The organism is Streptomyces kaniharaensis, from assembly GCF_009569385.1.
In the GTDB taxonomy this organism is placed as follows: domain Bacteria; phylum Actinomycetota; class Actinomycetes; order Streptomycetales; family Streptomycetaceae; genus Kitasatospora; species Kitasatospora kaniharaensis.
Window position 1 is genome coordinate 1 of sequence record NZ_WBOF01000005.1, and the last position, 55153, is coordinate 55153.

Here is a 55153-nt window from a genome sequence, read left to right on the forward strand (position 1 = left end):
CCATTCGAGCAAGATCACTTGGGTTGGGTGACACGTGGTCGGTTGGCCCACTTGCCACCGTGCATGGTCTGCGGTATTGTTTCTCTTGTCGGGCCGGACGGCGACCGGCCGCCATCGAACACCGAGTACAAGGAGGACCCCATGAACCCCCGCGCCCGCAAGGCCCGCGCCACCGTCCGCAACCGTATCCGCGCCAGGCACCTGGCGGAGACGGCCCAGGAGCGCCCGCGCAGCCTCGGCACCTACGCCCTGATCGCGGGCGCAACCGGGTACCTCGCCGAACGCTTCTCCGACGCTCTGCGCAGCGTCGCGAAGCGCCTGATCAAGACCCGCCCGGAGCTGGCAGGGGAGCCTGGGGTCACCCACCGCACGCTGAGCACCGGGCCGACCACGGAGGAGGTGCCCACCACCCGCTACACCCGGCACCAGGTCGCCGAGATCGCAACCGCCTACCGGCCGGTGAAGGCGGAGTTCCGGGCCCTCCGCGCGAGCCTTCTGGCCTCCCTCGCCTCGGCCTGATTTCCCGGCGGGGGCGGAAAATCCGCCCCCGCTTCCCCAAGAATCCCTTCCAAAGAATTGGAGAAAATCATGAACACCGCCACCATCTTCGCCGACGCGTCCCCGCTTATCGCCGACATCATCACCGGGCTCCCTGAGACGAACCGTGGAATCCTCCGGTTCGGATTCGAGTCCAACGGGGTCACGGTCACGCTCAGCCGGTGGGTCGGCTTCACTCGGCAGCGCAAGGCCCAGGCACTGGCCCAGGCCGTGACCGCGTTCCGCGAGGCCGGGTGGCGATACGACCCGGCGTTCGAGACCAAGGACGGCCGCACCGTGATCGCGTTCCTCCCGCAGGGCAACCCGTTCACGGTGACGGCGTCGCCCGTGGCCAAGCCCGCCACGGGCGACGGCTCCGGCGTGGCGGTCCCCGCGTTCAGCGGCTGACCATGAACGGTTGACCGGCCCGCCCCGCCTCAGCGGATGGCACCCGCAGGGGCGGGCCGCTCAACTTCATGCACAGTCGCCGGTATTGATTTTCTCGCAAGCCCGGGTGCGCCCCGGGTGCAGTCGAACCACGATCGGAAGGAACCCCGTGATCACGCTCACCAAGGCCCCCGAGCCCGGCCCCGCCCCCGCCCTCCGGGCCGGCATGTCCTACCGCCCGGCGACCGTCGCCCACCACAACGGTGAGCCGGTTCACCCCGGCCGGTACGTGATCGAGGGGGTGCGCCGGTGGGCGGCCGCCAGCCCCGAGGTCTGCCCGGACGTCGACGGGTCCGAGTGGCTGACCGACGAGCTTCTCGTGTGCCCCACGTGCGGCCTGGACTGCACCTGACGCCCCCGGCGGGGCGGTGCGCTTCGAGCGCCCGCCCCGCCAGTTGCTCCCCCACTTTCAGTCGTGCATGCCTTGCGGTATAGTTTCTCTTGTCAGTCCGGGTGGCTCCCGGATCGAGTCGAACTGTGATGGAGGACCTGATGACCCACCACCTGATTCTCAGCCTGGAGATCCCGAAGGCGGACGGCCCCGCCCAGGTGAGCGAGCTCTGCCACACCTGCGCCGAGGGCGCGGCGAAGTCCGTGTGCCCGCTGGCCCCGCGCGCCGAGTTGCTGGCCGCCTTCGCCGAGGTCCAGATCCGGCTGAACCGGGGCTACTACTACGACGGTTGGAAGGCCGACAAGGCGGAGTCGGGTCGCCTGTTCATCGCGCTGTGGCGCAAGGACGTGCAGGAGCTCCCGTGGCTGGCCGAGCACCCGGACATCGAGCCCATGTGGACGGAGTGGCTGATGGACGAGGTGGCCGAGCTCCGGGGGTGACGGCCACACCGGGGGCGGGGCGCCCACGCTGCGCCCTGCCTCCGGTGGCCGCCGACCAATGCAGGAGCAGGCCCAGAAGGGAGCGAGAAGGTGGACACGGACGAGCGGGACGCGGTGGCAGGCGAGTACCGGAAGTTGCGGCGGCGCAGCGCGCGGGGGGAGGACGTGGGGGAGCAGCTGGCCGAAGTCCGGGGGAGGTTGCTGGTGTTGGTCGCTGTGCCGCCGGTGGGGTTCGAGGTGCCGAAGGCCGGCCGGGAGTTGGTGGAGCACGCCCGGGCGCACGGGTGGGAGGCGATCGAGCAGTGGACGCACGGACCGGGGATCGCTGAGCCGTTCTACACGGTGAAGGTGGGTCGGGTGGGCGGGGTCGAGGCCGGCCGTCCGGTCGGTGCGGGTTGGGCGTATTCGAAGACGTGGCACTCCCGGTGTGCTGCGCCGGGGAAGGTGCGGTTGTTTGGGTCGGGGGTGGCTGAGACGCCGCAGTGCCCGAGGTCCCATGACGCGCCGTCGTTGGTGGAGATCCAGCGGGTGGTCGCGGCGCACCCGGTGCGGTAGTCGCGGGTGGGGGGCGGTCGCTGGGCCGTCCCCCACGCCCGGCCTGTTGGGCGCCGTCGGGGCGCCGTCCGAGTCGAGAGGTTGAAGGAGCGGTGGACTATCCCCTGAAGATGATCTGTGTGTGCGGTACTTCGATGCATATCAACGCGGGTGAGGCACACGCGGACTGGTGGCACAGCGAGAAATACCCCGCTTCATTCCGGGTGCTCACGGAGGAGGAGCACCGCCAGCTTGGTTGGCGGACCGAGGGCTACCCGAGGTATGTGAGCCACTAGCGCGGCGCAGCGCTCCCGGTGCGGCTGTCCGTGTCGGGGGCGCTGCTTCGTGTCGGTGCGGTTCGGGCCGGCCAATGGGGCGGGGGTTACGGCCGGGCGGTTGTCGGCGGGGCCGGCTTCGGTGCGAGGCCGGAATTCCACGCGGCGGTTCGGCGTTCCCCCACTTTCAATCGTGCATGCTTTACGGTATAGTTTTTCTTGTCAGGCCGGGTGGCTCCCGGCAGACATCGAACTGAGAGCAGCAGGAGGACTTCATGACCGCCTACCGGATTCTCGGCACCACGGATGAGAACACCACCTGCGACCACTGCGGTCGCAAGGACCTGAAGCACACCGTCGTGTTCGATATCGCGGACGCCGAGGGGAACCCGACCGGGGAGCTGTTCTACGCAGGAAGCAGCTGCGCGACGACGTTGCCCGGTCTGCAGCACCTCAGCGCGGCGACCATCCGGCAGCGGGCGCGCTCGGCGCAGCTGGCGGCGGACGTGAGGGCCGCGCAGGAGCGGGAGTGGGCGGGCGAGATCCTCGCGAAGTACGGGCCGGTTGAGCACCGGGGCGCGGGGCTGAAGTCCGCGGTCCTGTTCGGCTACAACCCTCACGGTCGGGAGCGCGTGACGTCGGTGAGCGGGGAGGTAGCCGGCCTACTGGCCGAAGCGCGGCGGATTCTGGGCGACGCTCCGGCGCCGGTGACGCTGAAGACCAAGGAGCTGGGGCGGATGACCGCCGGATTCATGGCCGCTTTCCTGAAGCGCAACCCGGGGTATCGGTTCTGACGAGCCGACGTGCTCCGTTGGGCGACGTCGCGTCCGGCCGGACGCTCCGGCCGGACGCGGGCGCCCCCTCTCGCCGAGGGTGCCGGGCCGTGCCGGTTCGGTTCGAGGCCAGCCCATGGGGAGGGGTGGCCGGCCCGCCCCATCGGGGGCGAGGCGGGCCGAATTTCGGGGCGGGGCGGACGTGCCCCAACTTCCAATCGTGCATGCTTCACGGTATAGTTTCTCTCGTCAGGCCGGGTGGCTCCCGGTAGACGTCGAACCATGATCGAAAGGACTTCTCCTCATGACCACTCGCACCAGCTCCCGTCGCCGTTCCAAGCCGTCCAAGTCCACGACCGGGCCGGCCACCGAGCAGGAGCGGATGGCCGAGGCGCTCCACGAGCAGCTGACCGAGACCGTGATGGAACTGGTCAACTCCGAGGGCTGGACCGCGATGCTGGACAAGCTGCGGGGGCTGTCCACCACCAGCATGTTCCGCTACTCGTTCCGCAACGTGATGCTGATCCTGATGCAGTGCCCCCAGGCGTCGCTGGTGTGCGGCCCCAGGGAGTGGGAGGCACTCGGCCGCAGCGTCGCCGAAGGGCAGCAGCCGCTGCGGATCTGGGCCCCTTCCACCTCTCGGCGCAAGGACGCCGATGCCCACGCCGACCACCAGGAGCCGGCCGAGCAGGAGCCCGCCACGGAGGAGGCCACCGCCGACCGCGCCGAGCGCCCGGCCAGGCGGGCGCCCAGGTTCACCCTGGTTCGGGTGTTCGACGTTTCCCAGACCGTGCCTGTCTGGCAGGAAGGCCCCCTGTACACGATCACCCCCGCACTGTCGGTGCGACGGTTCGGCGCCGACACCCCCGGCGAAGCCCCGGCCGAGATGCGCCAGGACCTGGAGGCGTACGCGGCGCAGCTGGGCTACCAGGTGGAGACCGGCGAGACCGGCACATCGCGCGGGTGGGTCGACCCGGATTCGCGGACCGTCATGATCAGCGATCGGGTCACGAACGCTCAGGCGGCGGTGACGCTGGCGCACGAGCTTGCCGGGCACGTCGGGTGCGGGCACCTGGAGAGCGACCCCGACGAATACCGGCACCACCGGGGCCGGATGGAGACCGAGGCCGAGTCCGTGGCGTACATGGTGGCCGCCCGGTACGGCGTGGACTCGGCGGTCAAGTCCGCTTCGTACATCGGGGAGTGGGCGGGCGGAAGCCCGAAGAAGGTCAGGAAGACGCTCATGGAGACCGGCGAGGCGGTCCGCAAGGCGTTCCGCGCCTACGTGGAGAGCGTGGAGGGGGCCGAGGAGCCCCGCACCGAGGTCCGCGAGCTGGCGGCCGTCTGAGGCCCCACGGGGCGGGCCGCCCGGCCCGCCCCACTCCGGCCGAGGCCCGCGCGCGGGCCGGCCTTCCCACCCACTCAGGAAAGAGACCCGCCATGACCACCGACGAGCAGCGGTTGGCCGCGATCGCGTCGCTGACCGCCGAACTCCGGGAGCTCACCCGCGCGCCCTACGGGCGGCGCGGCGCCCCCGCGCGCAAGCGCCGCAACCTGACTGACGACGACTACGCCCGGCGGGAGGAAGCCGCCACGCGCCGCACCGCGCTACTGGCCACCCCGCCGGACGGCTACGCCCTGCCCACGGAGGCCGGCGCGTTGGCCGAGCACGCCCGCGCCCACGGCTGGGCCGTCGTGATCAGGTGGGCGTACGGCACCGGCGACCCCGTCCGGGTCGACGTCGAGCTGCGCCATGAGATTCCGTGGCGGATCGGACGGTCGTACCTCTCCGCCCTGCCGGGCGGCCGCCAGCTGCACCACCGCGCATGGGTGTTCAGGCTCGCCTGGACCGCCCGGGGCATGGGGCCGGGCCGGATGCGCCAGGACGGCAGGGGCACGGCCGAGTTTCCCGATCGCCTCACCAGCCCGCACCACCCCGCCCCGCACCTGTCCGGCATCTGGGGCGTGATCGCGGCGCATCCCCGCACCGCCGACGACGAGTCGTCAGGCAGCTGAACCGCCCGCGGCCGGCCTCGACGCCCACCGCCGAGGCCAGCCGACCGTGCCCGTGGTCGACCCGTGCGGACGAAGGACGCGACACGAGGACTTCCCCGCTTCCAATCGTGCACGCTTTGCGGTATAGTTTCTCTTGTCAGGCCGGGTGGCTCCCGGAAGACATCGAACTACGACGAAAGGCGGAGATCATGACCACCACCTACACCCTCGCCGGCTGCGGCACGGAGATCGCCCGGGACCCGGAGACCCTGGGTGCGATCCGGGACGAGAACGGGCGATACGTCCAGCGGGTCGTGGACGACGTCACGTTCAAGTCCGGGATGGAGATGCTGCACTGGGCGGTGAAGTCCCGCCTTATCGGCCGCCTCGGCCACGGCCCGCGGACGGCGGCGACGGTCTACCTGGGCAACCCGCGCGACGAGTACCGCGCCCAGCGATGCGTCGACGCCTTCCCCAGTCGCAAGGTCAGCACCGAGGCATGGAACGCCATGAAGCGCGCACAGGACCGGCTCCAGGGGCTGCTGCACTACCTGCGCGAGGTGGAGCCCGAATGGCAGGACGAGGGCCGGATTCACTACATGGACAACAGTGTGGTCATGGCGCAGCGGAACAAGTACGGCCAGCGCCGCGAGGTCACCTTGATTCAGCCTCACGGCGACGCCTGCTTCTAGGGAGGTGCAGGGCGGGCCCGGGAGGCCGGGCCCGCCCGCACCGACGGGCAGCACAGACCCAGGCGGCGACACGAGGGAAGTCGCCACTTCCAATCATGCATGCTTTGCGGTATAGTTTCTCTTGAAGGGCCGGGCGGCTCCCGGTCCGCATCGAACCATGAAAGTGGGAGGCAGCGGCGATGAACGACTCCATGCGGGAACTGTTCGGCGAGGTCATCGACACCTACACCCGGGCCGAGGCGATCGAGGACGGCATTCTGATCGCGGTGCCGCACGAGGCGCAGCGCGCGGCCCACCTCCGGTTCCCGGTGGCCCTGACCTCAGCCCTGCACGGCACGTGCGTGGCACGGCCGGGCGAGGACGGCAAGCTGGCGGCGGTGATGGAGGCCGTGCGGCTACGCGAACTGCTGTGGCTGGCGCACAACGCGATGCGGAGCCAGGGCGGACAGCGGGCGGAGTTCATGTTCTGCTACCTGGGCCCCGGCGGTGAGGACGACGAGCGAACCGCCCGGGTGGCCGTCGTGATCGGCGGCGGGGACCAGGGCGAGCCGGTGCTCACCGTGAGGTTCGCCAGCGAGGGCTGACGCCCCGCCGGGGCGGCGCCCGCCGCCCCGGCCCTCTCCCCCGTTCTCGCCAACAGCCCCCCTCGCCGCCCCAGGAGGAGCCCGTGTCCGTCACCTTCGAGCCCGAGAGCATCCAGGTTCAGTGGGACGACCCCCACTCGCTGAACTTCAACAACGGCAACGCCGCCGAGGTGCTGCGCCTGCTCGGCTACGACGCCGCCGACCCGTACGGCAACGACGACGCCGTCGGCTTCCTCGGCCGCGTGCTGCTCGCCCTGGGGTTGCTCGTCGACGACGACGCCCGACCGGAGGTCACGGACGGCCGGTGGACCTGCGTCGGCCGACGTGAGGGCTACCTGTCCGCGCGCCTGGGAGAGCTGCACGCCATGGCGGAGCACTGCGTCGCGCACGGCTTGCGGGTGCGCTGGCACTGAGCGGCCCCGGTGCCGCCCCGGCCCGGGGCGGCACCCCTTCCGAACGCCCGACTCACCCGCCCGAGCCCCGAACCCCTCGCCACGGAGGCAAGCATGCCCAGCACCACCACACCGACCGCCGGCCCCGCCCACCCGGGCGGCGCGCCGCTGCGCCCCGCTCCGGTCGGGCTGCGCCCGCCGGCCGAGATGACCGCCGAGGAGCTCACGGCCGAGATCGACGCTCTGACGGCCCACCAGTACGCCCCTGCCCTCCGCCACCACCCGGACTCCAACCTCCAGATCATGTTCGAGATCGCGCCGCGCCGCGCCGCCCTCACCGCGGAACGCACGAGGCGCCAGCGGGACCAGGCTGAGGCCGAGAAGGCGCAGCAGCGGGCGCGGGAGCAGCAGGCCCGGCGGGAGCGCACCGGATTCGGCGCGCGGGACGCCGACGGCCGGTACCCGGTGTTGGTCGACGGCGTGCGGCGCGGGACCGTGTGGCGGTCGGGGCGTTCGTGGTGGTGCGCGCTGGACGGCGAGGAGGGCTTTCCGGACGACACCGGGACGCGGTGGGAGGCTGCGGACCGGCTGGTGGTCCTGCTGGACGTGCGGGCGGCCGCAGTGCGGGACGAGGAGGAGCGCGCGGTCGCGCCGGCCGGGTGGGTGCCCGGCGGGGACTGGCGGGGGCTGGAGCGTCTGGACGTGGTGCGGATCCCGGGCGGTCGGTCCGGTCCGGCGTGGGGGCGGCCGTGGCGGATGACGGGACGCGAGGAGCACCGCGGCGGCCGTGTCTCGTTCCGGTTCGAGCCGGCCGACGCCGATGAGCCGTCCCGCGGTGTGGTGTTGTTCGGGGAGAACCTGGAGCGGTTCGTCCGGCCGACCCCGGAGGCGGCGGCCGCGCTGGCCCCGGCCCCCTTCCGGCTGGCCCACCCCGAGGAGTTCGCGCAGCGCCGGCTGCTGGACGTCATGGACGAGCTGGCCAGCCTGTCACGGGTGCCGGGCGCCGAGGAGGCAGCTGGCGAGGCGATCGGGCTGCTGTCGGGGGTGGAGGAGGGGAGGAGCGCCGACCCGGAGGCGGACATGCGGCGGATCGCGGAGCTGGCCGGCGAACTGTGCCGGATCGTCGGTGACCCCGGGGCGCAGGACTGGCGCAGCCAGCAGTACCACCACCGCGTGGCCGACGACGCGCAGCGCAGGGCGCAGCGGGCGGCCGAGCGGTTCGCGCAGGGGGGCGGTGCTTTGAGCGACGCGTACCGGGAGGTGTTGGCACACTCGCTTTCGTGACTTGTTCCTGGTATTATTTCTCTCGAAGCCGGGTGGCTCCCGGTCGCCATCGAATCATTTGAGAACGGAGTTCCCCATGAGCTACCGCATGTTCACCGTGGACGAGCCGAGCGAGGCCGACGAGGCCGCCGTCACGGCCGCCCACGACCGGGTCCGCGCAGCGGCCAACCCGATGACCGTCCCCGCCGGGCCCGAGCGCCAGGCCGCCCAGCGCGAATGGGACGCCGCCTGGCGCGCCCTGGACTTCGCCGACGTCTCCTACTTCGGCATGAGCGACGGCCAGATGCGCGCGACGCGATCGGCCATGGGGAACCTGGGCATGCTCACCCTCCAGGAGGCCCCCGCCTGGCCCATCCTCCCGACCCTCCCCCGGGCCAGCCGGTTCGTCCGGACGGTGCGCTGGTTGCTGGGCTACGGCAAGGAGACCGCCGCCGAACAGCTCGACGCCGAGACCTTCGAGACCGCCTGGGCCGAGGCCGCGTGGCGGGCCGTGACCGAACACGAGGCGCAGCCGGTCACCGGCGTCCCGCTCCACAAGCTGTCCGGCCAGGACGGGTGGTGGGTCACCCCCGCCCAGATCGGGGCGGCGCTGTCCGCCTACGACGCCGCCAGCGACCAGGACCGGCAGAAGTTCGGCGGCACGCTCCCCTGGTTCGGCCGCTGGATCGGCTGGCTGCGCACGGCGCAGCACCGGGGCGGCTTCCGCGTCCAGTGACCGGCCCGGGCCGGGCGGCGCACAGTACGGGCCGCCCGGCCGCACCCCGGCACCCCTCATGTCCACCACCCAGGCCGGGTGGCTCCCGGCCGACATCGAACCACCCGAGAAGGGCACCACCATGACCACCAACACCCGCGCCGCCGAGCCCGGCCCGTCCGCCTACCTCGCCGCCAGTCTCGCGCCGACGCCGCGCAACATCGCAAGCGCCGCCGAGGCGATCGCCAAGATCACCGCCACGGGGTGGGAGCCGCTGAGCGGCTACCCGGGGTCCGACGTGCTCTGGCGGGTGCGGTGCCTGCTGTGCGGGTGGGAGGGCGACCGGTTCTTCTCCCACCTGCGCCGCGGCAGGCCGGTCTTCCGGCACCCCGGGTGCCTGCCCGCCGACCAGCGCGCCGAGAAGCTGGCCGAAATCACACAGCGGCTCAAGCCGTCCTGCACCTGCGTGTTCGCACACCCGCTCACCCGCGAGGACGCGCGCCAGGTCCTGGACGCGCTGGCCGAGGCCCGACGGTTGGGCGACGGGCCCGGACTGCTGATCTGCCTGGCCCGCCTGCTGGGGCCGTGCCCGGCCGCCGCCGCCCGCTCCCAGGCCGTCCAGGCCGCGCAGACCCTGGAGAGCTGACCGCCGCCGGGCGGGACGGCGCCCTATGCCGTCCCGCCCGGCCCCGCCGCCCACAACCCCACCCGGGTCCGGCCGCGCTGCGGCCGGACCCGGACGAGAGAAGAACGGGCCACCATGCACAACCCCAACCGGACGAATGTGGCACTGCGCGAGACCTTCGCCGACTTCGGCCGGGCCGTGGCGGCCGCGCTCAACGCGACACCCGACGACGACGGACCCGGCTGGACCCATGAAGCCGAGTTCTACGCCTCAGGGTCGGTACGCCTGAAGCACCCGGCCGGATGGCGCCTGCGTATCTGGCGGCCGCGATCCACCGGCCACATGAGCCACCGGCTGACCGTCACCGGTTGCACCCCGGAAGGCTGGTGGGGCGACAGCAAGGACGAGATCACCGTGGCGTCCAACCGGCCGGCCCCGGCCGTCGCCGCCGAGATCCGCCGCCGCCTGCTGCCCGGGCACCGCGCGACGATGCGCCAGGCCCTGGCCGACCGCGCCCAGGAGGAGCGCTACGCGCGGGCGCGTCAGGCCGCCATGGCCCGTCTGCGGCAGGCACTCCCCGCCCTGGAGCCGTACGGCCACGACCAGGACGGCAGCTCCGGTTCGTTCTACGCCGGCCAGGCGATCGGCCGCTTCCCCGCCCACGCTTCCGGCACGGTGCGGATCAACCACCACGGCGGTTCCGTCCAGCTCGACCTCCACTCGGTCCCGCTGGAACGCGCGGTCCGCATCCTCTCCGTGCTGGACGCCGCCCACCAGCCGCTCAGCGGCACGTTGATGCCCCGGGCCCTGCCCCGCAGCGCGCCGGAACTCACCGCGCCGGCGCGCATCGTTCCCGGCGAAGTCGTCGCCGCGCAGCCCCCGGCCCCGGACGGCGCGAGCGCCGCCGCGCCCCAAGCCGCACCGCCGGCCCGGCCCCGCCCCGAGGCGCAGCGGGAGGAGCCGGCCATTCGGGTGTCGTGTACGGCGGCCGCCCGCCCGGAGCTCCAGGAGCAGCCCGAGGTCCTGCCCGCGGAGCCACCGGGCGCGGAGGCGGCGCGGGAGCGGCTCGGCCGGGCCCTGGAGGCTGCGGCCGCGGCGGCGGCCGAAGTGCGCGAAGCGGCGGCGCAGTTCCGGGCGTTGGGCTTGTCCGAGGTGCACAGCGGGCACCCGCGCGACCCGGCCGCGCCATAGGTCCGCCGTCCGTCGCCGCCGGCCCCGACCGGAGCCTTCCGTTCGGTTCGGGGCGGTGCACCACTTGCTTTCGTGCATGCTTCACGGTATTGTTTCTCTTGCCAGGCCGGGTGGCTCCCGGACGGCATCGAACCTCGAACGGAAGGACGGACTCACCATGTCGCTCACCAGGCAGGACTCCGAGCTGCACCTCCAGGCCGCCACGCTGGCCGCCTTGGACCGCCCCCTGACGCGGGATGAGGAGGATTTGGTCCTGGACCACTGGCAGGAGTCGTCCACCGTGACGAACCGGCTGGACGGGGCGTTCTTCACGCCCATGGGGCTGGCGCGCGACATGGCGTTCGAGGTGGTCGGCGACCGGGTGATCGACCTGTGCGCGGGGATCGGGCGGCTCGCCGCCCACTGCGTGGACTCCTGGGGCATGCGGTCGGACGGCCACCTGGGCGCCCGAGAGCTGGTGTGCGTGGAGCGCAACCCGGAGTACGTCGAGGTGGGCCGCAAGGTGGTGCCGGAGGCCACGTGGATCTGTGCGGACATCTTCGACCTGCCGGAGGACCTGGGCCGGTTCGACACCGTGATCTGCAACCCCCCGTACGGGAACGTTGAGCGCTCCGGCGACGGGCCCGGCTACCGGGGCCGCCGGTTCGAGTACCACGCCCTTGCGGTCGCCTCCCGGCTTGCGCCGCGCGGCGTCTTCCTGATCCCGCAGGAGAGCGCCCCGTTCCAGATCAGCGGCAAGCGGCTCCCCCGGTACGAGCGCAGCGCCGACTACGAGCGGTTCGAGCAGCAGACCGCCATCCGCCTCGAACCCAGCACCGGCATCGACACCTCGCAGTACCTGCGCGAGTGGCACGGGGTCGCGCCGAGGACGGAGGTCGCGGTGTGCGACTTCACGGCCGCGGCGCAGCCCGCCCCCGAGCCCGCACGCGATCGCTGCCCCGCGCAACAAGAGCTGGCCGACCGCCGAGGACGCCCTGTTCTGACCCGCCCCCGGCGGGGCGCGCACCGCGCCCCGCCGCCCGCGGGCACCCCTCGGCGACCCGGCCGAACGACACTCCCCAGGCGGGGCACCCGCACCCGCCCGCCGTCCAGCAGCACCCCATCCCACACTGGAGCAGCCGTCATGAACACCGCCACAGCCCCGGTCGCCGCCCTCGCCGTCGGCACCGTCCTGTACTGCAAGCGCGTCAAGCAGGCGGAGGTGCTGGGCACCGGCAAGGCGATCGTCCTGGGGAGGCTCGGGGCCGACGAGTTCGCCCCGTACATCGTGTGGTTCTACACCGAGGGCCCCGCGGTCCAGGGCGACGACTCCACGGTTTCGCTGGCGTTCCCGCGCGAGGTCGAACGCACCGTCGGCAGGTTCGAGGACTTCTCGCTCACGACGCTGCGGGCCATCGCAAAGGGGTCGGAGGACTTCTCCGGGGCGGTCGAGGTATGGCGCATCGCCCGCGCCGAGCTGCGCCGGCGGGCCGAGCACCGCGCGGCCCGCTAGCAGGGCCCGCTGCGCCCCGGCAGTGCATCGCAGGGGCGCAGCGGGCCGCGCCTGCCGGGTCCACCGGCCTGCCGGTCCGGCGGACCCGGCAGGCGCTCGGGGTGGCCCCACCTTGCATTTGTGCATTGTTTTGGGTATTATTCCTTTCGTTAGCCCGGCGGCTTCCGGGCTTCCCGTCGGACCATGCAGAGGAGTCGTCATGGGCGTGCTGAAGCTGGACACCGGAGAGATCGTCGGATACCGGGTGAACGGGAAGGTCTACCCGATCACGATGGCCAACGCCCAGCGGGCGATCGCGGTGATGAACTGCATCCGGAAGTACGGCGGACCGACGGAGAGCAACTTCACCGCCTACGAGCTGGAGAAGTTCTGCGAGGAATCGGGACTCCCGCTGTTCGAGCGGCACACCCGGTGGATCATCAGGGGGATCTACTTCTACGCGGTGACGCAGCGCGCGGACGCGGTGGCCAACGCGGAGACGGTGTCCCTCCAGGACGCCCCCCGGCCCACGGTGAAGCGGCCCGCCGGTAAGGCGTACGACGCCCTGATGTCGGCGAAGACCGCGTACGAGGGCACCCGGTCGATCGCCGAGGATGCACACCTGGCCGCCCGCCGGGGCCGGGGGTCGCTGGAGCGCGCCGGCCGCGCGATTGGCGCCGAGCGGGCCGAAGAGGTCATGGAGGGCCTGCTGGAGTACGTCCGCCTGGCCGTCGAGGCCGCCGAGGCGGCGAAGGCCCGGTTCATCGACGCCTGCAACCGGCTGGACGAGACGTACGCGGCCGCAGGACGGTTGAAGATCCACGACGAGTCCCGCCTGGCCGACCGCACCATGAGCCTGGCCATGGAGGTCGAGGACCGTGCACTGGCGGCGCGCGACGCGCTGTACGCGGCGCAGGCCGCCGAACAGAAGCTACGGGGGGCGGCCGAGCGGTGGGCCGCCTACCAGCTGCGCAAGCTCCGGGCCGGCCAGCCGGCGCGCGGAGCGGAATCGGCATGACGCGAGGTGGCGACACCCCGGCCGGCCCGCGCACGGCAGGGTGTCGCCACCCCCAAATCATGTATGCTTTGCGGTATTCTTTCTTTTGTCAGGCCGGGTGGCTACCGGCTTGCGTCGAACCCGTGAGACGAGAGGAACCCCCATGCTCGGCACGCTTTCAGGCCTCGTGCAGACCACCCAGGCAAAGCCCCCGTTCGCCTTCGCCAGCGCCCGCTACGCCCCGGAATTCCTGACAGCGAGCCTGGGCCCGGCCGGGTGCCACGCGGTCTACGCGGTGACGGACGAGGGCCGCGTGATCGGCCGCCTACTCTGGGGCGGCTTCGACGACGGCGAGGTGTGGTGGGTCGGCGTCGACAAGGACCGGCGCCGCGAGGGCATCGCGACCGCGCTGTGGCGGCTGGCCGAGCTCAAGGCGCTTCACTGCGGCTGGACGCGGCCGGAGCACAGCGACACGCGCATGCCCGACGGCGAAGCGTGGATCGCCTCCCTGTAGCCCCGATGGGGCGGCCGTCCGACAGGCGGCCGCCCCGCCCCCTCCGCGCCAACAACCCGCCCCCGCCCCGTCCAGGAGTTCCCCATGCAGCGATCCCGCCACTACGGCACGCACGTCCTGACCGCACGAACCTTTGCCCCGAGCGGCTACGAGCCGGCAGCGTTCAAGGAGACGGTCATTTCCGAACGCCACGACGTCGGCTACCTCACCGCCTGGGAGGCCGACCTGATGATCGGTCGCGCCGCCGCCAAGAGCCGGCCGATCAACGTCCTGGAGCAGGGCGCGCTCAGCATCGGCAACCGCGCCCGGGACGGCCGGAGACTGCGGGGGTACGCGCGGACGCTTGAGCTGGTGGTACACCCGAAGAAGCTCACGCCCCGCCAGCACGAAGACCTGCTGGTGCTCGCCGAACTGGAACACCGGGCCCGGGTCATCCGGGACCAGAAGGGCTTCATCGCGGCGATCGACATCGGGTTTCACCGCATCGCCCGTACACAGGCGTCGATCCTGCTGGACCGGGGCTGGCTGGCGATGATTCCGCACACCGACCAGGTGTGGATCTCCGCCGCCGGCCGCATGGCACTCGCGTACCGCTGGCACACGGAGCAGGGGCTCCACTGGCGCGTACTCAAGGGCCTATACCTGGACGCCGCACTCACTGCCGCCGCCACCGCAACCGCCCGCACGGCGCAGCGGGCCGAGGAGATCCGCGGCAAGCAGGGCTGAAGCCCGCGGCGGAGCGCACCGCCACCCCGGCCGCCCCGACGGCATGGGAGGGCCCGGCGCCCGGGTCGGTGTCGGCGCGGGCGGTACCCGGTTCGCCGGGCACCTTCCGGCCGCGCCCGTGGTGGGTGGTGGCGGGCGCAGGGTGCGGCGCGTGGCGTGCGGGCTCAGGGGCAAGGACTTTCAATCGTGCTATCTCTGAGGTATTATTTCTCTCGCAAGCCCGGGTGGCTACCGGGTGCGATCGAACTGTGAACCGGAGGGAACTCACGACCATGCACGACACCGACACCTCCCCCGCCCTTGCGGCGACTTCGGACGGGGCGGGCAATCTGCCCCGCAACGCCGCCCGTCTGGCGGCCCGCGCGGACGCCGCTGGCTGGCGGGTCACCACGAGCCAGACGCCGCGCTCGGCCACGGTGCGGCTCACCGCGCAGATCATGGCGGGACGTGGCTCCGTGGCCGTCGCCGTGGTCTGCCTGTGGCAGGCCGACGCGGCCGGCAAGCTCCGCTGGGAGCGCGCCGTCCTGATGAAGGACGGGAAGCAGCTCGACCAGCCCTACAACTGGCCGCAGGTGTCCCCGCTGCTGGCCCGGCTCGGCACCGGCATGATCGACCCGGATCAGGAGAAGACGGGCGCCACGTGCCACGGGCGCGGCGCCGAGCGGTGGGACAGCGACGTCACCTGCTGGTTCAAGGTGTCCATCAAGGCGTACTGGCACGCGGCCGAGGTCCGGGACCTTCTCCAGGAGCAACAGGTCCCGGGCGCGGCGGCCGCGTGGACCGGCCAGGCCTTCGAGGCGACGGCGGCCCTGCACCGGCGACTGGTTCGGCGCTGCGACCGGGCGCAGGACGTGGTGCTGCTCGCGGAGCGGGAGGTGTCCCGGGCCAGCGAGCAGGGCCGGACGGCCGACGCACGGCGGGTGTTCCAGCTGGCCGAGCGGGCCCGTGTGCTGGCCGAGTCCTGCTCGAAGGACGCGGACGCGATCGAGGCCGCCGCCCTGGCCGCCGAGGCCGAGGCGTTGTGCGCGCCGTACGTCGCGGCCCGGGCGGCCGAGGTGGACGCCCAGGAGCGGGCCTGGCGGGCGGAGCACCCCGGCGGCGGAGCGCAGGACTTCGCCCGCACGGTGCTCAAGGCGTTCGAGGTACCGGCCTTGAAGTTCGCCGAGTGGTGGCAGGAGAGCGCCCGACCGGGGATGACGTTCGCCCAGGGGTGGGACGCCTGCTGCGCCGGGGAACCCACCCACGCCGAGACGCTGGCCGGCGCCGCGTGTGAGAAGGACACCTACCTGGCGGTGTTCGCCCTGGGCGCGGTGGCCGCCGCGCAGCTGCGCGCCGATGAGCGCGTCGGCCAGGCGCAGCGGGCGGAACTGCTGGAGGCGGCGGCACGGCACGGCGCTTCCCTGTACGCGCCGGGGGCGTCGCGCCGGATCGGTGAGGGGCCCCAGGCCGCAGCGAGGGTCTGGACGCTGCTGGTCGGCGGCACGCGGGATGCCTGGCTCTCGCTGGAGCTGCGGGAGAACCTGGCCGCGCTGGAGCCGTGGGGCCGGGGCGTGGCCGCGGCGGAGGCCGGGCGGTTGCGCACGCTGCTGCTGGTCGATCACGGGCTTCGGTTGCGGCAGGCGGCTCATGCCGCCGTGCGCGAGGAGCTGGAGGCCGCGCGCGCCCGGCGGTACCGGGCGGCGCACGAGGTCTACGAGGCCGAGCTGGCGGGCGGCGCAGGCGAGGTGGCGGCCCGCCAGGCGCAGCGCGATGTCCTGGCGCGGCTGGAGGCCGAGGAGCGTGGGCGCGAGCAGGACGGGCGTGAGCGGTTCGCCCGGGGCGACGACGTGTGGGTCGAGCCCTCCGAAGGAGACGGGTCCGTGGCTGCGGGCCGGTACGCGGCCCGGATGCGGTGCTACTGCGGCCAGGGGGTCTTCCTGGTGGACGGGTTCGCCGAAGGCGCGGAGCACGAGGTGACGGCGGGACGGCTGTCCGAGGCGGGCCGGGAGGAGGCGGAGGCCGACCGGGCCCGGCAGGTCGCCGTTGCCGAGCGCTTGCGGGAAGAGGCGGAGGCCCGGGCGGCCGAGGCCCGGCAGGCGCAGGAGCAGGTCTTGGCCGAGCAGCGGTTGCGAAGGGAGCGGCAGGCGGGGCGCGAGCGGGCCGCCGCCGGAACGCTGCCCCCGCTCGCCCCCGGCGAGGAGTGGCGTCCGGCCCACGCCCTTCCACCGGCGGTGGGCGAGCTCTGGTCGACGGCCGCGCGCAACGGGTGGCGGATGGCCTGCTGGACTGCCGGTGAGTCCGGTTGGTCGGTCTTGCAGGTGGCCATCGGCGGGACCACGGAGCAGGGCCGGTGGGCGTTCCACCTGGTGTGGAGCGCGGCGGGCGGGCGGTACGGCGTCAGCAAGGCGCACAGCACGGCGGTCTGGGCCGACCGACGCTCCGGTCCCCGGGGCGGGAAGGTCCGGCCGACGATCACCGACGTGATGGCCGTGATGGCCGCCGAGACCTTCGAGGGCGCCGCAGCCGCGCCCGGGCACCTGGTGGGCGGGCCCGGGCGGCCGGTCGGGGAGGCCGGACCGGTTCCGGCGTAGCCCGGCGGCCCCGGGGCCCCGGACGCTTTCCGGGGCCCTGCCCTGCCCCGCCGCAGCTGCGAACTCCCGTGGGTCTTGTCGGCCCCTGAGGCCGGCAGGACCCGGGTGGCCGACCCCATTGAGATCATGCAAGCTTTGCGGTATTGTTTATCTCGCAAGCCCGGGTGGCTACCGGGCCAGTCGGACCACGTGAAGACACCGGAGGACACCACCATGCCGCGCAGGATGACCCGCCCCCAGATCGTGATGGAACTGACGGCCCGCCACATCGAGCAGGTCGGCCTCCAGCAGGGGGCTACAACCCCCGACACCGAGCGAGCGAGCCGGCTGCCCGCGACCCACGGCCGCACCGAACCGTGCTCGGTCCTGTCCGCCTTCGACCGCGCACAGCGGGCGGCCCGGGGCCGGACGCTGCGCGCGCAGCGACCCGGTCGGCACGGGCACCGGCGGGCGCACCACCCGGCGGAGTTCATGGAGGCCCTGCGCCTGCTGTCGGACCACCTGTCGGGCGAGCCGATCACGCAGGACCTGTACGCGCCGCTCGGCGTGAGCGAGGAGGAGTACCGCCGGACGGTCATCCGGCACTGGGGCGAGGCCGAGGGGCGCACCGCCGAGGAGGCCGCCGGACTCATCCGGGACGCCGCCTTCCACGGCTGCTGACCCCGAACCTCACCGACCGCCCTTCCCGCCCCGGCCCGAGCCGGCGGCCGACACACCGATCTGGAGAAGACCATGCACCACGACGACCCCGCCACCGGCATCGAGACGGCGATCCGGTCCGAGATCGCCCGCGATCTGACGACCATGGCGGACCACTACGAGGCCCGCTACCCGGAGTGGGCCGACGTCCGCCGTGACGCCTACATGCTGCGCCAGGCCGCCCGAGTCGCGGAGTTCGGCTGGAAGCCGGTCCGCCACCCCCGGCGGCCCGACCCCGATCCGGCCTACCTGTCGGAGATCGACCGCCTGCGCGCCTCCGTGGCCGACCTGATGGACCGCCTGGACCAGGCGGAGGCCTTCGTCCGGGCCGCCCGCGAGACGGCCGAGGACAGCCGGCGCGAGGGCCACGACCTCTACCTCGCCGACTTCGTGGCGGAGTTCGAACAAGTGCGGCCGGTCGCGGAGCGGCCGGCGCACGGGCGACTGGCCGCCATCGGGCTGGAGGCCGTCCAGCTGACGGACCAGTGGACCACCGAGCGCCGCACGGCGCTGGAGGACATGGGCCTGCCCGCCGGCCGGGAACCGGAGGACGCCTCCACCCTGGATGACGCCAAGCGCGAGTTCGAGCGCGACGCCTGGGACCTCATCGAGCGACTAAGTGGTCCGCTCCTGAAGTCCTTCGGGGGTTGATCAAGCTGCCAGGGTGACCCAGGATTCTTCTGGGTGATCGGCGGCGTGCCGGTCGAGCCTGGCCAGCAGATCGTCCAGGTCGGAGGTGGTGAACTTCCACTGGAACGGCTGTGCTGTGGCGTTGTAGCGGTTCTCGAATGCTCGGAGCCGTTCCCTGACCTGGGCAAGGTCGGTGAAGTCGTTGGGTTGGACGACCTTGCGTTGCACGACGGAGAAGTAGATCTCCACCTGGTTCAGCCAGGAGGCGTGCACCGGGGTATGGACCAGTACGGCGTTGGGGAAGGCGGCGGTCAGCCGGTCGGCGGCCTTCTTGCCCCGGTGTGAGGAGCCGTTGTCCACGACCCAGAACACGCGCTTCGCGCTGGCGTAGGGCTCTTGGCCCATGACTTGGGAGACCAGGGCCATGAACGGATCGATGCCGGTCTTGGCCTCGCAGCGGCCGAACACGCGGGCGTGGTGGATGTCGTAGGCGGCCAGGTAGGCCAGTGCGCCGCCGCGGCCGTAGGTGTGGTTGACGCGCATCGCCCTGGCCTGGCCGGGGGCGAGGGTGGGGTGGCAGCGGCAGCGGGCCTGGATGGAGGTCTTCTCGTCGGCGCTGATCACGTACTCGTCCGCGCCGAGCCTCTGGCCGTCCCAGGTGCGGGCGTACAGGTCCAGCACGCGCTCGGCCCGGGGGCGGAAGTCGGGGTCGGTGATGAAGATCCAGGTGCGGTACTGCCAGGGCTTGATCGCGTCCTGCTTGAGCCAGCGCCGCACGGTGGATGCGGAGATCGTGCCGGCGATGGCCCGGGCGGCGACCTCGCGCGCCAGTTCCGGGCAGGACCAGCGCGACAGCGGTGTGCCGGTCTCGGCGGGTAACTGGCAGGCCAGCGCTTTGACCTGGGCGGTCTGCAGCGCTGTGAAGGAGGCCGGGCGCCCGCACCGCTTGCGGTCGGCCAGACCGGGCAGTCCGTGTTCGGCGAACCGGCCCCGCCAGGTCCGAACGGTGTCCAGGTGCAGGCCCATCTCGCGGGCTATCAGTGCGTTGGAGCGACCACGGGCCGCGTGCAGGACGACCTGGGCGCGCATCCGGAGCCGGTGCTCGGTCTTGTGTCCGTAGGCCATCTTCTTCAACCGGGCGCGTTCGCAGGCGGTCGGGGCTATCACGCGGGCAGCGGCAACTGGCAAGGCGGGCACGCCCATCAGTAGTAGTGGATCACTGTGCCCGCATTGTGCCGCGACGGCCCGTCCGGCACTGCGGCAGGATGGCCCCGTGCCCACCACGCCCACGGAGTACGTCCGCCTCTCCCTCGAACAGCAGCTGGCCTTGCGGGCTCGCGCGGCCTGGCCCCAGCTGGCGACATTGAACGTCCGCCATTGGGGCGCGTTCGCCTACGTGGCAGGCGAACTCCCCGGCGGCGAGAACGTCAAGCTGATGCGCTTGCGCTACCTCGGCACCGCAAGCCGCTGGGGCTTCGCCCCCTACTCCGCCGCCGCCGACCGCTACGAGGACGCCGTCCTGCCCAACGGCGGCAACAGCGGCAGCCCCGACGAGGCCCTCGACTGCGTCTGCCGGCTCCACTTCACCGCAGCCAGCACCTGACTCAGAAGACCGCCCACCACCGCCCCCGCGGTCAACCCCCGAAGGACTTCAGGAGCGGACCACTAAGCGTCGTCATCACCCAGCAGAGCGCCGCCGCCAGCGACTGACCCACCGTCCAGCCCCCGCCCCGTCCGGCCACGCCCTGCCCGGGTCGGGGCCGGACGGGGCAGCCCAGCGACACCGCCGGCACCCGGCACGAGGAGCCGGTCCCCTCCCCCGCACCGACCCATCAACACGGAGATGCACTTGCCCAGCAATACGACGATCGACCTCCACGACCTGGCCGAGCACGCCGGCCTGGCAGGCGCCCTGGCCGCCGCCACGGAGGACACCCTGTACGAGCTGCGGCGCAGGCTGCGCGAGGAGCTCGACCAGCGGCACATGCTGGCCCTGCACCAGGGCCTGCGGGAAGCCCTCGGGTGGATGTACGACGGGGCCGACCCCGGTGGCCTGCGCATCACCGCCGTGGAGTTCACCACCACGGAGTGGGACGACGGGCACTGGTGGCACCCGGAGGCGGCGACGGTCGTCCTCAGCGACGGCTCGCGGCTCACCGAGGACCTGTCCGAGCACCTGGACGAGACCCTGTGCCTGCTCGCATCCACGGCGCAGCCCCAGGAGGGCGACGTCCTCACCGTGGCCGTGCCCGGCTAGCCGGCCACCCTCGGGCACACTCACACTTGCCATCATGCATGGTTTCCGGTATTGTTTCTTACGTCAGCCCGGGTGGCTACCGGGCTACATCGAACCAGGCTGGGAGGCCCCCTTGTCCGCACCCATCAGCACGCCCACTCCCGCACCGGCGGTCAACGTCGTGTCGGCCGCAACCGCCTACCAGGCCACCGCGCTGCGCGTGGCCGAACTGCTCGGCGGATCCTGGCGCCCCACCAGGGCGATCCCGGCGGGCCCGTCCCCGGTCGTGGCCCACCGCATCCGCCTGAACGGCCAGCTCCCCAGCGGCTGGTGGGTCGCCACGGGCTACAGCGGCTCCGGCGAGCCGCACACCATCGACCTGGTGCGCACCACCGGCCTGACGCCGGACAAGGAGGCCGAGGTCATCGCCCAGGCCATCACCGACCGGCTCGGCTGGGTCGCGCGCCGCTGATCACCCCTCTGCCGGGCCGCCATGGGGCGGCCCGGCGCCGCCTGCCCCGTCCACATCCCGCCCCTTGCGAGGAATCCGTGAACGTCAGCACCACCGCCGCCCTGCTGCCCGTGCTCAGCAGCGCCCTCGACACGTCCCTGATGAGGAGGACCGCCGCCTGGAAGCGTCGCTGCGAGGCGGACTCCGCCGTCGGGCGCCACCAGAACCAGGTGGCACGGTGGGACAGCGCGGGCCGCGAGGACCTGCGCATCCGCGCCGAGCAGCGGCTCGCGGCCGCACTGACGGAGCAGCAGGACGCGCACGAGACCTTCCTGCAGTTCTGCACCGAGCACGTCAGCCTCGCCCGGGCCTGGGAGCTGGTGGCCGCGACACTGGCGCCTCCGGCCACCACCGCTGCGGCCATCGCGGCGCACCTGGCGGCCAGTTCATACGACACGGGCTACGCCCACGCCCGGCACCCCGGCACGGACGAGTACGAGACCGGCCGCCCCGTGGTCTGGGACCGGGAGCACGCGCTCGGGACGGTGCTGCGCCACCATCAGCACGGCTCGCACGTCTGGCTCGACGACGCCGGGGCCGTCCGGGTCGCATGGTCCGGCCGGGGCGCCTGGGCCGGGCCGGGCGGTGCGTTCCTCTCGCTCATCCCCTACCAGTAGCCCCGCCGCCGCAAGGGGTGCCCAGCACTCGAAATCGTGCATACTTTACGGTATTATTGGTCTAGAAGGTCCGGTTGGCTACCGGACCGCATCGAACCTGGAAGGGAACCTGTCATGACGGACCCCGAGATCGCGATCGGCCCGGACCGCAAGATCGCGATCGACCCGCCCAGATGCGGCTGCACCGAGTGCGGCAACGGCGAGTATGTCCCGCTGGACGAGGCGAGCGGGGAGCAGATCGCCCGGATGCTCATGGGCGAGCTGCGCGACCACACCGAGCGCCAGTTCTGGGTGGACGTCAGGTGGGTTAGTGAGCCCACGTACTCCTCGGCCACCAGGGGCTCGGTCCGGAAGGTGACGGTGTATAGCGGGACGGACCCCGAGTGCGAGCCGGGCCACACCTGGGACGTGACGGACCACATCCCGACCGGTCTCAGCCCGCTCCCCTGGTTCTAGCTCCAGCCCGGGGCGCGCCGACCGGCGCGCCCCGGCCCACCCCCTCCGACACCGAAGGCAATCACCATGCATGACCCCGACTTCGCCGAGCTGGTGCGCGCGGCGATCGGCGCGGCTACTCCCGAGGCAGCGCTCGCGACCGTCCTCGGCCTCATCAAGGAGGACCGCGCGCTGCTCCTGGCCGAGCTGGCGAACCGGGCGGCCGCCGCCTCGGCTCACTGGTCGGCGCTGCTCGACATCGAGTTCGCCGCCGAGTACGCCGAGCGCAAAGGCATCTCCGTCGACGCGGAGGAGTTTCTCAGGTCGGCGCGAAGCGGTCTCGCGGCCGACCCGCGCCGGCCGCAGGAACCGGCCACCGCCGGACCGGTCGTCGTCCGCTGGGACGGCCTTGTGGCCGACCCCGACCCACGGGACCCCCTGGACGAGACGGTCATCTGCGCCCGCTCCACCGCCGGCCTACCGGTGGCCATCCTGCTCGGACACGAGGAGCGCACAGCCCTGGCGACGGCCCTCCGGCCCGCCGCCGAACCGTCCTGACCCGGCGAGCGGGCGCAGCGGTCGAGTGCCGGCGGCGCCGTCCGGGCGGATGCCCGGCACCGGCACCGCGCCACGAGGCCGGTGGCCCGAGAGTCGGGCCAGGGCGTTCGTGGCCCCTGCAGCCGCTGATAGTTGGCCAGCCGCTCGGTCATCGGCGCCCCCGTCCGAGTGGCAGCTGAACTCGGCCCGATGCTTTGCGGTGACGCCGCTCCCTCGTCGATGGCCGCTGTCAGAAGTCGCAAGGCAGCGAGTGATCAACCGCCGGACTGAGTTGCCGAGTCGGAATTTGGCCGATTTGATCAAGCGTGTTAATGGGGGCTCCTCAAGCGCGACCAGGCGGAGACACCCCATATTTCAGGACTGATCAAGACCTCCGGATTGAGTGAGCTACTCGTCAGGACCAGGAAGCGATGGTATGGGAGACTGCGGTCAAGGGAGACAATCTCGCCGGGAGGGAATTGATGCTTGTATCCCTCATCACCAATGAAAACGAGGCCGCCAGTGGATGTGGGGACCGCCATCCCCGTAACACAGACACCGTTTGCGCGGTTGATGCAGGCCGGGGCCGCGGGGCCTCCGAACTGTGAAGCAGCTTGATCGACGTCCACCCGATGGTTCCATGCCCTGGCCAAGCGGCTTCTCAAGCGACCGTCCCATATCCAAGCTATACAGAAGACGCCTGCCAGAACCTTCCATACCATGTCGCTCGACAAGCCATTGACAAACGGCATCACGATAAATATGGAAAAGCCCAAGACGGCACCCAAGGCGGAAGCCGTTGAATTTACTTCCACGCGCTCGCCCCGACGGATTGCGCCTGTCTTTCTTGGCATCAAATCTCCTTTTTTGCTTCTCGGTGGCACATCATGGTCCACCGTGGTCGCAGTTAGCGCGCTGGAGAGGGAAGCCGATACATCAGGTGAAAGCTAGCCCGTGAACAATGCCCATGATGCTGACCCCTCAGCGGATGACGTGTCGCCACATCATGGCGTACCGATGTCCGCGGCAACAGGTCGTGGGCGGCGTCGACAGCCCAGCAGGGAAGCGGCCCAATCACGACTACCACCGCAACGTAGACGGTGGAGACCTGGAGTGGGACGGAGAGCGACAGCGTGCCTCTGGCCGAACCCTGCCAGGCGGCGGCATGGTCGCGGTCCTGGTTTCCTGCCCGATGCACGTCAGCGTCATGGCGCTGGGCGTGGCGGTGTCGGACGCCGACCGGCTCGCCCGCGCGGCCCTGGCGGCCGAGGTGATCGAGTTTCCGACCGCTACGGGTCGCGTCACCACTGAACTCACCTCGATCGGGACAGCGCACCCTCGCCCCGGGGACCGACTGATCCTCAGCCTTCCGGACTCTGCGAACGGCCTGCACCGGACGATCAAGCTCTACCCCCACCAGGTTGCGGACGTCGACCTGCCCCAGCTGCGGATCCCGGACGCGGCGGCGGCGCTGCGCCTGCTGAGCGCGGCCCCGGCCGTCGTGTGACCTGCGGCCGCGCACCGCCGCCCGCCGGCGGTGCGCGGCCCGCCGCCCCGGGTCCGGCACCCCGCGCCGCCGACCGCCCCATCCTTCTTGGAGCAGACGTTGAACCAGGTATTGATCCCCGGGCTCGCGCCCACCCGCCGCTCCTGGCGCGGCGACCGCAACTTCTGGACCGCGCTGAAGGAGCTCCTGGAGGAGATCCGCGCCCTGTACACCGAGGACCAGGTGCCCTGGGTGGTGGGCTACTCGGGCGGGAAGGACTCGACCCTGGTCCTTCTGCTGGTGTGGCGCGCGATCGCCGGCCTCCCGCCCGAGCAGCGCCACAAGCGGATCTACGTGATCAGCACGGACACGCTGGTGGAGAACCCCGTCGTCTCCTCCTGGGTCGGCGGCCACCTGGAGGCGATGCGCGCCGCCGCGGCCGAGCAGAGCCTTCCGCTCGAAGTGCACCGGCTCACCCCCGAGCTGAAGGACAGCTTCTGGGTGTGCCTGATCGGCCGCGGCTACGCGGCACCGAGGCCCAAGTTCCGGTGGTGCACCGAGCGTCTCAAGATCAAGCCCTCGGGGAAGTTCATCCGCGACGTCGTCTCCCACCACGGCCAGGCGATCCTGCTGCTCGGCACCCGCAAGGCCGAGTCGGCCGCCCGGGCCCGCACGATGGCCCGGCACGAGAAGGACCGCGTGCGCGACCGCCTCTCGCCGAACGCCGGCCTGCCGAACTCCCTGGTGTACACGCCGATCGAGCACCTCACCAACGACGACGTCTGGGAGGTCCTGATGATGCTGGACAAGCTGCCGTGGGGCCGCTCAGCCAAGGAACTGCTCGCCCTCTACCAGGGCGCCTCCCCCGACGCGGAGTGCCCGCTGGTCGTGGACACCAGCACGCCTTCCTGCGGCGACAGCCGGTTCGGGTGCTGGACCTGCACGCTGGTGAGCGCCGACAAGTCGATGACCGCCATGATCGTCAACGACGACGCCAACGACTGGATGCACCCCCTGCTCAGGCTGCGCGACGCCCTGGACGTCGACGACGACCGGCACCTGCGCGAGTTCCAGCGGGCCAACGGGTCGCTCACCGTCCACCGCGGCCGACTCGTCCACGGCCTCTACACCCAGCAGGCCCGTGCCGAGTGGTTGCGCCAGCTGCTGACGGCGCAGCAGCAGGTGCGCCGGCGCGCCCCCGAGGGGCTGCGCGGGATCGAGCTGGTCTCCATGGCCGAGCTGGAGGAGATCCGGCGGATCTGGGTGTTCGACAAGCACGAGGTCGAGGACCTGCTTCCCGGTATCTGGCAGGAGGTCACCGGGGAGCCGTGGCCCGGGCCTACGGCGCAGGACCTGATGACGCTGCCGGCCGACTCGCTGGACATCCTGGCCGAGGTCTGTGGCGAGGACCGGCGGATGTACGAAGGCCTGCGGACCATGCTGGGGATCGAACGCAGCTTCCGGGCGCGCGGGGTGCGCCGCGGCCTCCTGGACGAGCTGGAGAAGGCGGTCCGACGGTTCAGCTTCGCCACCGAGGAGGAGGCGCTGGAGTTCGCGCTGAAGCATGGGGACAAGGAGGAGCGCGGCGACGAGCAGCTGTCGTTGCTGTTCGAGGACGGCTTCGGCAGCGGGTGAGCGCGCCGGGCCCGGCGGAGGCGCAGCGCGGGCGTGGTGATGCCCTGCTTGGGCGCGACGGGGCAGGTATGACCGGGCAGGTCAGTTTGCGGGCTCACCGCCCGAATCAGCAGGCCGCATCGCTTCCGGACACGGTTGTTGGCGGGTGGTCGGTCATCGAATCCTGCGAGGCAGAGGCCCCTGTGCGCCCGGCCAGGCGCACAGCCCCAGGTCGTGCGGGTTCAATCTCCCGACGCGTCCTGGCTCGCAGGATTCGGTGTCCATTCGCAGAGTGCGCTGTCCAGTCACAGTCGCTCTGGTAGTGCTCCCCCATTTGCTTCTATGCGCCCTTCGCGGTATTATTTTTCATGTCAGGCCGGATGGCTACCGGCGGCATCGAACCAGGCTAGGAGGCCTCCTTGTCCACGCCCACCCCCGCGCCGACGGCGATAAGCAAGACGATCGGAGCGGTAGTGCGCAAGCAGCGGGAGGTCCTCCCCGTGGTCCTGTCGGACGGCGACAGTAGCCAGGTCTTGGACCAGGTGATCCTGCCGACGTGGACCCGAGGTGCGGTGCCGCAGGAGGAGCCGGTGGTGTTGCTCGTGGCTGGCCCTCCCGGCGGCGGGAAGAGCACCCTCGGCGATCTGCTGCTGCCGGTCCTTGGCCTGCGTGGCGGTGCCGTGCGTGTCGGCGCCGACCTTTACAAGGCCGCACACCGGCACTACGAGGCGTTGCTGGCGAAGGACGTGCGGACCGCGGGTGTCCGCGTCCGGCCGGATACCCGCCGCTGGCAGGCCGCCATGGAGGAGCATGTGCGCGCCCAGCGTCTGGACGCGCTGGTGGAGACCGCGCTCGCGAATGCGGACGAGGCCCGGACACAGGCAATGGCCTACCGGGCGGCCGGGCACCGGATCGAGGTCGTCGCTGTGGCGTGCGCCCTGGCGTGGAGTCAGCTGGGCGTGCTGGAGCGCTACCTTGGCGATGGGGAGGGGGCCGGGCGGTACGTGTCGTGGGCCAACCATGACGAGTGCGCCCGGCAGCTGGCCCGCACTCTGGATGTGCTGGAGTCCGAGCACTTGGTGGACCGCGTCACGGTGGTGCGGCGCGGCCTGGAGTTCCTGTACGGCAACGAGCTCGTCGACGGGGCGTGGGTGCGGCCGCGCGGCGCGGCGCGGGCGGTGGAGGCCGAGCGGGCTAGATGGTGGGGCGCGGTGGAGACCTCGTCTTTCCGCCGGTCTCTGGCCTCCGCCGAGCGCGCGTTGGTGAGGGCGGAGAGCCGGCTGCCAGCTGACCAGGTGCTGGCGGTGGTGCGGGACGCGGAGCGGTGCGCCGCGCTGGCCGAGCCGGTGCGGCGCACCGCCCAGCCGATCGACGGGCCGCCCGGCGTCGACTACCACCGGCTGTCCGCCGACGAACACGAGTGGACCTTCCAGAACCTGATCGTCCCGGACCTCGGCGAGATCGTGGCGCAGGAGCGGCCCGTCGTCGTGTACGTCATGGGGGCACCCGGCGCGGGCAAATCCCAGGCGACGATGATGGTGCGCCGCGCGCTGCGCGCTCGGCGGCCGGTGTGGATCTCGGGCGAGCTGTTCAAGGCGGCCCACCCGGACTACTTTCGGCTGCTGCGCGAGCATCCGCGTACCGCCTCCGCCCGGATCCGCGCGGACTACAAGGCGTGGCAGGCCCGGGCCGAGGCGTACGTGCGGGAGCGGGGCGCGGACGCGGTGATCGAGATCGCCCCCGGCAGCGCGGCCGCTTTCCTCGACGACGCCGCCGCGTGGCGCAGGGCCGGGTCCCGCGTCGAGTTGCTGGTGCTGGACGTGCGCGCGGCCGACAGCCGCCAGGGCACCGCTCTTCGCTACGCCGAGGTCAGCCGGGGCGGCACCCGCCTGGGCCGGTTCACCACCGCCGCCGGGCACGACCGGTGCCTGGCGGCGGTGCTGGACTGCGTGCAGGCCGTCGAGGAGCGGCGCCTGGTGGACCATCTCAGCGTGGTGAGGCGCGACGGCACCGCCGTCTTCCGCAACACGCTCGGCGCCGACGGCCGGTGGGCCGGTCCGGCCGGCGCCGCACTCGCTGCCCGGGCGGGACAGGCGCGGCTCTACACCGAGCAGGAGGCCCGCCAGTTCCTCGCCCGGCAGCGCGAGCTGCGTATGGCGCTGCCGCAGTACCGGCGAGAGATCGACGCGATCACCCGGCTGGCATGGCCTCTGCTGCCGCCCGCGCTCCAGCCCGGCCGGCTCGCCTTCGCCCCGCCTGCGGCCCTCCCGGCGCGGCGCTCCTACGCCCCGGTGATCTCGTTGAGCCTGGCGTCGTAGAGGGCCTCGATCCGCTCCAGCTCCTGCGCGGTCGCCTCCGGAAGGTCGCGCAGCGCTGTGGTGCAGGCGGCACGTTCGGCCAGCAGCTGCTCGACGCGGTCGGGGTCGGGGGCCGGTCGCCGGCGTTCGGCGTGGATCTGCTCGGTGTACCAGGCCGCGGCCTGCTCGATCTTCTCCGCGACGCGGCCGAGGGCGCTGTCGTCCCCAGTGCTGTCTGACCAGTCGGGACCAGCGCCGGTTGGGGGGTGGTCGGGAAGTTCGGGGTCGTGCACGGGGAACCGCCTCGTTTCTGGAAATTTCCGCAGGCCAGGGCTGTCCTGACATGTCGGAGCCTACGGTCCCCGGCCGAATCCGCCAGGTCCGGGCCGTCTTCGCCTGCGAGGGCGTAGGTTGATGCTTGGTCAGATCTGTGCGGAGGGGGAGTCGTCGATGGCGGGGCGGGATCTGCGGGCGCTGTTCGGTTCGAACGACCGGAGCCTGGGGACCGATGAGGCGTTCACCAACCGGGGAGGCCAGTGGGCGCAGGTCACAACCGCGATCGCCGAGCACCTGGCCCACGTGGCCGCTGACGGTTTCGACGTCCAGGACCTGGAGACGGCACGACGCAACGTGCTCGTCTTCCACGGCATCGGCGGCGTCGGCAAGACCACCTTGTCGCGGAAGCTGGAGGCCGCACTCGCCGCGGCCGAGTCCCGGCCCGCGCAGTGGGGTGAGCCCACCTGGCCCGCCACGCCCCGGCTGCTGCCGGTGCGCGTCGACCTCGCCCGCTCCGCCGGGATGGACTTCGAACGCCTCGTCCTCACCCTGCGCCTGACGCTCGCTGGCCTGGACCGTGCCCTGCCGGCGTTCGACCTCGCGCTCATCCGGTACTGGGAGCACAACCACCCCGGCGAGAGCCTGGAGGAGTACCTGCGCCGCGCCGGGCTGGTGAGCCGCTTCGCGAAGGTGCTGCCCGGCCAGCTGCAGGGGGCGCTGTCGAAGGCCGCCGAGGAATTCGCTCTGCCGGGCGTGGTCGGCTCCGCAGTCGGGCAGGTCACCACCGCTGTCGTCCGGGCGGTGCGCGAGCGCCGGACCACTGCCCGCGCCCTGGCCGGCTGTCCGCGGCTCGCGGACCTGCTGGAGGCGGAGCCGGACCTGGACGCGCTCTCCTTCTACCCGCACCTGCTCGCGTACGAGATCGACCGGCTGCCCGCGAAGGCGGCCGTCGTGCCGGTGGTGCTGCTGGACACCTTTGAGGACACCGGCGACCGCACCAACCGCGACCTGGAACGCCTGATCCAGCGTACGGTGTGGCTCCTGCCTAACGCCCTTTTCGTCATCACCGGCCGCTCCCGCCTCCAGTGGGCCGACGACGCGCTGCAGGGGCAGCTCGACTACACCGGGCCCGCCGCCTGGCCGCAGCTGGCCGCCCACATCCCCGCCGCCTGCGGGGCTGCCCCCACCGCATCGGTCAGCTCGGGGACGGCAGCCGACCGGCAGGTCCTGATCGGCGACTTCAGCCCCGAGGACTGTGACGACTACCTTGCCCGCCGTCTCACCGCCGACGGCCGGCCCCTCATCGGCGATGATCTGCGCGAGGTCATTGCCGCCCGCTCCCACGGCCTGCCGCTGTTCCTCGACCTCGCCGTGATGCGGTTCCTGGAGATCCGCCGCACCCGCACCCCCGAGGCGGCCGACTTCGACCACGACTTCCCGGCCCTCATTGCCCGCACCCTCCAGGACCTCACCCCCGACGAGCGGCACGTCCTGCGCGCCGTGTCCCTGCTGGACGCCTTCGACATCGCGCTCGCCACCGCCACGGCCGGCATGACCCACCAGGCCGCGGCCCTGCGCCTGGCCGAGCGGCCCTTCGTCCGCGAGAACCAGCTCGCCCTGTGGCCCTACCACCTGCACGGCGTGGTGCGCTCCACCATCCGCCGGGCCGACGACCACACCGACGACCGCTGGTCCGACCAGGACTGGGCCCGCGCCGCCGCCCGGGCCTTCGATGCGCTCGGCGACCAGTGGACCGACGCCCCGGACCGTGGCCGGCGCCTCCTGGTCGCCTGCCTGCGCCAGGGCCTCACCCTCGCCCGCGACCACCGCCTCGACCTCGGATGGCTCTCGGAGGCAGCGTGGGCGTACGTGTCCGACTCCGTGTGGGAACCCCTCGTCCTGCGCTCGACCGGCACCGGCGAAGACCGCAACGGCGGGCAGTCACTCGCGACGGCCGCCGACGCCCTGGTCGAGACCCTCAACGCCCTCGCCCGCCGCCAGCACGAACACCGCGCCCGCACCGTCCAGCGCCTGGCCGCCGTCGTCGACACCCACCTGCTTCCCGAGGACCTCCACCACCTCGCCGTCTACTACCTCGCCAAGGCGCAGCGCGACCTCGGGCACCGTGCCGGCTCTCGGCACGGTATGCAGCTCGTCGCCGACGGCGGCGGCCGGCTTGCCCCGGCTGCCCGGCGCGGCCTGGTCCACCTCGCCCGTCTCGCCGGCGACTTCCCCGCCGCCCAAGCCGCCGCGCAGGGCCTCGGATGGAAGGGACGCCAGCACCGCGTCGAAGGCGACATCTTGTGGCCCCACGCCGACATGCGGCGCGCCGCCGACGCTTACTTGGCCGCCCGCACCCAGGCCGAGCAGCACGGTGTCGCCGGCGAGCGCGCCACCTCCCAGGCCCAGCGCGCCTTCACCCTCGCCTTCACCGACCCCCAGGCGGCCGACGACGAGATCGACCTCGCCAAACAGCTCCTGACCGGGCTCGACCTGCGGGCCACCACCCTGACCGTCCAAACGGCCGCCCTCGTCCGCGACGCCGGCCGCGACGACGTCGACGACCAACTTGAGGTCCTACGCACCGAGGCCCGCACCGCCGGCATCGTCGCCGCCCAGGCCGCCCTCGAACTCGCCGCCGCCTTCCACCACGCCGTCCGCGGCGACGACGCGGCCCTCGCCGCCGTCCAGGCCCGGCTGCGCGACCTCGCCCGCGCCGGCGACTACGCCTACTACACCGACATCGCCCACCACATGGCCGGCCAGCGCCCTGACGCCCCCTCCGGCGTCTGCTGGCTCGATAGCGAGGAGACCGTGCGGACCAGGTGGCGGGACCTCGTCACCACCCGCCAGCACCTTCTCGCCCCCGGACAGTAAAGAGGCCAGCCCAGTACGCGGGGCCGGCCTCTTCACCAACGCCTCCTGCTACTTCCCGCCCTGGCGGCGCAGCTCCTCCAGGATCGCGGCCTGCCCAGCCAGCACACCCTCCAGGGCCTTGCCCTGCGCCTCCAGGGCCCTGCCCTGGCTCTCCAGGATCCTGGTGTGCTCGGCCAACGCCGCGCCATGCTCCGCGAGGACTCGCGTCTGCTCGCCCTGCCCCGCCACCAGCACACCCACCGCCTCGGCCAGCTGCGCCGTAGCCCGGCGCTGCTCCAGCTGATCCTCGCGGATCGCGTTCAGCACCTGTGTGTGCCCGCGCAGGGAGCTGCGCACCTCGGCGCTGTCACGGTCGGCCATCGCCGCCATCGTGCGCGTGGCCGCGGACTCCTCCCGGAGGCGGTCGAGTTCCGCCTCCACCGCTGCCAGCCGCGCGCGCAGATCGTCCATCTCGCTCATGTCTTCCATTTTCAGGCCCCTCCCTGCTCGGCTACACGCCCGTTCAGCCTAGCCTGCGGCCAATCCCGCCGCTGACCTGCTGAAACACGACCCCAAGTGCCCAGGTGGTCAGTTTTCAGCAGACGAGCCAGGTCGCCAGGCGCACCGGATCGCCTGAGGGCGGGCCGGGGCTCGACACGAACCAAGGAGGCGGACCCTACTAGCAATCATGATAGCTTTGCGGTATAGTTTTTCTCGTAAGGCCGGGCGGCTCCCGGTCTGAATCGAACCGTGGAAAGGCTTCACCATGAGCATCACCGCTCCCGAGACCCGCACGGCGGACGGCCTGCGGTTTCGCGACATCGGCGAGTTCCGCTACCTCGACCCGCGCAAGCTGGTCCTCGACCCCTGCAACGTGCGCACCGAGGACACGGAGCCGGACCAGGCGATGCTGGAGTCCGTCGAACAGGACAGCGTCGAGGTCGCGCTGATCGTGCGCCCCCAGGAGGACGGCAACTTCGGCGTACTCGCCGGCCAGATCCGGATGCTCAGCGCCCAGGAGGTCGCGCGCAAGTGCGTCGAGGAGGGCCGCCCGGACGACGTCATGGCCATCCCCTGCATGATCCGGCACGACCTGGTGGGCCAGGGGCCGGAGGTCATCGCCCGCGCCGTCGCCAAGTCGATCCAGGAGAACCTCCTGCGGCGCAAGATGACAGCGCGGGACACCATGCTCGCCGCCGCGAAGCTGGAGCTGCCGGGACTGAGCAAGCGGGCACTGAAGCGCGTCGCGCGTTCGGCGGGCCTGACGGTGGACGAGGTCCACGCCGCGCAGCGCGCCGCGTCGATGGACAAGGAGGTCCAGCAGCAGGCGAGCGAGGAGTACGAGTTCGACCTCCAGCAGTTGCTGGACCTGGGCGAGGTCCAGGACGTGCCCGGAGCGCTGGAGAAGCTGGCCGACGCCCGCGAGGACGACGCCTGGGCCGACGGCAAGGGCAACGGCAACTGGGAGCACGCGATGGCCCAACTGCGCCAGGAGAAGCAGGAGATCGCCGAGACCGACGCGCTGCGCGAGAAGCTGACGGCGGCCGGGATGGCGGAACTCCCCCGCTCCTACACCACCCCGGGCGACAAGCACCGCCGACTGTCCGACCTGCTCGACACCGAAGGCCAGCCGGTCGAGGAGGAGCAGCACAACGCGACCTGCCCCGGCCGGGCGTTCGCCATCCTCCGCTCCGACGAGGTCACGGCCGTCTTCCTGTGCGCCGACTGGGAGGCGAACAGGCACCAGGTGCGCGACTCCCAGCCCCAGGCCCAGGCCCAGTCCGACGCCGCCTCCTTCACGACCGGCAGCAACGGCATCTCCAGCCCGGCGTCCGGCAGGAAGCCGGAGCTGTCCGCCTACGAGGTGGGGCAGAAGAACAAGCTGGAGCAGGCCGCCCGCGAGGTGCGGGAGAAGTTCATCAAGGGCCTGATCGCGGGCAAGCTGTCGGATGCGGCGGTAGCGCTCACCCAGAACATCCAGACCGACATGCCGTACTGGTACCACCACGCTCTGGAGCCCGCCTCCCGCCTGATGCTGGCCCGGTACCTGGACGCGCCGCTGCCGCCGAAGACCACGTCGGTCGGCCGGAAGTTCTTCGAGACCGTCAACGCCCGCTTCCGCAAGGCCCGGCGTGCCAGCAACACGTCCTTCGCTCAGGTGGCCATGGCCTTCGAGCACAGCATGGGCGCCAAGAAGACCTGGGCGCACCCCAGCGACGACATGGTGGTGTGGCTGCTGTTCCTGAAGGCCGAGGGGTACACCCTCAGCGGGATCGAGCAGGAGATGGTCGACGCCGTAACGAAGAAGCGCGAGGAGGAGGCCCGCGCGGAGAAGGAAGCGGCCGAGCGTGCGGCGGCTCGGGCCGGACAGAAGGAGGCCACCGAGGCGGCGGAGCGACAGCAGCCCGATTCCGTGGCCGCCCCCGCCGAGGACGCTGCAGGGCAGGAGGCGGCGGACGCCGAGGCAGAGGGGCAGGCCGGGGACGGCGGGCCCGTCGAGGTTCAGGACTGACAACCGGGGGGGCATCCGCAGGGCCGGGCAACCGGCCCTGCGCTGCCTTAGGGCGCCTCGGTCGGTTGCATCTTGGCCGGTGCCGGGCACGCAGAACGGCGCCGCCTCATGGAGGTCCCTTGCGGGAGAGGGCTAGTCCGGCGCCGTTCCATCGAACCATGTGAAAGGAGGAATCCTCTCCATGGAGGGCCAAGTCTAGCGCCCGCCGGCCGCAGCACCGAACTACGGGACGGGCAGATCGGGGGACTGGCCCTCTCGGGTGAAGCGAGGCCCGACCACACATGAAGATGTCACGTTTGCGGCATTATTTATAACGTAGGTCCGGCTGGCTGTCGGACCGAATCGAACCGCGAGGAAGGCCCCATGGACGAGCAGCACGGCCACGAGCATGACGACGACCCCGTGATCCCGCACGTCGACCTGCCCGGGCAGCGCCCCAGCACGCCGATCGACGGGATGCCGTTGCGCCTACCGACCCAGCGGCACTCCGAGCAGTCCCCGAACTGACCGACACCCGGCAGGCGGAACCCGGGCCGGGCGGTCGTCACCGCCCGGCCCGGGTTCCGCACAAGGGTACGAGCGCCCGCCCGATCGCCCGCACGCGCACCCTGGATTGCGCCGCCGCCGCACACGCCGGCCGGCGCCCGAACAGGCCCGGGCGTCGCAGGCCGAGGCGAATGTGACTGGACAGCGCAGTTTGCGAGCCGGGCACCCGAAACCCGCACGTCACGGCACTTGCGGGCACAGCTGCTTGCGAGCCACCGAACACCAAATCCTGCGAGACAGAGCCTCCGGCGACCCCGGCCGGGACGCAGAGCCCCAGGCCGCACGGGTCCAACCTTCCAACACGCCCCGACATGCAGGACTCGGTTTCCATTTGCAAGGTGTGATGTCCAGTCATACAGCCTGACGAGCCAACCCCTCTTGCGATCGTGTATAATCTGCGGTATTATTTATTGCGTCGGATCGGGCGGCTACCGATCCGGATCGAACCGTGACTTCCAGGAGGACACATGGGTGCCGACACCGACTTCATCGGCGCGGTGAGCGTCCAGCCCCCAATCCCGCTGGCGGACTTCGAGGACAACTGGATCAAAGAGGACACGCGCTTCGAGCTGCTGAGCCACGCCCCCTGGGGAACCCCCGTGGTCCTCGGCCTGCTCGCCACCGACGACTGCCACGGAAAGAGCGGCTACGCGCTGGACCCGCTGATGGAGTTCCTCCGGGTCTGCCTCCAGCGCCAGCCCGAGGCCCGGTTCCACTCCGCGCTGCGCTACGCCGACTTCGGGTGCTCCGGGCGGGTCGTCGTGACGGCCACCGGCGGCATCGAGTGGGAGGCCGACCCGGAGGAGGGGCCGAGCAGCCCGGCCGGGAAGCCGTAGGGCCTACCGGTCGTCGGCGCCGCCCGGATCCGGGCGGCGCCGACGACCGGGCACCATGCACCGGCCTCGCACCCGGTGCAGGCCAGGAATCGCTCTGTGGCCGCCCACCCCTTCCCCCGGCCTTCTCCGGGGCAGGATCTCGATGCCCAGCACGGCACTCACGATCACCCCGGGCCCGGTGCCCGACCTGACCCACTACGACATCATCTGCGGCAATCTCTCCGGCGGGGCCGACTCGCGCGTGATGCAGTACCTGCTCATGGAGGCCGCCCGGGCCGTCGGCGTCGCCGACCGGATGTGGACCTTCCACGCCACGCTCGGCCCCGTGGAGTGGCCGGGCGTCACCTTCGGCGGTCGGCGCTACCCGAGCATGTCCGAGCTGGCTGCGCGCCAGAGCCGGGAGTCCGGCGTCCTCCGCTCGCGCCACGAGCGCACGAAGACCACGAACGACGGCGTCGGCGGAAATGAGCCGCAGGACCTGCTGACGCACATCGCTGCCTACGGGTATTCATGCGCCTGGGCACCACGTACTGCACAAAGGGCTGGAAGGAGCAGGTCAAGGAAACCGCGTTCACGCCGGAGGTCCAGCGTCTGCGCCTGATCTTGGGGCGGCTGGTCCGCCGGCCGAAGGTGCTCGGCCTGCGCAGCGAGGAGTCGAGCGACCGGGCCAAGCGCTTCGGCAGGCTCAGCGAGCCTCGTTTACGGTGACCTGGTGCCGAGTCAAGAATTTAAGCATCGAATCGGCCGAGATCAGATAACTATATCCCCCCATTCTGGCCAGTCGAACAATGCCAATAACCCGACCCTTGGAATTTACCGCAGGAGCACCGCTAAAGCCCCCTGCCGTATGGAGAAGTGTCTCAATCATGGGGTCGCCAGGAAAATCAGCAAGCTGGAGCCCAATTGCCGTGACGGGGCCCACGCGAACCTCCGGCTCCGTTGACGAGCCCGTGTAGCCAATACAAGTGACGTCCTCGTTGAACAACGCGCCAATTTCCTTTTCTGAGCTAGCTGACGCCTGAATCGTGAGCGCAGGCAAATCCTGGCGGGCAGTTTCGAGCAAGGCCAAATCTGCATCTCCATCCCGCGCGAGGATGGTCGCGTCGATCTCTTCTCCAGTGTAAAGCTTCAACACCACCCGGTCCTCCGCTCTCAGCGCGTGCGCCACGGTGAGAACACGCCCCGGGGCCACGACAAACCCTGAAGCTGTAGGCAGATCATTGACAATCAGCCGCACAATCGAAACCTTCAGGGAATGAAATAGGGTATCCAGCGATCTTTCTGCGACGACCGCCACTTCACGTGACGATCGTGCGGCAATATTGGAAAGTGCCGATGCACTTCCCTCGCCTCCGTAAATCTCCGCAAGCTTGGCTGCCAGGACGGGGTCGCCCATTGCATCGATGGCTAGGAGCGCCGCTCTCTTTTCTCGCTCCTTATCGGAGCCGAGGTAGGGAATTAATGGGGGGATTATTGAGCTGCGTTGTACGGTGAGTTCACGCTCCGTACGGGATGTTTCGCTTGCCCTCTGATGTCTTGATACCGTAAGCGTGGCCCAGCCTCCGACCGCTGCAATCATGAGACCAGAAACGATTGGGGCAATGGATGAAAGGCGATCCCAGTTATCTTTCCCGGCACCCTGGGCTTCCATCTTTGGGCCATCCGCCTTCGACGTCGATGATGGGCTGGCGGCCTGCACCACTGCTGGCTTGTTGCGCGACGTCATAGAATCAGTGGTGGCTCCGATGAATAAGACTGCAAGTGTTCCAGAGATGAGAGCGACAGCAAAGATGCCGCCGAACGACAGGCGCATGATTCTGTGGTTCATGAGAGCTTCAGGGCCTTGTGGAAAGCTAGGGACGGCAACTTCCGCCACAAAGGTGGCAAGTCTCGACTGCGCCGCACGCAACATCCGCCATGCCACCACTATGACGGCGGCGAGACGATATGTGGCCATGACGCTGCGTGGCGATTGGGGGACCCATACATCCCTTCGGAGTATTGCTCGCCGCCATCGGCCCGGCTACCGCAACATAATGCCCAACGGCGCCCAGGCACGTGGACGAGTGGCCGCCGGCCAAGGACTGGACCCGCGAGCAGGTCCGCGGGCTCCACGACGAAAAGGGACTGGACTATCACTGGTGCTACGACTCCGAGCCCGGCGCCGGCAACCGCCTCCGGACCACGCACTGCTCCTGCTCGAACTGCTTCCTGGCCAGCCGCCGCGACAGCCTCATCGGCGCCGCCCGGCGGCCACGGGCCGCAGCCCTGATCGCGCACGTCGAGGAGGTGCGCGGGGACTCCTTCCGGCCCGACATCCGGATGCGGGACCTGATCGAGCTCTCCCGCAGGCCCGACGCGCCACGCCCCGGCGTCGTCATCGAGGACGAGGGCCCTGGCTTCGACCGCATGGAGCGGCGCGTGCTTGAGGCCCTCCGGTTGGAGCCCCGGCGCCTGTCGCGACTGTCGGTGAGCGCGCCGCCGCGCGAGCTGCGCCCGGTCAGCATCGCCTGACCCCCTGGCGGGGTTCGCCGCCCGGGCCGAAACGCCCGGCCCCCCAGGGCGCGAACCCTTCCCGCAATGCAAGCATTGCGGTATTCTTTCTTTCGCAAGTCCGGCTGGCTACCGGGATCCATCGAACCGTGCGCAGGAGGACTGCCATGCCCGCACCGACCAAGACGAAGGACCCCGAGAACGGCTCCCGCCGCCTTCACCCGGCGCAGCGCCCGAGGGACACCAGCAACGACCTGTTCATGCTCAAGATGTGGGTGAAGGAGAGGTCCGGGGTGAAGGCCCCACTGAGGCTGTGCGCGCCAGCGGACCCGGCCGGTACCGCAGGACGGCAGCTGGTGCACCTGGCCGCGTACCTGGCCGAGCGCAAGCGCGAGGCGGCTGAGCGGCGGAACGCGGCGGCCGATCCGACCAGCGCGGGGGCGCTGGCGTTCCTGAGCAGCCGTGAGGCGTGGGCGTCGTACCCGTATCCGCCGCTTCACGACTCCCGGGTGACCTGCCAGCTGGATGTACGGCTCGGCCCGCTGGACGAGACCGGCTGGCCGGCGGTCTCGGTGGTGGTCCTGGAGTCCGAGCCCGGCCGCTGGGGCTTCTCCCGTAAGCGGAAGGCCGAAGGCGCGGGCGCCGTGATCCGGATGGCGCGCGAGGAGATCGAGGCTGAGCACGTACACCTGTGCTCGCGAGCGGTCGGCACCAACGACCCTGGCGTCGTCGAGCTGCGCGACCAGGTCGACGTGCTGCGCAAGCAGGCCGCCGAGCTGCACAAGCTGGGGCAGCAGCTGACCGACACCGAGGGCGCGCGCAAGGCCCGGGCTGCGCTGCACGACCCGGTCGTGCCCGAGCCGGGCACCTCCCACTTCGTCCAGCTCGATCCCCTGCCCGAGCGGATGGAGGTTTTCACCGGCACGATCCGCGAGATCGAGACCCGTACCGGGGCTGACGGCCAGGTCGTGACGTTGTTCGGCCTGGCCCACCAGCAGGGGCGGTTCAGCGCGAGTGGCCACGAGATCCCGCAGGTGCTGCGGTGCAAGCTCACGGGCCAGGCCGCGCGCCGGGCTTCCGGGCTCCCGGCCGGGCGCCCCGTCGTCGCCGCCGGCCGACTCGTCCAGCAGATCTACATGCCGTCCGAGCAGCAGCTCCCCCGGAGCCTGACCACTTTCGACGTCCAGGTGCTGGGGACCGACCTGCTCACGCAGGACCCCGCTTCCTGACGCCCCGGCCCCGGACCACGGTCCGGGGCCGGCCTCACGGCTGCGCGGTGGCTCCGCCGCAGCCGACCGAGTCGAACCACCGAGAACCCCGCCCCATGGAGGACCGCCATGACCGTCACCACGTCCGTCACCGCGAAGTCGCTCGACACCCTCGCCTTGGCCCACGCCCTCGCCACCCATCTGCCGAACCGGCCCGGACGCGGGTGGAACATCCGCACCGAGGAGGAGGTCGCCTTCGCCGGCCGGCACCCCGTCAGCCTCTGCGACGGGCACCGGGCGCTGCTGCTCGCCGGCACGCCCGACGGCGTCACCCTGGCAGCCTGGCCCGACGGAGGAAGCCCGGTCGGCTGCTCACCCGAGGCCGTGCCGCGCAACCCGCCGCCCTGGCCGCCCTGGTCGTTCGTGACCACCTCGCCTACCTGGACGCCCTCGCCGCCCGTTGCATGTCCGCCGAGGAGCTGGACGCCGAGGCCACCGCGCAGTTGCGCGACCTGCGCTCCGCGGTCGGCACGCGGCGGGTGTTCCGGGCGGAGGGGCGCCGCGTGCTGGTGCGGGGCGCCGAGACGGACCTGAGTGTCGTGGTCGATCCGGCGGGGCTGGAGACGACGGTCGTGGCCCACCGGGTGCGGCTTCCGTTCCTGGAGCGCGTCCTGCGCAGGACGGTGGCGCCCGAGGCCGCCGGATCCACGCGTCCCCTGGCCGAGCAGGTCCGGGGGCGGGCCGCGCGGCGCCTGGCCGCCGCGTTCCCGAGCCCCGACGTGTCGTCGACGGGTGACTCGACCGTGCTGGCGTGGTCGGACCTGCCGACGCTGTGCCGGATCTCGGTGCCGGCCGAGGCGGGCGGCGGCGACGCGACCGCGGGCCGGCTGGCGCTGACCGGCGGGTTCGACCTGGTCCTGTCGGTGGTCGGCGTCCTGGGCTGACGCCACCTGCGGGCCGAGCGCAAGGTTGGCGGCCGCGGTGCCAGCTGGCACCCGGCGGCGTCATCGAGCGGGGGCTCCACTCCCCCGTACGGATGGGGCGCGCACCGCCTGCGAGGCACACTTCCCATCTATGCAAGGTCCGTGGTATTAATTACTCCGTAGGGCGCAGCGGGCGCCGAACGCTTTCAAACATGGAGACCGTCATGATCCGTCTGGGCCGCAGCGCCGTCGACCGCGAGCAGATCGCCGCGATGGCTGGCAAGAACGTCCGCACCCTCAGCAACAAGAAGGCCTTCGACGTCCTCGACGTCGTCCGCGGGGGCAACGGCAGCAAGGTGCTCCATGACCTGGAGCAGGCGCAGGTTCTTGTCGCCAACCTGGGGCTGAAGAAGGGCCAGGAGCCGGCGCCGATCCCCGCGATCCCGGATCCGACCGACTACACCGAGCACGAGCTGCGTGGCTACATCATCTCGGCGCTGCAGGCCGAGAAGGAGGCCGGCTTCGTGCACGACATCACCGTCGAGGAGCTCGACGAGATGGACGAGGACGGGCTGCGTGAGTACATCGACGGGCACGACCTGCTGGACCTGGAGGAGGCCCGGATGGCCATCCCCGAGGACCGGCGCCCGACCGAGTCCACCATGCACTCGTACTACACCGGCCACAAGGGGACCTCGCTGCCGGAGCCGGACCGGACCTTCGCCGGCAAGGACCACTGGTTCCGCGACACGATCGTGGAGTGGAACCGCAGCGGCCGCCGGGGACGCGGCAGCGGCGCCGGCGGGCGCCCGGCCGGTGCCACCGGCGGCTGGACCCCCCGCAGCCCGCGCAACCTGGCCGCGGCCGAGCGGCGTCGTCAGGCGGTGCAGCTGCGCGCGGACGACGCGTCCATGCCGATCGCGCGGATCGCCGATGTCCTGGGTATCTCCGAGCGCCAGGCCGCCTACTACCTCCGCACGCACACCGGATAGCTGGTGCGGGAGACCTGGCATCTCCACCGAGGAGCCCGCCGAAGAGCTGGGGCTCTCTCCCGGGTGCAGGCCCGCAGGTACCGCTGCGAGGCTGGCGAGGCCTCGGCCTGACGGACAGGTAGAACGGCCAGGCCCGGCGGCGCGGGGACGGCATCAAGGAAGGGGGGAGACCGTGGTGGCAGCAGACGTGCAGGTCAGAGCGTCGGCGGCGGAAACGTTGATGACCTTCGGCGGGTACCTTGATGCGCCGGCGCAGGCCTTCGGGGAAACGTTGATGCCAGGGCGTTACCCACTCGTTGTCCGTCGCCGAGGGGCGCATCAAGGAATCCGTCAATGCCCGCGGGGTTCAGTGGGGCGACCGAAACCGCTCCCCTGGAAGGCTCCCGTGACGACGAAGGACTCCCCGGCGCCGGCCGGCCAGTTCGAGTACCTGGCCCTGGCCTCGCTCCACCTGCACCGTTCGGCGACTACCGCGCAGTTGCAGGCCTTGGTGGCGCCCGACACCGACATCAGCATCGTGCGTCGGCGGCTTCGCAAGCTGCACAAGCAGGGCCTGATCGACTTCACCGACATCTCCGAGCCCCGCAACGCCCACCTCTACTACCTCACCGAGGCCGGGCGCGCCCTGGCGGCCAAGATCCCCGAGGTCGGTGACCGGACCAGCCCGCAGCAGAACTTCGACGCCATCGGCGTGAGGCTCCTGCTGCCGCACACCCAGGCTGTCCTGCGCACCCACCTCGCGTTCCTGGCCGACGCCCGCGAGCGCGACGACAGCTACGGGCCGCTCGACTGGACCCCTGAGGTCTCGCACCGCTGGTCCGACAGGAAGGCGGACGAGGTCCGGGCGGACGCCCTGCTGCGCTACACCGCACGGCGCGCCGGCGGCCGTGCCCACTTCCGGGCGATGGTCGAGGTGGACCGGGCGACGTACGGGAGCGAGCGGCTCACCACGAAGTTGACCGCCTACGCCAGGTTCTACGAGCTCACCCCGACTCCGGTCGGCCGGCGCGGCACCATCGAGGCCGCGCAGGCAGCCGAGCCGGTCTACAAGGACTTCTACCCGCGCTTCCCCAGGCTGCTTTTCGTCCTGGACCACGACTCCCGCACCAGAATGCTCCACCGCATCGAAGACTTGCAGATCGCCGCCGCCGACAACCTCCGCGTCGCCAACATGCTCAAGGAGGTCAAGGCCGGCGCCGCGCTGCTCGAAGACCTCGTGGCCACCGAGGACAACCCCGCCGCCAGGCCCTCGGCGCCGGTATGGACCTCCCTGAACGACCCCGACCGGCCGACCTGCAGCTGGATGGACCTCTAACCCGAACCGCGAGGAGATTCGGATGCCCAGGCACAGCACCATCGGTCACGCCACGATGACCATGTCGGACGGACGCATCCGCTGCTACTTCATCCACGAGCAGCAAGGGGACAGGCTCCTGGTGTCCCCGGCTGATCCCGACACCATCGCGCTCTACGCCGCTCCCTACCCGGTCGACCGGACGGAGTTCACCTCCATCACGGTTCGCGCGACCCCGGCCGCGCTACCCGAGTGAGACGAGGATGTTCGCGTTGCGGATTGACCTGGTCGGGGCGGCCACACTCCAGGGCATCGTCTTCGGGCCCACCGCGCCGGTGTAGAGCCCGCTGGCCGATCCGGACCGGCCGACGTACAGCCGGAGCGAGTTGTAGAGCCATCACCATCCCCGAGAGGATCGACATGTCCACTCCCGCCTTCACCGTCGCTGACGACGTCCTCGCCAGGATCGGCCAGCACAAGGCAGATGAGCTGCGTCGACGGACCCGGACGTTCACCTGCGTCGAGTGCGGCACCCGCGGCCGTGCCGATCAGGAGCCCGTCAGCGTCGTGCTGACCACCAGCACGCTGCTGTCTCGGCTCGGGTTCGCCCACCATCGCTGCTCCGCCTCGCAGGTGGTCCAGGTCGATGACGGCGACCTGGCCGTCAACGGCTCGACCGACCTCATCCCGCGAGCCCTCGGCCTTTCAACCGGTTCCGGCGATCGGGCCGCGCTGCTCCTCGCCTACGAGGAGGACGTCACCGTCTTCGACGGCTCGGGTTCCGCGTTCGACCCGGTGATCTCGCACTACCTCGACAGCGGCCTGCACCGACTGGTCTCGCTCGGGCGGATGCCGGCACTCAGCCCGCAGTGGAGCGTGCAGGTCGGCCCAGGGGATCGCCTGTCCGTGCGCTGCGGGCAGACGCACATGCTGTCGGACGCCACCATGTACGCGCCATCGGTGTGGCTGGCCCTGGCCGCCGAGGCCGGATCGGTCGCGCTGATCATCGGCAGGCTCGGCTGGGACGACATCTACGCCGAGCAGGCGCCCTGGGCTGCTTACGCGAGTGCCATCAAGGCCGGGCAGCTGGTCGGCGGGACAGTCCCCGTGGCGATCGGCTGACGCTCCTCGCGCCCGGATGCCTGAGTACTTGCACGGGCACCGGTCCCGCCTGCCCAACGTGCCGAACGGGGCGCTCACCCGCAAAGGGTGAGCGCCCCGTTCGGTGTTTCAGCAGGCCGGGTACTCGACGCGGATCCTGTCGATGTGCCACCTGTCCGGGAGGAGAAGTCCGCCAGCGGATTCCGTGGCGTGCGCGAGTTCGGCGACCCACCAGGGCAGTCGAGGCCGGTGTGCCCAGCCCCAGTGGAGGATCGCCTTCTCGGCCTGGTCGGCGAGCAACTTGGCGCGGCGACGGTCACTGGTGGCCCACAGCCCGTCCGGGCGGACGTAGACGGCATGGCGGCCGTCGACCAGCGCGATGGTCTGTCCCCAGTGGCGGCGGCCGTCCACCCTGGCAACGGTGACGAGGTCGGGGTGGTGGATGGCCAGGTACGCCCACAGGTCGGCCCACTGGTCTTCCCGCAGGGCGCCGACCGCGCTCAGGCGCCGCGTGCCGGGGTCAGGCGCAGGGAGGGAGGGGCGGCTGGCGGGGGTGTCGCCGCCCTCTGGGTACAGCGGGCCAGCCACGGGCACCGGCCAGTAGTCAGCCCCCTCGGTGAGCAGCCGGGCGCGAAGGCCGGACCGGCGGTTTTCTGCGACGACCCAGGGGTGGCGGCCTGCGAGGGCGAGGGGGACGGCCAGGGCGCCGCCTTTGGCCAGCTGACCGAGCCAGGCGCGGGGGATGCCCTTGACGGGGACGGTGGAGACGATCAGGTCGTAGGGGGCCTGGTCCGGCCGGCCATGGGCGAGGTCGCCTATGTGGATGTCGACAAGGCTGCGGTTGCGGCTGCAGGGGCCGAGCGTGGCGCGAACGCTTTCGACGCCGGCGAGGTCCGGCTGGACGGAGCGGAACGGGGTGTCGCCACTCAAAGCGGCGAGCTGGCGGGTGATGTCGCTGCCGGGGCCGATCTGGAGGATGCGCACGCAGGTGGTGATCTGCCGGATGAGGAGCGGGGGCAGGGTACCCGCGGCGGGCGCGGGGGTCACGGGGAGCTGGTGTTCGGGGGCGGGTGAGTGGCTCACGGGTCCTCAGGTCGGGTCGGGGCGTCGCCGATCGGGCGCCGCCGGGGTCGTTGAAGGGTGTCGGTGCGTTGCCGGTGGTCGCGTCGGTGCAGATCGAGTTCCGTCTCGCAGGTAGCGACTTCGGCTGGTTCCCTGGCGGGCGCGGGCGCGTTGGCGGCGTTCGGCAAGGCCTCGGCAGGTCTCGCAGCGGGACCGGGCGAGCTGGTTCCAGCTGATCGGGCCGCAGCCCGGTCTGGACGGCTCGGGGCCCCTGCCGGGCCAGGCCGGCCGGTGGAAGAGGCGTCCGTTCTCCGCGCGGCTGCGTCGGGGGATGCCCCAGGTGTCCATCCAGGCGCGGACCGTCCGTTCGTCGACGCCCAGGCCATCGGCGATGCCGCCGATCGAGGCGCCGGCGCGGTAGTCGCCGGTGATCCTGTCCTTGTAGGAGAAGGTAGTCACCGCTGGGTCTCCAGTCGTTCCCGGGCCTCGGCCCGCAGGAGGCGGCGGCGCCCGGCGCCCAACATCCGGCTCCGGACCAGCACCGCCCGGCGCACCGCCCTGGACGGTTCGGCGCCCGGCCGCGGGCTCCCGGGCAGCAGCGGCCAGTGAGCGGTGCTGGCCACAGCCACGGTGATGACGCGGCGTCCGGTCCGCTGCTGGGCGCGCAGGGGCGTGCCGCCGTGGTTAAGCTCGAAGCACGCCTGGTGGAAGGCGGCGTTGTCGGCCAGTGCTGCCAGGGCGGGGTCCTGGCCGGGCTGGTCGAGCGGGACTCCCCCGGCGCGCAGCCGCCGGCCCAGCCAGCGCAGGGCCTGGCCCGCGCTGGCGTGGTGGCTGACCGAGCGCCGCAGGGTGCGGCGGGCGCCGACGAGGGTGGCGCTGGTGTAGGTGGCCGTGAAGCAGGCGGCGGGCACGGGTTCCTCGCTGGGGCTGCAATCGGGCGGGGGCGTTCCGGGAGCGGGTACGGCGGCTCGTCGCATTCAGTGGTCCGGGCGGGATGGGGAGCACTGCTGTGGCCGGTGAGAACGGCGGCCGCCCGGGCCGGGGGCGTCGTAGAGGAGGCTGCGCAGCCAGGGATGGGCGGAGAGTGTTCCGTTGACGGCAGGCCAGTGCGCCCACCGCACGGGCCAGTGCCGGTTGTCGGTGCCCGGCGTCGGGTCGGGCATCGCGATCCGGGTGCCGGCGGGCAGCAGCCGGGCCTGCGGGTGCGGCTCGGTCCACCCGCCGTCGTCCTCGGGCGGGGTGAGCCAGTAAGTCCGCTCCGTCCGGGTGTCGGACAGCACGGGGCCGACGCGGTACGGGGCATGCCCGGCCAAGAGGACGTCGAGGAGCTCCAGGCCGGTCCCGGCGTCGAGTTCGACGGCGCCGAAGCGGACACCGATCGGCATCGCGACGAGGAGTTCGGGTTCCCCAGCCCACCGCACGACGGTGACGTCGCGTAGGAAACGGCCGAGGGCACCAGCCAGCCAGAGGGATGGGGGCATGGCGGCTGCGAGCTCGCTGCTCGGGTTCCGCGGATGGGTCGGCATGCGCGCCTGCTTCGGGTAGGGGTTTGTGGTGGCGGTCCACCCGGCCGGGCTGGGCGGCCCGGGCCGGGCGGCCGTAGGAGGCGGGCCCCTGGCGGGACAACGCAGTGGTGGCCCTCCAGCGCGTCAGTTGCGCCAGGTGAGGGGGCAGATCGCCCAGACCGCCTTGCCGTCCGGGAGCGGGAACCAGCCCCATCGACCATTGGTGATGCTGTGAACCATGCCGAGTCCGAGGCCGCGTTCCTGCTGTCCGGGGGCGCTGGTGTCCACCTGCGGCCCCTTGCTGCTGCGATCGAAGACGACAATGAGGACCTCGTCGGTCTCCAGCAGCACCTGCAGGTAGAACGTCGCGCGGGTCGGAGCCTCGGGGCTCGCGGCGTGCCTGGCCACGTTGGACAAGAACTCGCTGGTCACCACGCAGGCTTCGAAGAACACGTCGCGGTCGGTCGGGCGCCCATGTGCGTGTAGGACGGCGTGGCAGTGGACGGCGGCGTCGCCACGAAGCTTCGAGACGTGCTCTTCGGTCAGGTGCTCCACGCTGCGGGTCAGGGTGTGGGCGGGCGAGGTCTGGATGGCGGGGGAAAGCGGTGTCATGACGGCTCCGTGGTGCTGTGCCGCCGGAAGTGTGCGGCGAGGTTGGTCGGTCGTCGCGTAGTCCGCGTCCGGGGGATGTCCTGCTCGGCGGGCTGGGGGCCCTGCTCGACGGCGGTTCGGTAGGCGGAGTGGAGAATGTCGGCGAGCTGGCCGGTCGGGGTGAGGAACTGCCCGCCGTCCGGTGCGACCAGCCAGCGCACGCCCGTGTCGCGTGGGATGCCGGGCTGCGGGCACATCAGCGGGCTGCTGGCGGGGCCGTGATGGGCGGTGAGGTCGCGGCCCCAGTCCACGCCAGCAGAGCTGATGCCGGTGAGCAGCACGTTCCAGTCGTGGTGGAGCGGCGGGACCCAGAAGACCAGCGAGGTCCCGGTGAGCAGCACGGGCCCCGGCGTCGTCCGGTCGGCCAAGAGGTGGAGGGCTTGTTCACCGAGCTGAGTCTGGACGCTGATCGCGTCCCAGTGCCGGGGGGCTCCGGGGTGGATCGGGGCCAGGCCGTGCGGGCTCTGCCAGGCCGTTATGCAGGCACGGGTGTCCTGTCCCTGGAGGAGCCACCTTGCCCCGGAGGAGGGGATGGGGCGAGGGCCCATCGTTCGTGTGTTGCCCGCGGCCGTGAAGGGGGCGGGTGTCTGGAGCAGCTGCGTGGTGGGGTGCATAAGTCCTCCAGCCCGTCACGGGCATGGGCAGGCCGACCGGAATCGCAGATAGCCCTTGGCAATCGTGCGATCACTCAAAGCAAGCAGAACCCACTGTCCTCGCGATTTCGCGAGTAGTCAACCGCTGTATCCGCGATTTCGCGACCTATCCTGGAGCAACTGCCGCTTCCGCAACTCCCAGTGACGGTCAGTCATGGCCGGTACCAACCGGCCCGTCCCGCCCCCTCAGCCCGACCAGGCAGACTGTGACCCACACCCGTAGGAGGGACACCACCCGTGGCTACCAGCGACCCGACCTACCGCCGCGCGCGTTTCGGCAGCGTCCTGCGCAGGCTTCGCGAGCAGTGCCAGTTGACCCAAGGCGCCGCGGCCGCCCAGGCCGGCGTGGGCGTGGACAAGATCAACCGCGTCGAGCTGGGCCGAGTGGCGCTCGGAGTCCCGCTGCTGCGCACACTCCTCGACCTGTACGGCGTGCAGGACAGCGACCGCCGCAACGCCATGGAGGACATGGTCGTCAACCTCGCCAAGAAGTCGTGGTGGAACACCTACTCGCTGCACCTGCCCTTGCAGGACTTCCTCGGGCTGGAGCAGGACGCGGAGGCCGCCTGGGCGTGGGAGCCGCTGCTGGTGCACGGCCGCTTGCAGACGGAGCGGTACGCCGAGGCCCTCCTGGCCTCCGGAGACGAGGTGATCCCCGGAGGCCAGGACCGCGTCGAGTCGATGGTCGCCGTGCGCATGCACCGTCAGGACGTCGTCACCAGCGCCCTCACGGTCGTCCTCGGCGCAGCCGCGCTGGACACCGTCGTGGGCGGTCCGGACGTGATGCGCGAGCAGATCGCCCATCTGCTCACCCGCAAGGAGGTCGAGCTCCGAATCCTCCCCGTCGGACGTCCCCACGTCGGGCTGGACGGAGCATTCACGATCCTGAGCTTCCCGGACGGCGGCCAACTCGCCGCCGTCGAGAGCCTGGTCACCACCTCCTATTTCGACGACCCCGAGTCCCTGTCGCTGTACGGCCGCGCCGCCAAGCAGCTCACCGATCTCGCGCTCGACCCGAGCGCATCGCGGGCGTACCTCGAAGAGCGCGTCCGCGCCCTGTGAACCGAGCTCCATCCCGGAAGGACCAACATGCCGCACCGCCCCCCTCGTCTGGCACCGGACGAGTGGACCACCAGCTCCCACAGCGGCCAGCAGGGCAGCTGCGTACGCTGGCGCCGCGACCGCACCGCGGCGGACTGCATCGAGATCGGCGACTCGAAAGACCCTGACGGCCCGACACTGACCGTCACCGAGCCGGTCTGGAGGACGTTCGTGGCGTTCGCCCGGACGTTCGAGGTGTAGCGGCGCCCCAGGACGACCGAGGGGGCGGGGACAGCGGCATCGCACCGCTGCTCCCCGCCCCCTGTGCATTCCCCGGCCTACCTGACGCACCGCACCGGGACCGGTCACCGGTGCACCGCCGTCTCTATGGGCAGGACGGGGCACGGGGCCATGCGCGCCGACGGCGCTTCGGCCGCCACGTGCCGCACGCCGGAGGGCGGGGACTTCTTCGGCCCCGTGTCGTTCATTCTTCGGGCTCCGAAGTATCCGAAGTGGGTGAATGTGCTACCCGAGCACCGTAGAACGGCTACACCGGAGCCAACGCACGCAAAGTGCGTGCGTTGTGACGGGAGGGCGTAGTCGTGGACGTCGGCGGGATCGGGCGCAGGATCGCGTACTGGCGTGAGCGCCGGGGGCTCACCCAGGAACAGGTGGGCCGTCTGGTCGGCATGACCCGGCGTGGTGTGCAGGACATCGAGCGGGGCGAGCGCCAGGGCGATCCACGCGTGTCCGTGGTGGAGACGTTCGCCGCGGCACTCCAGGTCCGCGTCGAGGACCTGCTCGGCGACGGCCCGCCGGCCTCCGCGGCACAGTGCATGGACACGGCCGAGCTGGCAGCCATCCGGGCCACCCTACTGTCGCCGGCCGTCCTTCTCCCCGGCCTGGCGCGCGACGACGCCCGGCCGGACCTGGAGCGGCTGCGGCGCAACGTCTCCTACGGCTGGACCGCGTTCCAGTACGCCCGTTTCACCTCGCTCGGGCGGGTTCTGCCCCCGCTGGTCGCCGAAGCCGCCGCAGCGGCAGGGAATCTGGACAGCGGCGCCCGCCAGGCGGCCTTCTCGCTCCAGTCGATGACCTACCAGCTGGTAGTGGCCGTCGCGGTGAAGTACGGCGACGTGGTGCTCGCCACGATGGCGGCCGACCGGGCGGTCTCCGCCGCCGATCGGTCGTGCGACCCTGTGGCCATGGCCGGCGCTGCCCGGCACCTGGTCGACGCGATGACCCATCAGGGCCGCGCGGCCGAGGGCGTCCGGCTGGCCGGCTCCGTGGCCGACCGGCTCGAAGGCGACCTGGTGGACCGGGGCGTCCACGGGGTGACCGTACTCGGGATGCTGCACCTGAAGGCGGCCGTCGGCGCCGCCGCGCTCGGATCGGCCGACACGGTAACCGATCTGCTCGCCGCCGCCGAGGAGAGTGCCGCGCGCCTCGGCGGCGACGCGAATGCGCTGTGGACCGCCTTCGGACCGACGAACTGCGCCTTCCACACGGTGGCCTGCCTGGTCGCGCTGGGCGAGGGGGCGAAGGCCGTCGCCGCGGCGCAGTCCATCGCACCGCACATGCGGCAGGCGCTCCCGCGCGAACGACGCGCCCTGTTCCTGGTCGACCTGTCCCGGGCGCAGGCGCAGGCCGGACTGCCGGGCCCCGCGCTGGAGACCCTGCTGGAGGCCGAACGCGAAGCCCCGGAGGAGGTGCGGTGCCGGCCACGCACCCACCAGCTGGTGCAGGACCTGCACCTGCTGGTGGCCGGATCCGACGGGGGACGCTTGCGCACCCTCGCGGCCCGCTGTGGACTGCCCGCATGACTCAACGCCCCGTGCTCTACCTGGTCGCCTGCGCGGCACCGCCCGCCCTGCGGGTCCGATCCGGCATCGAGGCCGGACAAGACGTCGGCTGGGACGTCTGCCTGATCCTCACCCCCTCCTCCCGGCGCTGGCTCGCCGACGACATCCCCGCTCTGGAAAAGCTCACCGGTCACCCGGTGCGCAGCGAGTACAAGATGCCGCGGGAGGAGGACGTGCTGCCGCCGGCGGACGCGATGCTGGTCGCGCCGGCCACCAGCAACACCATCAACAAGTGGGCCAGCGGGATCAGCGACACGCTGGCCCTCGGGCTGGTGACCGAGGCGATTGGGCTGCAGCTGCCGCTGACCGCGCTGCCCTACTGCAACAACGCGCAGGCAGCCCACCCGGCCTTCGCCCGCAGCGTGGAAGTGCTCGGGGACGCGGGCGTCACCGTGATGCTCGGGGCCGGCGGCTTCACTCCCCACCCTCCCGGTCAGGGCGACCTGGATGCCTACCCATGGGCCGAGGCAGTGGGCACTCTGATCCCCCGAGTTCGGGGCGGGAGTTCGAGCTGAGTTCACAACCCGCCGCAGCAGAAGGCGCCCGGCGGCGACCTCTACCTGCTGCAAAACCGCGGACGCGCGCCGCTTCACCCAGCTCTCCGGCCGGCTGTGCGGGGCAGCACTCGACCCGACCGATTCGATCCAGTTCCTCCGGACTCTCCCGGCAAGAGATGTGGGTGATATGAGCACCGTTCCCGACTTCACCGCCGCCATTTGGTTCAAGGCCCGGGCGTCCGAGAGCGCCCAGGGCTGCTTCGAGGTCGCGTTCGCCGACGGCCATGTGGCGCTGCGGGACAGCAAGGACCGCACGCTGCCTGCGCAGGTCTACCCGGCGGACGTCTGGAACGGCTGGCTCGACAACCTGCGGCAGGGCATCCTCGGGGGCCACCGCATCGTGCTCACGTTCTCGTCAGACGGCGTCCAGGTTCGCGACGGCGCCAATCCCTCGGCGCAGGTGCACACCTACACCCGCCACGAGTACGAGTGCTTCATGTCCGGCGTCCGGAGCCGGGAGTTCGACCTGGCGGCCTGACCCGGCATCAGCAGCAAGAGGCGCCCGGCACGTCACCGTGCCGGGCGCCTTCATGTTCCCTCCCCGCCGATCCCGAGGGCTGCTACCGGCGGGACATCGCGCTGTGGAGCGACTCCAGGCAGTCCGGGCACATCGGCAGGGCCGGCGGGGTGCCCCGGCCGGGCCGTCCGCAGATGCCGGTACCCAGGCCGTCCGGCCCCGGTGCCTGGCACCGCCACGTCACCGGATCGACGGCGGGAGCCGGAGGCTCAACCGCGAGGGGGCCGGGTTCCTCGGCTACTACCAGGTCGAGGGCCTGGTTCTCCGCGTCCAGGCGCCGACGGGCATGCTCGGCCTGGCGCTGCGTCTCCCGCAGTCCGCACGCCCGGCACTCCTCTCCGGTGCTGAGGACGATTCCGCGCTCGCAGTCGGGCCGCTCGCAGTCCTGCCGGGACAGCACAGCCGCGAGGTAGCCGACCGGCCCGCGGATTTCCCCTCGGGCGATCCTCTCCGGCGCCCCGGTCTTCCACCAGCCGTCGCTGATCCTGGCGAGCGCGTGCTCGGGGCTTCGGCCGGCGCCGAGCAGGTCGCGCACCGCGCGGCGCAGCGGGGGTACCCGGATGGCCGGGTGCTTGCTGACCCCGAGGGCGTCGATCGCGGCGAAGACCTCTTCCTCGCCGGCCAACGGGCGGGTGGCGGTGGTACGGATGGTTTTGGTGCGCGGTTTCTTGGTGGTGGTCGCGGCGGAGCCGCTTCGCGGGGTGGTCTTCGCGGCGGCGCGCGTTTCGCGCGCCTTACCCGCTGTAGATGCCCTACGGGCGTCCGGGAGGGGCTCGCGATCACGGTTCTTGTTACTGCTCTTATTGGGGTCCGGCTCATGTCGCCACCCTGGTCCGGCTGGTGTCGCTACCCCCGTCCGCGTGGTGTCGCCACCCCCGTCCGGCTCATGTCGCCACCCCCCGGTCAGCGCGTTCATTTCCAGGTCGTCGCGGGCGGCCGCGCGGCGGCGCCAGAGCCTGGCGTCGAGCAGGAGGTAGGAGGAGGCGGCGCGGCCGCCGCCCTCGTCGGCGGGGTGGTAGTTGTCGCGGGTGAGCAGCACGCCGTCTTCGCGCAGTTGGGCGAGGGCTTCGCAGACGACGCTGCGGCTGAGCCCCGTGCAGGCCATCAGTTCCCGCAGGGTCGGCGGGCGGTCGGAGGTCGCGCGGTTGTTGATGTTGGTGAAGGACGCGGCGGCGGCGTAGACGGCCTTGTAGTTGGGGGACCGCTCGCCGACGCGGACCAGACGTGCGTCCAGCTTCACGTAGTCGATGCCGGGGTCCCGCTGGACCCGTGGCAGGGGCCGGCCGTCGGGGCCGGTGAGGACCGGAGCGAGCGCGGCCGACGAGCGCTCCAGGAGCTGGCGGGCCCAGCGCTCCTGGTCGACCAGGCGGTAGTGGTTGGCATCGGCGACGGCCGGGTTGCCGGGGGTGCTCTGGGCGGTGACGATGAGGAACTCCCGCTGCACGAGGTCGGTGGTGGCGCGGTCGAGCGTCTTGGTCGTGCGGCCGATGCATGCCGCCAGCGTCTTGCGGTACGGGAGCATCGCGCGTCGGACCTCGTCCGACCAAGCCGCGACCGCCTCCGCGGTGAGGGTGGTGTGGTCCTCGATGTTGGCAAAGCTCGCGAGCGCCATGTAGGCGGCCTTGGTGACGGTCGGGCAGGAGCCGTCGCGGGCGAGGCGGACGTCGAACTCGATGTAGTCCAGGCCGCCAGGTACGAGGTTCCCTTGCGCGTCCAGGGACAGTCCGGTGAGGAAGTCGGTCATCGGGTCACCGCCGTGGGGGCGCTGCCGGCGGGGGTGTACACGCCGTCGCGGTCCGGGTCCCACACGCTGAACTGGTGGGCGTTGGGGAAGAGGAAGTGGCCGTACGGGTCATCGATCCGCTGGGCGTCGGGCGCCGGGGGCGCGGTGCGGATCTCGGCGAGCGCGGCCCGGACAGTGCCGGCAACGAGCAGCCAGGCCTCATAGGTGTATGGGTGGGCGGGTCCGAACTCTGTGGTGGCGTCGTCGGCCAGGTTCCCCGCCCAGATCCGCGCGATGACGGTGCGGCCTTCGGCGAGCGCGGTCTGGACGGCCGCGTACGACTCGCGGTACCAGCGCGGCGGCACCGGCGGCTGCGTCGGCCGGGGCCGCAGCGGCGTGGCCGCGACTGCAGCCTCATTCGGAGTGCGGGTGGTGGGGACAAAGGGGAGCGGCTGGATCCGCAGCGGCGTGGCGGCCACCCGGCGCCGACGGCTCAGTGAGCGGACGGCCCGGACGACGACGGCCAGGGGCCAGAGGAGCACGAGCGCGAGCCAGGCAGCACCCGCAGCAGAGACAAGGACAGGGGCCGGAAGGCGCCGCCGCCGAAGCCAAACGTCATCCACTCCGGTCAGCGCGAGGTAGAGGGCGCCTGCGGGAAGGTAGGCGGTGGCGGCCACGACAAGGCCCGCAGGGCAGCCGGAGCCAAAGCAGGGCAGCAGGGTCGGCGGCAGGTCCATGAGGGCTCCTCGGGCAGCAGTGGTGATCAGCGACCGAGGTAACCCCGCAGACCTTGACGTACCCGTTGATGCCGAGGCCCCTGAAAAATCACAAGTTGGCAACTGTGGTGATCAAGGTGCCGGTCCTACCTTGATGCCGGGTCCGAGCGGTGCCTGCGCAGAGTCGAACGGCCGTGCGCAGAGCCCGACCCGCTGCGCATGCGCAGAGGCCGGCGGCTGCGCAGAGCCCGACTCGCTGCGCAGTGCTCTGCGCGTGCGCATGCGCACGGGGCTGCGCAAGGCAGCGGGTCGTGCGCAGCGGGTCGGGTCTCCGTTTCACACGCCGGACCGGCGGCATGCGCATGCGCAGACCGCCGCGCCCTGGCGCGGTCCGGGACAGGCGGCTGTACGCCGAACCGCCCGTTCCGCTCTGCTGTGCGCGCGGCCGCCGGACACGGACGACGGCATCGAGCGGGCACCGGCTGCCATCGGTTCGGCTGGTGAGCGAGTGCAGCAGCACCGCGTCAGGGTCCGGCCGGACGAGCCGTCAACATGGCGTGGCCGGTTCGAAGGGCTCATCAAGGTGTCCGGCGCGAGGCGGGCCACGCCATCAACGTTTCCGCCTGGGCCCCGAGGGTGGGCATCAACGTGTGGCCCTTCGCCCGGACGCCCCATCAACGTTTCCGCCGACACCCTTGATGGGGCATCAAGGTTTCCGGGCTCCGGTCCCCGGGGCGGCATCAAGGGTCGGCCCCGGCCTCATCAACGTTTCCGCTCGGCCTCACAAAACAGCAGGTCAAAGTGTTGATGAGCGCCGTTGCGAAGGCGTTATCCCCCGGCGTCTGATCATCAAGGAGTTCATCAAGGTTCACGGGGTTCTCTCGGCTGACAGCAACCGCTGACGACCCAGGAGCCACGTTGAGTCCTCTCCTCTCCCGGCGCGACCGCGCGCCGGATCCTTCCCCCACAGCCTCGGACGGCGACCTGCGGCGCGCCCAGCGCCGCACCCTCGCGGTCCGGGCCGGCGTCTGGGCGGCGCTGGCCGCCAGCCCCGTCGCCCTGCTGCTGTCCGCCGCCGCGCTCCGTGGCGCGGTGGCCGAGCCGGTGGCCTCGGTCGCCACCGCGCCGCCCGCGGTCTCCCCTCCGAGCGGCTACGCCGAACAGTTCATCGACCTCTGGCTGCGCAGCTCCCAGGACGGCCCGCAGGTGGATGCGCTGCGCACGATGGCGCCGAACGTGGAGCTGCCGCGGCCGGCCTCGGGTGCGCAGACGACCGTCGAGCGCGTGGTGGCGGTGCGCAGCGCTCCGCTGGGCGCGCGCACGTGGCAGGTGACGGTGGCGGCGACGCTGCTTCTCCCGGCGGCGTCTGCGCAGAGCGGTTCCGGTACGCAGACCTCTGCGCAGAGCAGTGCGCAGAGCAGTGCGCAGAGCTCTGCGCAGCCGGCCGGTTCTGCGCAGAGCGGTGGCGATGCGCAGCGGCGGACGGTGCGGTACTTCGCGGTGCCGGTGGAGGTCGTACGTTCCTCCGGCTCGGGTGGAGCGCCGGACGCGCTGGCGGTCACCGCCGCGCCGGCTCAGGTGGCCGCTCCGGCCGCGCTGTCCGGGGACCCGTCCGCTCCGGTGTACGGGACGGTC

Annotated in this window: 61 protein-coding genes (1 of these 61 cut by a window edge); 50 read left to right on the forward strand and 11 right to left on the reverse strand. The window is 71.6% G+C overall.

Annotated elements, in window-relative coordinates; all coding sequences use genetic code 11:
* Window positions 1-141: 141 nt before the first annotated feature.
* The 22 genes from F7Q99_RS36130 to F7Q99_RS36235 all read left to right on the forward strand — a co-directional run bounded on the left by F7Q99_RS36130 (window position 142) and on the right by F7Q99_RS36235 (window position 18482).
* Entirely contained in the window at window positions 142-519 is a 378-nt protein-coding gene (locus tag F7Q99_RS36130; RefSeq protein WP_153470449.1) for a hypothetical protein, read from the forward strand.
* A 69-nt stretch (window positions 520-588) separates the two neighbouring features.
* Window positions 589-945 (forward strand): hypothetical protein, encoded by a 357-nt coding sequence (locus F7Q99_RS36135; protein WP_153470452.1) that lies wholly within the window; start codon window positions 589-591, stop codon window positions 943-945.
* Between the two features lie 148 nt (window positions 946-1093).
* Window positions 1094-1336: a hypothetical protein gene (locus F7Q99_RS36140; RefSeq protein ID WP_153470454.1), complete on the forward strand. Its 243-nt coding sequence runs from the start codon at window positions 1094-1096 to the stop codon at window positions 1334-1336.
* A 140-nt stretch (window positions 1337-1476) separates the two neighbouring features.
* Window positions 1477-1815, forward strand: coding sequence for a hypothetical protein (locus tag F7Q99_RS36145; RefSeq protein ID WP_153470456.1), 339 nt, complete (start codon window positions 1477-1479; stop codon window positions 1813-1815).
* Window positions 1816-1905: 90 nt separating this feature from the next.
* Window positions 1906-2370 carry a hypothetical protein gene (locus tag F7Q99_RS36150; protein WP_153470459.1) on the forward strand — a complete coding sequence of 155 codons (465 nt, stop codon included), beginning with the start codon at window positions 1906-1908 and terminating at the stop codon, window positions 2368-2370.
* A gap of 529 nt (window positions 2371-2899) precedes the next feature.
* Window positions 2900-3418 carry a hypothetical protein gene (locus F7Q99_RS36155; RefSeq protein WP_153470462.1) on the forward strand — a complete coding sequence of 173 codons (519 nt, stop codon included), beginning with the start codon at window positions 2900-2902 and terminating at the stop codon, window positions 3416-3418.
* Window positions 3419-3701: 283 nt separating this feature from the next.
* A complete protein-coding gene (locus tag F7Q99_RS36160) occupies window positions 3702-4745 on the forward strand; it encodes an ArdC-like ssDNA-binding domain-containing protein (RefSeq protein WP_153470465.1) in 1044 nt (347 codons plus the stop codon).
* Between the two features lie 92 nt (window positions 4746-4837).
* Window positions 4838-5413, forward strand: a complete 576-nt coding sequence (locus F7Q99_RS36165) for a hypothetical protein (protein ID WP_153470468.1) — start codon at window positions 4838-4840, stop codon at window positions 5411-5413.
* 188 nt (window positions 5414-5601) lie between these two features.
* A complete protein-coding gene (locus tag F7Q99_RS36170) occupies window positions 5602-6084 on the forward strand; it encodes a hypothetical protein (protein WP_153470471.1) in 483 nt (160 codons plus the stop codon).
* A gap of 179 nt (window positions 6085-6263) precedes the next feature.
* On the forward strand, window positions 6264-6668 hold the full coding sequence (locus tag F7Q99_RS36175) for a DUF6573 family protein (protein WP_153470474.1): 405 nt from the start codon (window positions 6264-6266) through the stop codon (window positions 6666-6668).
* 83 nt (window positions 6669-6751) lie between these two features.
* Window positions 6752-7081: a hypothetical protein gene (locus tag F7Q99_RS36180; protein WP_153470477.1), complete on the forward strand. Its 330-nt coding sequence runs from the start codon at window positions 6752-6754 to the stop codon at window positions 7079-7081.
* A 93-nt stretch (window positions 7082-7174) separates the two neighbouring features.
* The gene (locus F7Q99_RS36185; RefSeq protein ID WP_153470480.1) at window positions 7175-8344 is read left to right on the forward strand and encodes a hypothetical protein; all 1170 of its coding nucleotides are present in this window, start codon (window positions 7175-7177) and stop codon (window positions 8342-8344) included.
* A gap of 76 nt (window positions 8345-8420) precedes the next feature.
* Window positions 8421-9059, forward strand: coding sequence for a hypothetical protein (locus tag F7Q99_RS36190; RefSeq protein WP_153470483.1), 639 nt, complete (start codon window positions 8421-8423; stop codon window positions 9057-9059).
* Window positions 9060-9117: 58 nt separating this feature from the next.
* Window positions 9118-9684, forward strand: coding sequence for a hypothetical protein (locus F7Q99_RS36195; RefSeq protein ID WP_153470486.1), 567 nt, complete (start codon window positions 9118-9120; stop codon window positions 9682-9684).
* A gap of 114 nt (window positions 9685-9798) precedes the next feature.
* A complete protein-coding gene (locus F7Q99_RS36200; protein WP_153470489.1) occupies window positions 9799-10854 on the forward strand; it encodes a hypothetical protein in 1056 nt (351 codons plus the stop codon).
* A 157-nt stretch (window positions 10855-11011) separates the two neighbouring features.
* Window positions 11012-12346, forward strand: a complete 1335-nt coding sequence (locus F7Q99_RS36205; protein WP_153470492.1) for a DUF6409 family protein — start codon at window positions 11012-11014, stop codon at window positions 12344-12346.
* A 199-nt stretch (window positions 12347-12545) separates the two neighbouring features.
* On the forward strand, window positions 12546-13343 hold the full coding sequence (locus tag F7Q99_RS36210; RefSeq protein ID WP_153470495.1) for a hypothetical protein: 798 nt from the start codon (window positions 12546-12548) through the stop codon (window positions 13341-13343).
* 142 nt (window positions 13344-13485) lie between these two features.
* Entirely contained in the window at window positions 13486-13836 is a 351-nt protein-coding gene (locus tag F7Q99_RS36215; RefSeq protein WP_153470498.1) for a GNAT family N-acetyltransferase, read from the forward strand.
* Window positions 13837-13920: 84 nt separating this feature from the next.
* A complete protein-coding gene (locus F7Q99_RS36220) occupies window positions 13921-14562 on the forward strand; it encodes a hypothetical protein (protein WP_153470501.1) in 642 nt (213 codons plus the stop codon).
* A gap of 272 nt (window positions 14563-14834) precedes the next feature.
* Window positions 14835-17132, forward strand: coding sequence for a hypothetical protein (locus F7Q99_RS36225; protein WP_153470504.1), 2298 nt, complete (start codon window positions 14835-14837; stop codon window positions 17130-17132).
* Between the two features lie 213 nt (window positions 17133-17345).
* Window positions 17346-17792 (forward strand): DUF6197 family protein, encoded by a 447-nt coding sequence (locus tag F7Q99_RS36230; RefSeq protein ID WP_153470507.1) that lies wholly within the window; start codon window positions 17346-17348, stop codon window positions 17790-17792.
* A gap of 72 nt (window positions 17793-17864) precedes the next feature.
* Window positions 17865-18482, forward strand: coding sequence for a hypothetical protein (locus tag F7Q99_RS36235; RefSeq protein ID WP_153470509.1), 618 nt, complete (start codon window positions 17865-17867; stop codon window positions 18480-18482).
* Here the strand turns inward: F7Q99_RS36235 and F7Q99_RS36240 are convergent, their stop codons facing one another.
* Window positions 18483-19628, reverse strand: a complete 1146-nt coding sequence (locus F7Q99_RS36240) for an IS630 family transposase (protein WP_326847517.1) — start codon at window positions 19626-19628, stop codon at window positions 18483-18485.
* 106 nt (window positions 19629-19734) lie between these two features.
* Between F7Q99_RS36240 and F7Q99_RS36245 the strand changes: the two genes are divergently transcribed.
* The 10 genes from F7Q99_RS36245 (at window position 19735) to F7Q99_RS36290 (ending at window position 28215) form a co-directional block, all read left to right on the forward strand.
* Complete coding sequence (locus F7Q99_RS36245; RefSeq protein WP_230211272.1) at window positions 19735-20064, forward strand: hypothetical protein; 330 nt, start codon at window positions 19735-19737, stop codon at window positions 20062-20064.
* Window positions 20065-20310: 246 nt separating this feature from the next.
* Complete coding sequence (locus F7Q99_RS36250; RefSeq protein ID WP_153470512.1) at window positions 20311-20718, forward strand: hypothetical protein; 408 nt, start codon at window positions 20311-20313, stop codon at window positions 20716-20718.
* A gap of 112 nt (window positions 20719-20830) precedes the next feature.
* The gene (locus F7Q99_RS36255) at window positions 20831-21169 is read left to right on the forward strand and encodes a hypothetical protein (RefSeq protein ID WP_153470515.1); all 339 of its coding nucleotides are present in this window, start codon (window positions 20831-20833) and stop codon (window positions 21167-21169) included.
* A gap of 77 nt (window positions 21170-21246) precedes the next feature.
* A complete protein-coding gene (locus tag F7Q99_RS36260) occupies window positions 21247-21825 on the forward strand; it encodes a hypothetical protein (RefSeq protein ID WP_153470518.1) in 579 nt (192 codons plus the stop codon).
* A gap of 114 nt (window positions 21826-21939) precedes the next feature.
* Window positions 21940-22281, forward strand: coding sequence for a hypothetical protein (locus F7Q99_RS36265; protein WP_153470521.1), 342 nt, complete (start codon window positions 21940-21942; stop codon window positions 22279-22281).
* Between the two features lie 66 nt (window positions 22282-22347).
* On the forward strand, window positions 22348-22818 hold the full coding sequence (locus tag F7Q99_RS36270; RefSeq protein WP_153470524.1) for a hypothetical protein: 471 nt from the start codon (window positions 22348-22350) through the stop codon (window positions 22816-22818).
* Window positions 22819-23517: 699 nt separating this feature from the next.
* Window positions 23518-23748: a hypothetical protein gene (locus tag F7Q99_RS36275; protein ID WP_153470526.1), complete on the forward strand. Its 231-nt coding sequence runs from the start codon at window positions 23518-23520 to the stop codon at window positions 23746-23748.
* 214 nt (window positions 23749-23962) lie between these two features.
* Complete coding sequence (locus tag F7Q99_RS36280) at window positions 23963-24304, forward strand: hypothetical protein (RefSeq protein WP_153470529.1); 342 nt, start codon at window positions 23963-23965, stop codon at window positions 24302-24304.
* Window positions 24305-24403: 99 nt separating this feature from the next.
* Window positions 24404-25918, forward strand: a complete 1515-nt coding sequence (gene dndC / locus F7Q99_RS36285) for a DNA phosphorothioation system sulfurtransferase DndC (RefSeq protein ID WP_326847518.1) — start codon at window positions 24404-24406, stop codon at window positions 25916-25918.
* Between the two features lie 398 nt (window positions 25919-26316).
* Window positions 26317-28215, forward strand: coding sequence for a zeta toxin family protein (locus tag F7Q99_RS36290; protein ID WP_153470532.1), 1899 nt, complete (start codon window positions 26317-26319; stop codon window positions 28213-28215).
* Here the strand turns inward: F7Q99_RS36290 and F7Q99_RS36295 are convergent.
* Window positions 28179-28487 carry a hypothetical protein gene (locus F7Q99_RS36295; RefSeq protein ID WP_153470536.1) on the reverse strand — a complete coding sequence of 103 codons (309 nt, stop codon included), beginning with the start codon at window positions 28485-28487 and terminating at the stop codon, window positions 28179-28181. The two genes, F7Q99_RS36290 and F7Q99_RS36295, sit on opposite strands and share 37 nt — an antisense overlap.
* A gap of 157 nt (window positions 28488-28644) precedes the next feature.
* On the opposite strand from F7Q99_RS36295, the gene F7Q99_RS36300 reads away from it, so the two are divergent.
* Entirely contained in the window at window positions 28645-31347 is a 2703-nt protein-coding gene (locus F7Q99_RS36300) for an ATP/GTP-binding protein (protein WP_153470539.1), read from the forward strand.
* Window positions 31348-31395: 48 nt separating this feature from the next.
* Here F7Q99_RS36300 and F7Q99_RS36305 read toward each other — a convergent pair whose 3' ends face one another.
* Window positions 31396-31806 (reverse strand): hypothetical protein, encoded by a 411-nt coding sequence (locus tag F7Q99_RS36305; protein ID WP_153470542.1) that lies wholly within the window; start codon window positions 31804-31806, stop codon window positions 31396-31398.
* A 286-nt stretch (window positions 31807-32092) separates the two neighbouring features.
* Between F7Q99_RS36305 and F7Q99_RS36310 the strand changes: the two genes are divergently transcribed.
* The 4 genes from F7Q99_RS36310 to F7Q99_RS36325 all read left to right on the forward strand — a co-directional run bounded on the left by F7Q99_RS36310 (window position 32093) and on the right by F7Q99_RS36325 (window position 35821).
* Window positions 32093-33838, forward strand: coding sequence for a ParB/RepB/Spo0J family partition protein (locus tag F7Q99_RS36310; RefSeq protein ID WP_153470545.1), 1746 nt, complete (start codon window positions 32093-32095; stop codon window positions 33836-33838).
* A 363-nt stretch (window positions 33839-34201) separates the two neighbouring features.
* The gene (locus F7Q99_RS36315) at window positions 34202-34345 is read left to right on the forward strand and encodes a hypothetical protein (protein ID WP_153470548.1); all 144 of its coding nucleotides are present in this window, start codon (window positions 34202-34204) and stop codon (window positions 34343-34345) included.
* A gap of 506 nt (window positions 34346-34851) precedes the next feature.
* Complete coding sequence (locus F7Q99_RS36320; RefSeq protein WP_153470551.1) at window positions 34852-35220, forward strand: hypothetical protein; 369 nt, start codon at window positions 34852-34854, stop codon at window positions 35218-35220.
* Between the two features lie 142 nt (window positions 35221-35362).
* On the forward strand, window positions 35363-35821 hold the full coding sequence (locus F7Q99_RS36325) for a hypothetical protein (RefSeq protein WP_153470554.1): 459 nt from the start codon (window positions 35363-35365) through the stop codon (window positions 35819-35821).
* Between the two features lie 84 nt (window positions 35822-35905).
* Here the strand turns inward: F7Q99_RS36325 and F7Q99_RS36330 are convergent, their stop codons facing one another.
* On the reverse strand, window positions 35906-37048 hold the full coding sequence (locus tag F7Q99_RS36330; protein WP_195911401.1) for a S1 family peptidase: 1143 nt from the start codon (window positions 37046-37048) through the stop codon (window positions 35906-35908).
* Window positions 37049-37278: 230 nt separating this feature from the next.
* Between F7Q99_RS36330 and F7Q99_RS36335 the strand changes: the two genes are divergently transcribed.
* The 7 genes from F7Q99_RS36335 to F7Q99_RS36365 all read left to right on the forward strand — a co-directional run bounded on the left by F7Q99_RS36335 (window position 37279) and on the right by F7Q99_RS36365 (window position 43252).
* Window positions 37279-37734: a hypothetical protein gene (locus F7Q99_RS36335; RefSeq protein WP_153470561.1), complete on the forward strand. Its 456-nt coding sequence runs from the start codon at window positions 37279-37281 to the stop codon at window positions 37732-37734.
* Window positions 37735-37880: 146 nt separating this feature from the next.
* The gene (locus tag F7Q99_RS36340; protein ID WP_153470564.1) at window positions 37881-38942 is read left to right on the forward strand and encodes a hypothetical protein; all 1062 of its coding nucleotides are present in this window, start codon (window positions 37881-37883) and stop codon (window positions 38940-38942) included.
* A 443-nt stretch (window positions 38943-39385) separates the two neighbouring features.
* Entirely contained in the window at window positions 39386-39865 is a 480-nt protein-coding gene (locus F7Q99_RS36345) for a hypothetical protein (protein ID WP_153470567.1), read from the forward strand.
* A gap of 191 nt (window positions 39866-40056) precedes the next feature.
* Window positions 40057-40836: a hypothetical protein gene (locus tag F7Q99_RS36350; RefSeq protein ID WP_153470570.1), complete on the forward strand. Its 780-nt coding sequence runs from the start codon at window positions 40057-40059 to the stop codon at window positions 40834-40836.
* A gap of 385 nt (window positions 40837-41221) precedes the next feature.
* Window positions 41222-42151 (forward strand): replication-relaxation family protein, encoded by a 930-nt coding sequence (locus F7Q99_RS36355; RefSeq protein WP_195911402.1) that lies wholly within the window; start codon window positions 41222-41224, stop codon window positions 42149-42151.
* A gap of 22 nt (window positions 42152-42173) precedes the next feature.
* Window positions 42174-42386, forward strand: a complete 213-nt coding sequence (locus F7Q99_RS36360; RefSeq protein WP_153470576.1) for a hypothetical protein — start codon at window positions 42174-42176, stop codon at window positions 42384-42386.
* Window positions 42387-42550: 164 nt separating this feature from the next.
* The gene (locus F7Q99_RS36365) at window positions 42551-43252 is read left to right on the forward strand and encodes a hypothetical protein (protein WP_153470579.1); all 702 of its coding nucleotides are present in this window, start codon (window positions 42551-42553) and stop codon (window positions 43250-43252) included.
* 108 nt (window positions 43253-43360) lie between these two features.
* On the opposite strand, the gene F7Q99_RS42195 is transcribed toward F7Q99_RS36365, so the two are convergent.
* From F7Q99_RS42195 to F7Q99_RS36390, 5 genes are all read right to left on the reverse strand, one after another.
* Window positions 43361-44314, reverse strand: coding sequence for a protein-L-isoaspartate O-methyltransferase family protein (locus tag F7Q99_RS42195; RefSeq protein ID WP_326847519.1), 954 nt, complete (start codon window positions 44312-44314; stop codon window positions 43361-43363).
* Window positions 44315-44748: 434 nt separating this feature from the next.
* Window positions 44749-45204: a hypothetical protein gene (locus F7Q99_RS36375; protein WP_153470582.1), complete on the reverse strand. Its 456-nt coding sequence runs from the start codon at window positions 45202-45204 to the stop codon at window positions 44749-44751.
* Window positions 45205-45270: 66 nt separating this feature from the next.
* Window positions 45271-45819: a hypothetical protein gene (locus F7Q99_RS36380; RefSeq protein WP_153470585.1), complete on the reverse strand. Its 549-nt coding sequence runs from the start codon at window positions 45817-45819 to the stop codon at window positions 45271-45273.
* 123 nt (window positions 45820-45942) lie between these two features.
* A complete protein-coding gene (locus F7Q99_RS36385) occupies window positions 45943-46410 on the reverse strand; it encodes an ATP-binding protein (protein ID WP_153470588.1) in 468 nt (155 codons plus the stop codon).
* On the reverse strand, window positions 46407-47063 hold the full coding sequence (locus F7Q99_RS36390) for a hypothetical protein (RefSeq protein WP_153470591.1): 657 nt from the start codon (window positions 47061-47063) through the stop codon (window positions 46407-46409). Before F7Q99_RS36390 ends, F7Q99_RS36385 begins: the two co-directional genes overlap by 4 nt.
* Before the next feature lie 276 nt (window positions 47064-47339).
* Between F7Q99_RS36390 and F7Q99_RS36395 the strand changes: the two genes are divergently transcribed.
* The 5 genes from F7Q99_RS36395 (at window position 47340) to F7Q99_RS36415 (ending at window position 51040) form a co-directional block, all read left to right on the forward strand.
* Window positions 47340-48164, forward strand: a complete 825-nt coding sequence (locus F7Q99_RS36395) for a helix-turn-helix domain-containing protein (RefSeq protein WP_153470593.1) — start codon at window positions 47340-47342, stop codon at window positions 48162-48164.
* A 27-nt stretch (window positions 48165-48191) separates the two neighbouring features.
* A complete protein-coding gene (locus tag F7Q99_RS36400) occupies window positions 48192-48404 on the forward strand; it encodes a DUF397 domain-containing protein (protein WP_153470597.1) in 213 nt (70 codons plus the stop codon).
* A 341-nt stretch (window positions 48405-48745) separates the two neighbouring features.
* Window positions 48746-49966, forward strand: coding sequence for a helix-turn-helix domain-containing protein (locus F7Q99_RS36405; RefSeq protein ID WP_326847520.1), 1221 nt, complete (start codon window positions 48746-48748; stop codon window positions 49964-49966).
* Window positions 49963-50520, forward strand: a complete 558-nt coding sequence (locus tag F7Q99_RS36410; protein ID WP_153470600.1) for a flavoprotein — start codon at window positions 49963-49965, stop codon at window positions 50518-50520. The genes F7Q99_RS36405 and F7Q99_RS36410 overlap by 4 nt, the downstream gene beginning before the upstream one ends.
* Before the next feature lie 169 nt (window positions 50521-50689).
* A complete protein-coding gene (locus F7Q99_RS36415; RefSeq protein WP_153470603.1) occupies window positions 50690-51040 on the forward strand; it encodes a DUF397 domain-containing protein in 351 nt (116 codons plus the stop codon).
* An 82-nt stretch (window positions 51041-51122) separates the two neighbouring features.
* Here the strand turns inward: F7Q99_RS36415 and F7Q99_RS36420 are convergent, their stop codons facing one another.
* Together F7Q99_RS36420 and F7Q99_RS36425 are read right to left on the reverse strand one after the other, a co-directional pair.
* Complete coding sequence (locus F7Q99_RS36420; RefSeq protein ID WP_153470605.1) at window positions 51123-52823, reverse strand: helix-turn-helix domain-containing protein; 1701 nt, start codon at window positions 52821-52823, stop codon at window positions 51123-51125.
* Entirely contained in the window at window positions 52820-53344 is a 525-nt protein-coding gene (locus tag F7Q99_RS36425) for a hypothetical protein (protein ID WP_153470609.1), read from the reverse strand. The genes F7Q99_RS36420 and F7Q99_RS36425 overlap by 4 nt, the downstream gene beginning before the upstream one ends.
* Window positions 53345-54436: 1092 nt before the next feature.
* Here F7Q99_RS36425 and F7Q99_RS36430 point away from each other — a divergent pair.
* Window positions 54437-55153, forward strand: partial view of a conjugal transfer protein gene (locus F7Q99_RS36430; RefSeq protein ID WP_153470612.1) — the 5' portion only. The gene runs 390 nt beyond the window's last position; 717 of the gene's 1107 nt are visible here — the first part of the coding sequence; it begins with the start codon at window positions 54437-54439; its stop codon lies beyond the right edge, outside the window.

Bases quoted from the DNA above. Each gene is read 5' to 3' on its own strand.
- F7Q99_RS36300 (WP_153470539.1), top strand. From the start codon at position 28,645: ATGGCGGGGCGGGATCTGCGGGCGCTGTTCGGTTCGAACGACCGGAGC.
- F7Q99_RS36340 (WP_153470564.1), top strand. From the start codon at position 37,881: ATGCCCGCACCGACCAAGACGAAGGACCCCGAGAACGGCTCCCGCCGC.
- F7Q99_RS36270 (WP_153470524.1), top strand. From the start codon at position 22,348: ATGCATGACCCCGACTTCGCCGAGCTGGTGCGCGCGGCGATCGGCGCG.
- F7Q99_RS36190 (WP_153470483.1), top strand. From the start codon at position 8,421: ATGAGCTACCGCATGTTCACCGTGGACGAGCCGAGCGAGGCCGACGAG.
- F7Q99_RS36275 (WP_153470526.1), top strand. From the start codon at position 23,518: ATGTCGCTCGACAAGCCATTGACAAACGGCATCACGATAAATATGGAA.
- F7Q99_RS36210 (WP_153470495.1), top strand. From the start codon at position 12,546: ATGGGCGTGCTGAAGCTGGACACCGGAGAGATCGTCGGATACCGGGTG.
- F7Q99_RS36390 (WP_153470591.1), bottom strand. From the start codon at position 47,063: ATGCACCCCACCACGCAGCTGCTCCAGACACCCGCCCCCTTCACGGCC.
- F7Q99_RS36410 (WP_153470600.1), top strand. From the start codon at position 49,963: ATGACTCAACGCCCCGTGCTCTACCTGGTCGCCTGCGCGGCACCGCCC.
- F7Q99_RS36380 (WP_153470585.1), bottom strand. From the start codon at position 45,819: ATGCCGACCCATCCGCGGAACCCGAGCAGCGAGCTCGCAGCCGCCATG.
- F7Q99_RS36280 (WP_153470529.1), top strand. From the start codon at position 23,963: ATGGTCGCGGTCCTGGTTTCCTGCCCGATGCACGTCAGCGTCATGGCG.
- F7Q99_RS36305 (WP_153470542.1), bottom strand. From the start codon at position 31,806: ATGAGCGAGATGGACGATCTGCGCGCGCGGCTGGCAGCGGTGGAGGCG.
- F7Q99_RS36365 (WP_153470579.1), top strand. From the start codon at position 42,551: ATGTCCACTCCCGCCTTCACCGTCGCTGACGACGTCCTCGCCAGGATC.
- F7Q99_RS36345 (WP_153470567.1), top strand. From the start codon at position 39,386: ATGTCCGCCGAGGAGCTGGACGCCGAGGCCACCGCGCAGTTGCGCGAC.
- F7Q99_RS36320 (WP_153470551.1), top strand. From the start codon at position 34,852: ATGGGTGCCGACACCGACTTCATCGGCGCGGTGAGCGTCCAGCCCCCA.
- F7Q99_RS36165 (WP_153470468.1), top strand. From the start codon at position 4,838: ATGACCACCGACGAGCAGCGGTTGGCCGCGATCGCGTCGCTGACCGCC.
- F7Q99_RS36400 (WP_153470597.1), top strand. From the start codon at position 48,192: ATGCCGCACCGCCCCCCTCGTCTGGCACCGGACGAGTGGACCACCAGC.
- F7Q99_RS36235 (WP_153470509.1), top strand. From the start codon at position 17,865: ATGCACCACGACGACCCCGCCACCGGCATCGAGACGGCGATCCGGTCC.
- F7Q99_RS36325 (WP_153470554.1), top strand. From the start codon at position 35,363: ATGCCCAGCACGGCACTCACGATCACCCCGGGCCCGGTGCCCGACCTG.
- F7Q99_RS36200 (WP_153470489.1), top strand. From the start codon at position 9,799: ATGCACAACCCCAACCGGACGAATGTGGCACTGCGCGAGACCTTCGCC.
- F7Q99_RS36350 (WP_153470570.1), top strand. From the start codon at position 40,057: ATGGAGACCGTCATGATCCGTCTGGGCCGCAGCGCCGTCGACCGCGAG.
- F7Q99_RS36310 (WP_153470545.1), top strand. From the start codon at position 32,093: ATGAGCATCACCGCTCCCGAGACCCGCACGGCGGACGGCCTGCGGTTT.
- F7Q99_RS36420 (WP_153470605.1), bottom strand. From the start codon at position 52,823: ATGACCGACTTCCTCACCGGACTGTCCCTGGACGCGCAAGGGAACCTC.
- F7Q99_RS36330 (WP_195911401.1), bottom strand. From the start codon at position 37,048: ATGAACCACAGAATCATGCGCCTGTCGTTCGGCGGCATCTTTGCTGTC.
- F7Q99_RS36415 (WP_153470603.1), top strand. From the start codon at position 50,690: ATGAGCACCGTTCCCGACTTCACCGCCGCCATTTGGTTCAAGGCCCGG.
- F7Q99_RS36185 (WP_153470480.1), top strand. From the start codon at position 7,175: ATGCCCAGCACCACCACACCGACCGCCGGCCCCGCCCACCCGGGCGGC.
- F7Q99_RS36160 (WP_153470465.1), top strand. From the start codon at position 3,702: ATGACCACTCGCACCAGCTCCCGTCGCCGTTCCAAGCCGTCCAAGTCC.
- F7Q99_RS36205 (WP_153470492.1), top strand. From the start codon at position 11,012: ATGTCGCTCACCAGGCAGGACTCCGAGCTGCACCTCCAGGCCGCCACG.
- F7Q99_RS36155 (WP_153470462.1), top strand. From the start codon at position 2,900: ATGACCGCCTACCGGATTCTCGGCACCACGGATGAGAACACCACCTGC.
- F7Q99_RS36215 (WP_153470498.1), top strand. From the start codon at position 13,486: ATGCTCGGCACGCTTTCAGGCCTCGTGCAGACCACCCAGGCAAAGCCC.
- F7Q99_RS36195 (WP_153470486.1), top strand. From the start codon at position 9,118: ATGTCCACCACCCAGGCCGGGTGGCTCCCGGCCGACATCGAACCACCC.
- F7Q99_RS36170 (WP_153470471.1), top strand. From the start codon at position 5,602: ATGACCACCACCTACACCCTCGCCGGCTGCGGCACGGAGATCGCCCGG.
- F7Q99_RS36145 (WP_153470456.1), top strand. From the start codon at position 1,477: ATGACCCACCACCTGATTCTCAGCCTGGAGATCCCGAAGGCGGACGGC.
- F7Q99_RS36220 (WP_153470501.1), top strand. From the start codon at position 13,921: ATGCAGCGATCCCGCCACTACGGCACGCACGTCCTGACCGCACGAACC.
- F7Q99_RS36385 (WP_153470588.1), bottom strand. From the start codon at position 46,410: ATGACACCGCTTTCCCCCGCCATCCAGACCTCGCCCGCCCACACCCTG.
- F7Q99_RS36225 (WP_153470504.1), top strand. From the start codon at position 14,835: ATGCACGACACCGACACCTCCCCCGCCCTTGCGGCGACTTCGGACGGG.
- F7Q99_RS36230 (WP_153470507.1), top strand. From the start codon at position 17,346: ATGCCGCGCAGGATGACCCGCCCCCAGATCGTGATGGAACTGACGGCC.
- F7Q99_RS36175 (WP_153470474.1), top strand. From the start codon at position 6,264: ATGAACGACTCCATGCGGGAACTGTTCGGCGAGGTCATCGACACCTAC.
- F7Q99_RS36315 (WP_153470548.1), top strand. From the start codon at position 34,202: ATGGACGAGCAGCACGGCCACGAGCATGACGACGACCCCGTGATCCCG.
- F7Q99_RS36360 (WP_153470576.1), top strand. From the start codon at position 42,174: ATGCCCAGGCACAGCACCATCGGTCACGCCACGATGACCATGTCGGAC.
- F7Q99_RS36265 (WP_153470521.1), top strand. From the start codon at position 21,940: ATGACGGACCCCGAGATCGCGATCGGCCCGGACCGCAAGATCGCGATC.
- F7Q99_RS36135 (WP_153470452.1), top strand. From the start codon at position 589: ATGAACACCGCCACCATCTTCGCCGACGCGTCCCCGCTTATCGCCGAC.
- F7Q99_RS36130 (WP_153470449.1), top strand. From the start codon at position 142: ATGAACCCCCGCGCCCGCAAGGCCCGCGCCACCGTCCGCAACCGTATC.